The 57281-nt window shown below is 61.3% G+C and carries 62 protein-coding genes (2 of these 62 cut by a window edge); 46 read left to right on the top strand and 16 right to left on the bottom strand.

Features of this window, described 5'->3' with window-relative positions; translation table 11 throughout:
* From VGG22_05730 to VGG22_05680, 11 genes are all read left to right on the top strand, one after another.
* Positions 1–225: the end of a hypothetical protein gene (locus VGG22_05730; GenBank protein ID HEY1727848.1), read on the top strand. Its footprint begins 303 nt before the window's first position; only the last 225 of its 528 coding nucleotides appear in the window; the start codon falls outside the window, past its left edge; the stop codon is at positions 223–225.
* Entirely contained in the window at positions 212–1207 is a 996-nt protein-coding gene (locus VGG22_05725; GenBank protein HEY1727847.1) for a phosphotransferase, read from the top strand. Before VGG22_05730 ends, VGG22_05725 begins: the two co-directional genes overlap by 14 nt.
* Positions 1204–2046: a transketolase gene (locus VGG22_05720; protein ID HEY1727846.1), complete on the top strand. Its 843-nt coding sequence runs from the start codon at positions 1204–1206 to the stop codon at positions 2044–2046. The genes VGG22_05725 and VGG22_05720 overlap by 4 nt, the downstream gene beginning before the upstream one ends.
* Positions 2027–2968: a transketolase C-terminal domain-containing protein gene (locus VGG22_05715; protein ID HEY1727845.1), complete on the top strand. Its 942-nt coding sequence runs from the start codon at positions 2027–2029 to the stop codon at positions 2966–2968. Before VGG22_05720 ends, VGG22_05715 begins: the two co-directional genes overlap by 20 nt.
* 5 nt (positions 2969–2973) lie before the next feature.
* Complete coding sequence (locus VGG22_05710; GenBank protein ID HEY1727844.1) at positions 2974–4086, top strand: DegT/DnrJ/EryC1/StrS family aminotransferase; 1113 nt, start codon at positions 2974–2976, stop codon at positions 4084–4086.
* A complete protein-coding gene (locus VGG22_05705) occupies positions 4076–5191 on the top strand; it encodes a DegT/DnrJ/EryC1/StrS family aminotransferase (GenBank protein ID HEY1727843.1) in 1116 nt (371 codons plus the stop codon). The genes VGG22_05710 and VGG22_05705 overlap by 11 nt, the downstream gene beginning before the upstream one ends.
* Positions 5188–5880 carry a class I SAM-dependent methyltransferase gene (locus VGG22_05700; protein HEY1727842.1) on the top strand — a complete coding sequence of 231 codons (693 nt, stop codon included), beginning with the start codon at positions 5188–5190 and terminating at the stop codon, positions 5878–5880. Before VGG22_05705 ends, VGG22_05700 begins: the two co-directional genes overlap by 4 nt.
* A gap of 1 nt (position 5881) precedes the next feature.
* Entirely contained in the window at positions 5882–6421 is a 540-nt protein-coding gene (locus tag VGG22_05695; GenBank protein ID HEY1727841.1) for an NUDIX hydrolase, read from the top strand.
* A gap of 65 nt (positions 6422–6486) precedes the next feature.
* Positions 6487–8028, top strand: coding sequence for a PfkB family carbohydrate kinase (locus VGG22_05690; protein HEY1727840.1), 1542 nt, complete (start codon positions 6487–6489; stop codon positions 8026–8028).
* Positions 8025–8558, top strand: coding sequence for a WbuC family cupin fold metalloprotein (locus tag VGG22_05685; GenBank protein HEY1727839.1), 534 nt, complete (start codon positions 8025–8027; stop codon positions 8556–8558). Before VGG22_05690 ends, VGG22_05685 begins: the two co-directional genes overlap by 4 nt.
* The gene (locus tag VGG22_05680; protein ID HEY1727838.1) at positions 8552–9820 is read left to right on the top strand and encodes a methyltransferase domain-containing protein; all 1269 of its coding nucleotides are present in this window, start codon (positions 8552–8554) and stop codon (positions 9818–9820) included. Before VGG22_05685 ends, VGG22_05680 begins: the two co-directional genes overlap by 7 nt.
* Here VGG22_05680 and VGG22_05675 read toward each other — a convergent pair.
* Genes VGG22_05675 through VGG22_05660 form a run of 4 tightly spaced genes read right to left on the bottom strand, consistent with a single transcriptional unit; the run spans position 9817 to position 13528 of the window.
* A complete protein-coding gene (locus VGG22_05675) occupies positions 9817–10725 on the bottom strand; it encodes a phytanoyl-CoA dioxygenase family protein (GenBank protein ID HEY1727837.1) in 909 nt (302 codons plus the stop codon). The genes VGG22_05680 and VGG22_05675 overlap by 4 nt on opposite strands.
* Positions 10726–10772: 47 nt before the next feature.
* A complete protein-coding gene (locus tag VGG22_05670; protein HEY1727836.1) occupies positions 10773–11447 on the bottom strand; it encodes a TylF/MycF/NovP-related O-methyltransferase in 675 nt (224 codons plus the stop codon).
* Positions 11448–11480: 33 nt separating this feature from the next.
* Positions 11481–12911 (bottom strand): amino acid permease, encoded by a 1431-nt coding sequence (locus VGG22_05665; GenBank protein HEY1727835.1) that lies wholly within the window; start codon positions 12909–12911, stop codon positions 11481–11483.
* Entirely contained in the window at positions 12908–13528 is a 621-nt protein-coding gene (locus VGG22_05660; protein ID HEY1727834.1) for a cob(I)yrinic acid a,c-diamide adenosyltransferase, read from the bottom strand. The genes VGG22_05665 and VGG22_05660 overlap by 4 nt, the downstream gene beginning before the upstream one ends.
* Positions 13529–13680: 152 nt before the next feature.
* Here VGG22_05660 and proS point away from each other — a divergent pair, with 152 nt between their 5' ends.
* Genes proS through VGG22_05640 form a run of 4 tightly spaced genes read left to right on the top strand, consistent with a single transcriptional unit; the run spans position 13681 to position 17964 of the window.
* Positions 13681–15150, top strand: a complete 1470-nt coding sequence (gene proS / locus VGG22_05655; protein HEY1727833.1) for a proline--tRNA ligase — start codon at positions 13681–13683, stop codon at positions 15148–15150.
* 5 nt (positions 15151–15155) lie between these two features.
* Positions 15156–16412 (top strand): pitrilysin family protein, encoded by a 1257-nt coding sequence (locus tag VGG22_05650; GenBank protein HEY1727832.1) that lies wholly within the window; start codon positions 15156–15158, stop codon positions 16410–16412.
* Positions 16413–16418: 6 nt separating this feature from the next.
* The gene (locus tag VGG22_05645; GenBank protein HEY1727831.1) at positions 16419–17294 is read left to right on the top strand and encodes a DUF2837 family protein; all 876 of its coding nucleotides are present in this window, start codon (positions 16419–16421) and stop codon (positions 17292–17294) included.
* A gap of 13 nt (positions 17295–17307) precedes the next feature.
* Positions 17308–17964 (top strand): tetratricopeptide repeat protein, encoded by a 657-nt coding sequence (locus tag VGG22_05640; protein HEY1727830.1) that lies wholly within the window; start codon positions 17308–17310, stop codon positions 17962–17964.
* Here the strand turns inward: VGG22_05640 and VGG22_05635 are convergent.
* From VGG22_05635 to VGG22_05625, 3 genes are read right to left on the bottom strand one after another with little or no spacing between them, the layout of a single operon-like run.
* Positions 17944–19503 carry a glycosyltransferase family 39 protein gene (locus VGG22_05635; GenBank protein HEY1727829.1) on the bottom strand — a complete coding sequence of 520 codons (1560 nt, stop codon included), beginning with the start codon at positions 19501–19503 and terminating at the stop codon, positions 17944–17946. The two genes, VGG22_05640 and VGG22_05635, sit on opposite strands and share 21 nt — an antisense overlap.
* Positions 19479–19925 (bottom strand): GtrA family protein, encoded by a 447-nt coding sequence (locus tag VGG22_05630; GenBank protein HEY1727828.1) that lies wholly within the window; start codon positions 19923–19925, stop codon positions 19479–19481. Before VGG22_05630 ends, VGG22_05635 begins: the two co-directional genes overlap by 25 nt.
* On the bottom strand, positions 19918–21456 hold the full coding sequence (locus VGG22_05625; protein ID HEY1727827.1) for a mannosyltransferase family protein: 1539 nt from the start codon (positions 21454–21456) through the stop codon (positions 19918–19920). Before VGG22_05625 ends, VGG22_05630 begins: the two co-directional genes overlap by 8 nt.
* Positions 21457–21541: 85 nt before the next feature.
* Here VGG22_05625 and glpX point away from each other — a divergent pair, with 85 nt between their 5' ends.
* The 7 genes from glpX to VGG22_05590 are packed head-to-tail and all read left to right on the top strand — an operon-like array spanning position 21542 to position 28627.
* On the top strand, positions 21542–22534 hold the full coding sequence (glpX, locus tag VGG22_05620; GenBank protein ID HEY1727826.1) for a class II fructose-bisphosphatase: 993 nt from the start codon (positions 21542–21544) through the stop codon (positions 22532–22534).
* A gap of 31 nt (positions 22535–22565) precedes the next feature.
* Positions 22566–23999 carry an FAD-dependent oxidoreductase gene (locus VGG22_05615; protein HEY1727825.1) on the top strand — a complete coding sequence of 478 codons (1434 nt, stop codon included), beginning with the start codon at positions 22566–22568 and terminating at the stop codon, positions 23997–23999.
* On the top strand, positions 23996–24889 hold the full coding sequence (locus VGG22_05610) for a nitrilase-related carbon-nitrogen hydrolase (GenBank protein ID HEY1727824.1): 894 nt from the start codon (positions 23996–23998) through the stop codon (positions 24887–24889). Before VGG22_05615 ends, VGG22_05610 begins: the two co-directional genes overlap by 4 nt.
* Positions 24886–25740 carry an NAD+ synthase gene (locus VGG22_05605; GenBank protein HEY1727823.1) on the top strand — a complete coding sequence of 285 codons (855 nt, stop codon included), beginning with the start codon at positions 24886–24888 and terminating at the stop codon, positions 25738–25740. The genes VGG22_05610 and VGG22_05605 overlap by 4 nt, the downstream gene beginning before the upstream one ends.
* A gap of 37 nt (positions 25741–25777) precedes the next feature.
* Positions 25778–26305, top strand: a complete 528-nt coding sequence (locus VGG22_05600) for an NAD(P)-dependent oxidoreductase (GenBank protein HEY1727822.1) — start codon at positions 25778–25780, stop codon at positions 26303–26305.
* Between the two features lie 10 nt (positions 26306–26315).
* Positions 26316–27608, top strand: coding sequence for a competence/damage-inducible protein A (locus VGG22_05595; protein ID HEY1727821.1), 1293 nt, complete (start codon positions 26316–26318; stop codon positions 27606–27608).
* Positions 27539–28627, top strand: coding sequence for an SDR family oxidoreductase (locus VGG22_05590; GenBank protein ID HEY1727820.1), 1089 nt, complete (start codon positions 27539–27541; stop codon positions 28625–28627). Before VGG22_05595 ends, VGG22_05590 begins: the two co-directional genes overlap by 70 nt.
* Here VGG22_05590 and VGG22_05585 read toward each other — a convergent pair.
* The 7 genes from VGG22_05585 to VGG22_05555 form a co-directional block, all read right to left on the bottom strand.
* The gene (locus VGG22_05585) at positions 28617–29645 is read right to left on the bottom strand and encodes a Gfo/Idh/MocA family oxidoreductase (GenBank protein ID HEY1727819.1); all 1029 of its coding nucleotides are present in this window, start codon (positions 29643–29645) and stop codon (positions 28617–28619) included. The two genes, VGG22_05590 and VGG22_05585, sit on opposite strands and share 11 nt — an antisense overlap.
* A gap of 156 nt (positions 29646–29801) precedes the next feature.
* Entirely contained in the window at positions 29802–31049 is a 1248-nt protein-coding gene (locus VGG22_05580) for an aspartate aminotransferase family protein (protein ID HEY1727818.1), read from the bottom strand.
* Complete coding sequence (locus VGG22_05575; protein ID HEY1727817.1) at positions 31046–32257, bottom strand: acyl-CoA reductase; 1212 nt, start codon at positions 32255–32257, stop codon at positions 31046–31048. Before VGG22_05575 ends, VGG22_05580 begins: the two co-directional genes overlap by 4 nt.
* Positions 32226–33272, bottom strand: a complete 1047-nt coding sequence (locus VGG22_05570) for a hypothetical protein (GenBank protein HEY1727816.1) — start codon at positions 33270–33272, stop codon at positions 32226–32228. The genes VGG22_05575 and VGG22_05570 overlap by 32 nt, the downstream gene beginning before the upstream one ends.
* Positions 33273–33319: 47 nt before the next feature.
* Complete coding sequence (locus tag VGG22_05565) at positions 33320–33826, bottom strand: CoA-binding protein (protein HEY1727815.1); 507 nt, start codon at positions 33824–33826, stop codon at positions 33320–33322.
* A complete protein-coding gene (locus tag VGG22_05560; protein HEY1727814.1) occupies positions 33823–35127 on the bottom strand; it encodes an O-acetylhomoserine aminocarboxypropyltransferase/cysteine synthase family protein in 1305 nt (434 codons plus the stop codon). Before VGG22_05560 ends, VGG22_05565 begins: the two co-directional genes overlap by 4 nt.
* Positions 35128–35131: 4 nt before the next feature.
* Entirely contained in the window at positions 35132–35725 is a 594-nt protein-coding gene (locus VGG22_05555) for a hypothetical protein (GenBank protein HEY1727813.1), read from the bottom strand.
* Between the two features lie 63 nt (positions 35726–35788).
* Between VGG22_05555 and rpmE the strand changes: the two genes are divergently transcribed.
* Positions 35789–36058 carry a 50S ribosomal protein L31 gene (gene rpmE / locus VGG22_05550; GenBank protein ID HEY1727812.1) on the top strand — a complete coding sequence of 90 codons (270 nt, stop codon included), beginning with the start codon at positions 35789–35791 and terminating at the stop codon, positions 36056–36058.
* Between the two features lie 227 nt (positions 36059–36285).
* Complete coding sequence (locus VGG22_05545) at positions 36286–36612, top strand: hypothetical protein (GenBank protein ID HEY1727811.1); 327 nt, start codon at positions 36286–36288, stop codon at positions 36610–36612.
* On the opposite strand, the gene VGG22_05540 is transcribed toward VGG22_05545, so the two are convergent.
* The gene (locus tag VGG22_05540; GenBank protein ID HEY1727810.1) at positions 36579–37223 is read right to left on the bottom strand and encodes a class I SAM-dependent methyltransferase; all 645 of its coding nucleotides are present in this window, start codon (positions 37221–37223) and stop codon (positions 36579–36581) included. The genes VGG22_05545 and VGG22_05540 overlap by 34 nt on opposite strands.
* A gap of 44 nt (positions 37224–37267) precedes the next feature.
* On the opposite strand from VGG22_05540, the gene VGG22_05535 reads away from it, so the two are divergent.
* The 3 genes from VGG22_05535 to prmC are packed head-to-tail and all read left to right on the top strand — an operon-like array spanning position 37268 to position 40514.
* A complete protein-coding gene (locus tag VGG22_05535; GenBank protein ID HEY1727809.1) occupies positions 37268–38578 on the top strand; it encodes a hypothetical protein in 1311 nt (436 codons plus the stop codon).
* Positions 38575–39657 (top strand): peptide chain release factor 1, encoded by a 1083-nt coding sequence (gene prfA / locus VGG22_05530; protein HEY1727808.1) that lies wholly within the window; start codon positions 38575–38577, stop codon positions 39655–39657. Before VGG22_05535 ends, prfA begins: the two co-directional genes overlap by 4 nt.
* Positions 39654–40514, top strand: a complete 861-nt coding sequence (gene prmC / locus VGG22_05525; GenBank protein HEY1727807.1) for a peptide chain release factor N(5)-glutamine methyltransferase — start codon at positions 39654–39656, stop codon at positions 40512–40514. The genes prfA and prmC overlap by 4 nt, the downstream gene beginning before the upstream one ends.
* Here prmC and VGG22_05520 read toward each other — a convergent pair.
* Positions 40472–41527, bottom strand: coding sequence for a methionine synthase (locus tag VGG22_05520; protein ID HEY1727806.1), 1056 nt, complete (start codon positions 41525–41527; stop codon positions 40472–40474). The genes prmC and VGG22_05520 overlap by 43 nt on opposite strands.
* A 62-nt stretch (positions 41528–41589) precedes the next feature.
* Between VGG22_05520 and VGG22_05515 the strand changes: the two genes are divergently transcribed.
* The 19 genes from VGG22_05515 to ruvX form a co-directional block, all read left to right on the top strand.
* Positions 41590–43248 (top strand): CTP synthase, encoded by a 1659-nt coding sequence (locus VGG22_05515; GenBank protein HEY1727805.1) that lies wholly within the window; start codon positions 41590–41592, stop codon positions 43246–43248.
* A gap of 50 nt (positions 43249–43298) precedes the next feature.
* Positions 43299–44009, top strand: coding sequence for a glycosyltransferase (locus tag VGG22_05510; GenBank protein HEY1727804.1), 711 nt, complete (start codon positions 43299–43301; stop codon positions 44007–44009).
* Entirely contained in the window at positions 44006–44989 is a 984-nt protein-coding gene (locus VGG22_05505) for a glycosyltransferase (protein HEY1727803.1), read from the top strand. Before VGG22_05510 ends, VGG22_05505 begins: the two co-directional genes overlap by 4 nt.
* Positions 44986–45984, top strand: coding sequence for a glycosyltransferase family 1 protein (locus VGG22_05500; GenBank protein ID HEY1727802.1), 999 nt, complete (start codon positions 44986–44988; stop codon positions 45982–45984). Before VGG22_05505 ends, VGG22_05500 begins: the two co-directional genes overlap by 4 nt.
* Positions 45981–47534 carry a stalk domain-containing protein gene (locus VGG22_05495; GenBank protein HEY1727801.1) on the top strand — a complete coding sequence of 518 codons (1554 nt, stop codon included), beginning with the start codon at positions 45981–45983 and terminating at the stop codon, positions 47532–47534. Before VGG22_05500 ends, VGG22_05495 begins: the two co-directional genes overlap by 4 nt.
* An 86-nt stretch (positions 47535–47620) precedes the next feature.
* Entirely contained in the window at positions 47621–49105 is a 1485-nt protein-coding gene (locus VGG22_05490) for an ABC transporter substrate-binding protein (protein HEY1727800.1), read from the top strand.
* Positions 49102–49458, top strand: coding sequence for an HIT domain-containing protein (locus VGG22_05485; protein ID HEY1727799.1), 357 nt, complete (start codon positions 49102–49104; stop codon positions 49456–49458). The genes VGG22_05490 and VGG22_05485 overlap by 4 nt, the downstream gene beginning before the upstream one ends.
* Positions 49459–49540: 82 nt before the next feature.
* The gene (gene rpsU / locus VGG22_05480) at positions 49541–49711 is read left to right on the top strand and encodes a 30S ribosomal protein S21 (GenBank protein ID HEY1727798.1); all 171 of its coding nucleotides are present in this window, start codon (positions 49541–49543) and stop codon (positions 49709–49711) included.
* Positions 49708–50148, top strand: coding sequence for a GatB/YqeY domain-containing protein (locus tag VGG22_05475; GenBank protein ID HEY1727797.1), 441 nt, complete (start codon positions 49708–49710; stop codon positions 50146–50148). The genes rpsU and VGG22_05475 overlap by 4 nt, the downstream gene beginning before the upstream one ends.
* 148 nt (positions 50149–50296) lie before the next feature.
* The gene (locus tag VGG22_05470) at positions 50297–51610 is read left to right on the top strand and encodes an NfeD family protein (GenBank protein ID HEY1727796.1); all 1314 of its coding nucleotides are present in this window, start codon (positions 50297–50299) and stop codon (positions 51608–51610) included.
* Between the two features lies 1 nt (position 51611).
* Positions 51612–52616, top strand: a complete 1005-nt coding sequence (gene floA, locus VGG22_05465; protein ID HEY1727795.1) for a flotillin-like protein FloA — start codon at positions 51612–51614, stop codon at positions 52614–52616.
* Positions 52613–52945 carry a hypothetical protein gene (locus VGG22_05460; protein HEY1727794.1) on the top strand — a complete coding sequence of 111 codons (333 nt, stop codon included), beginning with the start codon at positions 52613–52615 and terminating at the stop codon, positions 52943–52945. The genes floA and VGG22_05460 overlap by 4 nt, the downstream gene beginning before the upstream one ends.
* Before the next feature lie 89 nt (positions 52946–53034).
* Positions 53035–53943, top strand: a complete 909-nt coding sequence (locus VGG22_05455; protein ID HEY1727793.1) for a PhoH family protein — start codon at positions 53035–53037, stop codon at positions 53941–53943.
* Positions 53912–54346, top strand: a complete 435-nt coding sequence (gene ybeY, locus VGG22_05450; GenBank protein HEY1727792.1) for an rRNA maturation RNase YbeY — start codon at positions 53912–53914, stop codon at positions 54344–54346. Before VGG22_05455 ends, ybeY begins: the two co-directional genes overlap by 32 nt.
* Positions 54334–54672, top strand: a complete 339-nt coding sequence (locus VGG22_05445) for a diacylglycerol kinase family protein (protein ID HEY1727791.1) — start codon at positions 54334–54336, stop codon at positions 54670–54672. Before ybeY ends, VGG22_05445 begins: the two co-directional genes overlap by 13 nt.
* A gap of 107 nt (positions 54673–54779) precedes the next feature.
* On the top strand, positions 54780–56087 hold the full coding sequence (locus VGG22_05440) for a hemolysin family protein (protein HEY1727790.1): 1308 nt from the start codon (positions 54780–54782) through the stop codon (positions 56085–56087).
* Positions 56071–56463, top strand: coding sequence for a cytidine deaminase (locus tag VGG22_05435; GenBank protein HEY1727789.1), 393 nt, complete (start codon positions 56071–56073; stop codon positions 56461–56463). The genes VGG22_05440 and VGG22_05435 overlap by 17 nt, the downstream gene beginning before the upstream one ends.
* Positions 56423–57190, top strand: a complete 768-nt coding sequence (gene recO / locus VGG22_05430; protein ID HEY1727788.1) for a DNA repair protein RecO — start codon at positions 56423–56425, stop codon at positions 57188–57190. The genes VGG22_05435 and recO overlap by 41 nt, the downstream gene beginning before the upstream one ends.
* Positions 57187–57281: the 5' end (the start) of a Holliday junction resolvase RuvX gene (gene ruvX / locus VGG22_05425; GenBank protein ID HEY1727787.1), read on the top strand. The gene runs 322 nt beyond the window's last position; 95 of the gene's 417 nt are visible here — the first part of the coding sequence; it begins with the start codon at positions 57187–57189; its stop codon lies off the right edge, out of view. Before recO ends, ruvX begins: the two co-directional genes overlap by 4 nt.

The following is a 57281-nucleotide window of genomic DNA, read 5'->3' as shown; positions in this document are numbered from 1 at the left end:
CGCCAGGCCGCGAGCAATTGGCTCGAGGCTGCGGGGATCAAAGTCGACGGTGTTTATTTCGAAGGAACGCGCGCGGAGAAGCTGGCGCGCATCACGGATTTGCGCCTGACGCACTTCATCGACGATCTCGAAGATGTGCTCGCCGACGCGGCCTTTCCAAAGGAAACGCGCGCAATTCTTTTCGAGGATTCGTGGGACGTGGTGTTGCGTGATGTCTTCGGCTGATCCCGTACTTGTTGCGCTGGCAGAGCGCCTTGCGGGCGCGCGGGTACTCGAGCTTACCCCGTGCACGGGCGGCGGGAACAACCGGGTTTTTCGTCTTGTCACCGATGCGCGCACCTACGCACTCAAAGTATACCGCCGCAGCGAAAACGATCGGCGCGACCGTCTCGGAGTCGAGTTCAGCGGCCTGCGCTACGCCTGGACCGTCGCGCCGGGGCGCGTCCCAGAACCGTTCGCGGCCGATGCCAAAGCTGGGATCGCGCTCTACGAGTTCGTCGTGGGCGACCGGGTCGAGAGACACGCCTCCGCGGAGATCGATCAGGTCCTCGCCTTCCTAGAAGCCCTGCATGGAGGCCGCGCCGCACCCGGGACGCAGATGCTTCCCCCTGCTTCGGAGGCGGGGTTGAATCCGGACGACATTCGGGAACAGATCGAGCGTCGATTGGCGCTGCTCGACACGGTGGACGGAGAACCGGCCCTGCACGCGTTTCTCGCGGAGCGGTTCCGCCCTACCTACGCGCGGTTTTTGCCCGCCTTGGCCGGCGTCGTCCCCGTCCGTCGCGACGACCGGACGCTCTCCCCATCCGACTTCGGCTTCCACAATGCGCTTCGCCGCAACGGCGAGGTGGTGTTCCTGGACTTCGAGTATTTCGGGTGGGACGACCCCGCCAAGCTGGTGTGCGACTTTCTCTGGCACCCGGGGATGCGGCTCTCAGAGAACGAGCGCGGTCAGTTTTTGGCCGGGGCCGCCGATGTTTTTAAGGAGGGCACCCCGCTGCTTTCGCGGCTTCACGCGTTCGAGCCACTCATTGCTCTTCGCTGGGCCACGATCGTCTTGGGCGAGTTTCTCCCGGAAGTTCGGGAGCGCCGGAGGTACGCGGCCGGAGGTGACCTGGAGCGCAACGCTCTGCGAGCCCAGCTCGCCAAAGCGAACGCGATCCTTGACCGCCTGGAGATTCAAACGGCAGACCGTACGGCACCATGACGACAACAACTCATCCAACGATGCACCTCGACGAGCGTTCGCGAGCTCTTCGCGAATCGATTGTCGACGCGCTCATCGGGGGGGGCCGCGGTCACGTTGGCTCAGCGCTTTCTCTAGTTGAGATACTCCGCGTGCTCTACGACGACGTGCTGAACGTTCGTCCGAGCGAGCCGAAGTGGGTCGATCGCGATCGCGCGATCCTCAGTAAAGGACATGGGTGTCTCGCGCTTTATGCGATCCTCGCGGATCGCGGATTCTTTCCGCGCGAGGAATTGCTGCGACAAGCACGCGCCGGCGCAATGCTCGGCGGTCATCCGGAAGTGCACATTCCTGGAGTTGAAGCTTCGACTGGTGCACTCGGACACGGTTTGCCGATCGGTGTCGGCCTCGCGATCGGTGCACGTATGCGCAAGGCGACGCACCGCGTCTTTGTCGTTACCGGCGACGGGGAGTTGGATGAAGGCTCGAACTGGGAGGCCGCACTCGCAGCCAGCAAGCATGGACTAGACAACTTGACCGTCGTGGTCGACTACAACAAATTGCAGTCGTTCGGGCCGGTGGAAGAAGTGTTAGGCCTCGAGCCGCTCGATCGTAAATGGGAAGCATTTGGCTTCGCCGTCCGTCAGTGCGATGGGCACGACATGCGCGCGCTACGTGAAGCGTTGACATCGGTTCCGTTCGAGCGTAGCAAGCCCAGCGTTCTGATCGCGCATACCGTCAAGGGCGCCGGTATCCCCGTGTGCGAGCACGATCCGATCTGGCATCACAAAGCAACCTTTGACGCGGCTGCAGGCGCCGAGCTGCGCGCATCGCTCGCGAGTGCGCAAGCCTATGCGTAAGGCGGCGATGTCGTCGATCTTTCGCATTGCGAAGCGCGATGCGCGCGTTGTTTTCATCGGCTCGGATCTTGGAGCCGGGACGCTCGAAGATATGCGCCGCGAAATGCCGGAGCGCTGGTTCATGGAAGGCGTCAGCGAGCAGAGCATCATCGGAATGGCGGCCGGTCTTGCGATGGAAGGATATCTTCCGTACGTCAACACGATCGCGACGTTCCTGACGCGTCGCTGTTACGAACAGATTGCAATTGACCTGGCTTTGCACAAGCTCCCGGTTCGCTTGATCGCAACCGGCGGCGGCGGCGTCTACGCACCGCTCGGACCGACGCACATGGCCGTCGAGGATCTCGGCATCATGCGTTCGCTGCCGAACATGACGGTCGTCGCGCCCGCTGATGCGCCGGAGATGGAGCGCGTCCTCGATGCATCGCTCGACGTCGCAGGTCCGATGTACATACGCGTCGCCAAAGGCGGCGAGCCGGTCGTGTCGCTCGCAGAAGGCTTTGAAATGGGAAAGTCGGCGATGCTGCGCAAGGGACGCGACGTACTGTTTGCATGCACCGGCGTCATGGCCGCGCATGCATTGCGCGCGGCGGAGATGCTGGCCGGCGATGGTATCGATGCGGGCGTTCTGCATCTGCATACGCTCAAGCCGCTCGATGAAAGCGGCATTATCGCCGCAGCGAGAGGTGCGCGGCTCGTCGTGAGCGTTGAAGAGCACACCATAATCGGTGGACTCGGAAGCGCCGTCGCTGAGGTGCTCGCGGAATCGGACGTTCGTGCACGCTTGGTTCGGATGGGGTTGCCCGACCGGTTCTCGCGCGACTACGGCAATCAAGAGAACGTCCTGCGCGTTGCAGGACTTCTTCCAGACAATCTACGGGATCGCGTGCGCGAGCAGTTGCGTCTCCCGATGGCGGTATAATCACGATGCTCACGCGCGTTCGCTACTCATATCTTGCGCAGCAATTCGATCCGGCTGCCGTCGACGAGATCCTCGAACGCATTCGGCGTGTTGTCGGCGAGGGATCGTTTACGCTAGGTCCTGCGGTGGCGCAATTCGAAGAGGAATTCGCCAAGCTGATCGGCGTTGCGCACGCGGTCGGCGTCGGGTCGGGAACGGATGCCCTTAAGCTCGCACTGCGCGCGGCCGGCGTCGGGCACGGCGACGAAGTTATTACGGCCGCCAATACGTTCGTCGCAACGGTTGGTGCGATCGCCGAATGCGGCGCGGCGCCCGTTTTCGTCGATTGCGACGACAGTTTTTGCATGGACGTCACGCAGGTCGAACGCGCCATCACGCCACGAACGAAAGCGCTTCTGCCCGTTCACTTCACCGGCGAGACGGTCGACATGGCGGCGTTGAGTCAAATCGCCGAGCGTCACCAGCTTCCGATCGTTGAAGACGCCTGCCAGGCGATTCTTGCCGAATCGAATGGGAAGCGCGCCGGAACGTGGGGCGTTGCCGCCGGTTTTTCGTTGCATCCGCTCAAGAACCTCAATGTTTGGGGCGATGCCGGCGTCGTCGTAACCAATGACGACAAGGTCGCAGCACAGCTGCGTCTGTTGCGCAATCATGGTCTGACTAGTCGCGACGACGTTGAAATTCTTGGGTACAACTCACGTCTGGATTCGGTGCAAGCCGTCGTCGGATCGTGGCTCATCGGACAGACGCACGACATCACGGCGCGCCGAATCGACAACGCCGCCTACTACGATCAGGCGTTTTCGAAAATATCCGCGCTCCGCGTCCCGCCACGGCGCGCAAGCTCGCGGCGCGTCTATCACCTTTACATGGTCTTTGCCGAGCGGCGCGACGACTTGTACGCATACGTGCGCGATCACGGCATCTCGACGAAGATCCACTACCCGGTTCCGATCTATCGTCAACCTGCGCTTGCCCATCAGGGACACAAGCTCGGTGACTTTGCTGTCTCGGACCGGCACGCCGGCGAGGTGATCAGCTTTCCTGTCGATCAGCACATCTCACGCGACGAACAGGATTACGTGATCGACGTGGTACGCAACTTCTATGCTGGCTGAAGCCGCACGCAACGTGCGCTTCATCGACTTCCACGCACAGTTCGAGGAAGAGCGCACCGCACTGCTGCCGATGATCGAAGAGATTCTTGCGAGCGGTGAGTTTATTGGCGGAAGTAAGGTCGACGAGTTAGAGTCGGCGCTGGCGCGATATGTGGGCGTTCGCCGGATCGTAACGCTAGCATCCGGGACGGACGCACTACTGCTTGGGTTGCGAGTGCTCGGCATCGGCTCCGGCGACGAAGTCATTACGCCTTCGAACTCGTTTCTTTCATCGACGGCCGCAATCGTGCACATCGGTGCGACGCCGGTGTTCGCCGACGTTCTACGCGATCAAACGTTGGACGTGGACGCAGTTGCGGCTGCTATCACACCGCGCACGCGCGCGATCATGCCCGTGCATCTCACCGGTCGAGTCGCCGACATGCCTCGTTTCGTCGAGCTTGCAGAGCGTCACAACCTCGCAATCATCGAAGACGCCGCCCAAGCTTTCGGTTCGAAGCACTCCGAGCGCTACGCCGGAACCTTCGGCGCGATCGGTTGCTTCTCGACGCATCCGCTGAAGAACCTCAATGCTGCGGGCGACGGCGGCTTCATCGCAACGAACGACGATGCAATGGCGGACCGCCTTGTGCGGCTTCGTAATAACGGCCTGAGTGATCGGGATACGGCGCTCGAGTTCGGCTTCGTGTCACGTCTCGACAATTTGCAGGCCGGAATTCTGCTCCATCGCCTTTCGCGAGTCGACGGCGTGATTGGCCGGCGCCGCGCAAATGCTGCGCTCTACGATCGTTTGCTCGAACCAAGCGCCGTGTTCGTTCCGCCGACGCCGGCCGAGCAGTTTCACAGTTACCATCTGTACGTCGTGCAAGCCGAACGCCGCGAGGAGCTGCGCGAGCACCTCGCGCAACGCGGTATCTCGACGAAAGTGCACTATCCGATTCCGATCCATATGCAGCCGGCCGCGGCGCATCTTGGCTACGGGCGCGGCTCGTTGCCGGAGACCGAGCGGCAGGCCGAGCGGATTCTCTCGATTCCGATCAATCAATTTCTTTCGCCTGACGACGTTACGTACGTGGCGGAAGCGGTTAACGAGTTTTACCGGTGAACGGCTCGCCGACGCTGAAGCCCGGCAAGCGAATCGATCTCGTGCAATCGCTGCACGCGTCGACGAAACGCGATTATGTCGCCCGCGTCGTCGAACACGACAAAGCTTCTTGCGCCGAAGTCGCATCGCAATTCGGATACGACTACTGGGACGGCGATCGTAAATACGGATACGGCGGTTATAAATACGATGGCCGCTGGCGGCCGCTGGCCGAACGCTTTGCCGAGATCTACGGATTGCGCAGCGGCGATCGCGTCCTGGATGTCGGATGCGGAAAGGGCTACCTGCTCCACGAGCTGAGAGAATCGGTTCCGGGCCTCCAGATAGCCGGCGTCGACATCTCCGCTTACGCGATCGAAAATGCAAAGGAAGAGGTTCGTCCCGACCTTGCCGTCGCGGACGCTGCCGAGCTTCCGTTTGAAGACGGTGCATTCGATCTGGTGGTCTCGCTGGGCGTGTTGCACAATCTTCCGATCGCGCCCTTATGGTCGTCGCTCTCCGAAATTATGCGCGTGTCGCGCGACGGACGAGCTTACGTCATGGTCGAGTCCTATCGGGACGAGCGCGAGAAGGCCAACTTACTCTATTGGCAACTGACCTGCCGCAGTTTCTACTCGACCGAGGATTGGGAGTGGATCTATGCCCGGTCGGGATATCGCGGCGACTACGGATTTATCTTTTTTGCCTGAGGTGCAGTCGGCGTTCGGGCGTCGCGGCGTACGCGTCCTTCACGAGAACAAATGGAGTCGCCTCGAGTTATGGGACATCGTCCATCCAAACGGGACGCCCGGCGAACACGCGCTGATTCGCGTTCGACAGCCGAGCGGCGTCGTGGCGATCGACGGCGACGACCTGGTTTTGACCTCACAGCATCGCTTTGCCATCGACGAGCACGTTCTCGAGATCATCAAGGGCGGAGCCGAGGATGGAGAAGATGCGCTAGCCTGCGCGCGGCGTGAAGCCCGCGAGGAAGCAGGCCTCGTCGGCGGCCGGTGGATCTCGCTCGGCGTCGTCCACGAGATCCCGTCGACCGTCGCCAGCCCGATTGAGGTGTTCTTGGCGCAAGGCTGCGCGTTCGAGCACCCCTCCCCCGAGCAGGTTGAGTCGATCTCGCTCGTTCGGATCCCATTCGCCGAGGCCGTCCGCAGGGCCGTGACCGGAGGGATCGACGACGCGGTGACCGTTGCCGCCCTCTGCCGCGCGGCCTTTGCCCTAGGGCGGCTGCCATAGGATATCCCAGACTGAGGTGCGCCCGGGCTTCGGCCGATAACCAGGTCAGGTAGGGTAAGTAGTTGATGCATCTCATCGATCGAGCAGAAGGCGCGAAAAAAATCCTCGAGCTGTACGAGCTCGGGCGCATTCTCGAGGGTTATCACGGCTCGGGGAAGCGGATCGTACACGCGCACGGCGTCTTCGATCTGCTCCACGTTGGCCACATTCGCCACCTCCGCGATGCAAAGCGCATGGGGGACGTCCTGGTCGTAACGATCACAGAGGATATCCACGTCAACAAGGGCCCAAACCGGCCGGCGTTTGCGGAGACTTTACGTGCCGAAGCGCTGGCTGCGCTCGCCGACGTCGATTACGTTGCCATCAACCGCGCACCGACTGCGATCGAAGCAATCCGTATCCTGCGTCCTGACGTTTACGTGAAGGGTCCCGACTATCGCCGCCCGGAGCAAGACATCACGGGGATGATCGACATCGAGGAGGCCGCAGTACGCGAGGTCGGCGGCCGAATCGAAATCACCGACGACATTACGTTCAGCTCCTCGAACCTGATCAACACGTTCATGCCCGCGTATGGTGAGGAGGTCGAATCCTACCTCAACCAGCTCCGTTCTCGCTGGTCGACGAAAGAGTTGCTGGACTACGTCGCGCGTCTATCAAGCCTCAACGTGATGGTCGTCGGCGAGGCGATTTTGGACGAGTACGTCTACGTCGATCAAGTTGGTAAATCGGCGAAAGATCCTGTGCTAGCCGTGCGTCACGAACGCGCGGAGACATATGCCGGCGGCTCGCTGGCAGTCGCGAACCACCTCGCTTCCTTCTGCAAATCGGTGGAGCTGGTCACGTATCTCGGCGCAAACGAAGCGAACGAGCGCTTCATTCGAAGCAATCTCGCCGCGGGCGTCCGGGCGAACTTCATCTACAAGAGCGACTCACCGACGATCGTCAAGCGTCGCTATGTTGTTTCCGAGCCCCACACGAAGCTCTTCGAAGTCTATCACATGAACGACGCGCCTCTAACCGATGCAGAGGAGTCAGAACTCTGTTCGCTGCTGGAAGCGAGGCTGGGCAACGCCGATTTGGTCGTCGTGGCCGACTTTGGACATGGCTTGATGGGCTCCCGTGCCAAGAAGCTTCTGATCGATAGCGAACGTTTTCTCGCCGTCAACACGCAGATTAATGCAGCTAACATCCGGTTTCATGCCATCTCCCGCTACTCCAGCGCGGACTATGTCTGCATCAATGAAGGCGAGCTGCGCCTCGACGCACGCGACCGCTCGACGCCGCTCGAGACGCTCGTGGCCGACCTGGGCAGCAAACTGCGTTGCGACCGCTTTCTCGTTACGCGCGGACGCTCGGGCGTCGAGTATTATTCGCCTCAGGGCCGTTTCGTGGCGCCCGCGCTTGCGACGAACGTTGTCGATCGAATCGGCGCAGGAGATGCGGTTCTTGCGATCTCGTCGGCGTGCGTTGCTGCGGAGGTGCCTCCGGAGATCGTTGCATTCATTGCGAACGTCATCGGAGCGCAGAAGGTCAAGACGATGGGGAATAGCAACGCTGTGCAGCGAATTCCGACTCTCAAATTTATCGAGACGCTTCTGAAGTGACCGCAAGCCTCGTCTATCGAGAGGAAAACCCTGAGGTCTACTACTCGAATCAGTCGCTGGTCGTCGTCGACGACAGCACGATTGCGTTCCTGAAATCCCGGGCCGCTTCGAGTCCGCGCAAGCAAAGCCGCCTGTGCATGCACGCGAATCCGAGTGATGCGCTCCATCAGATGCTAATCATCCACCATCGCGACGTGTACGTTCGCCCTCACCGCCACCTAGCAAAAGCCGAATCCCTCCAAATCCTCGAAGGCGCGGCGACCGTCGCTCTCCTGGACGAGCACGGTGGTGTGAACGGCGCGATCCGGTTAGCGGATCCCGCAAGCGGGAAGCCCTTTTTTTACCGCATTCCGGCGAACGTCGTGCATACGCTGCGGATCGAATCCGAATGGCTCGTATTCATGGAGGTGACGTCCGGACCGTTCGTTCGCAGCCAGACGGAGTACATGGCGTTTTCGCCTGACGGAAGCGACGTTGCTGAGGTGGATCGGTATCTGAAGCGAATCGCGAAGGAAGGTCCAGCTTGCTGAGCCCGTCGTTCTGGATATCGCGTCCGATCCTTGAATGCTTGATGTGCGAATCCCACGAGCTCGTGCTGCGCGTGCCTCTCATGCCCATGCCCATATCGACGCCGAACTTCAACTTGAGTGCGGCCCAGCACGAAGAAGCGACGCGGGGTGTGCCGCTCGATCTTTGGCAGTGCACGAATTGCGGCCACGTCCAGGTCGGTGCAATCGGAAATCCGGATCTTCAGTATCGCGATTACGTGTATACGACCTCGCTCTCGCCCGGGCTTCCAGAGCATTTTCGCCGCTATGCGGCGCAGATTGTCGAGCGTTACGCGCTCGGCGCGGGCTCGCTCGTCGTCGAAATCGGCAGCAATGACGGTACGCTTCTTTCCTTTTTCAAAGAGGAGGGCATGCGCGTCCTCGGCGTTGACCCCGCGCGGAAGATCGCGGATGAAGCCACCGCTCGGGGAATTCCGACGCTTGCAGATTTCTTCTCGGCGGAGCTCGCGTCGTCGATTGCCGGTAACTATGGTCGAGCCGATCTCATTGTTGCGAATAACGTCATCGCCAACGTGCCGAGTCTCAACGACTTTGGGAGCGGAATCGCGAAACTACTTGCGCCGGGCGGCGTATTCGTGTTTGAAACCCAATACGGCCCGGACGTCATCGAGAAAACGCTTCTCGACACGGTGTATCACGAGCATATCTCCTACTTCTTTGCGGCTTCGACGTGTAGTTGGCTGAGGCAGCACGGCTTGGAAGCAATAGAAGTCGAGCACGTGGCCACCAAAGGCGGATCCATGCGAATGGCGGCGCAGCCGCGCGGCAGCAATCGCCCCATAACCGCCGCGGTCGACGCGTGGGTGGCCGCCGAGAGCGCCAAAGGCGCGTTTGGACAGGCGTACTTCGCGCAGCTTGGAATTCGACTGGGCGAAATCCGCAGCCGGCTCGGCGAGGTCGTTGCAGCAGCGCGCGCGAGGAGCCGGGAAGTTGCGGGTTTCGGTGTGTCGGTCGGAACGACGGCACTTTTGCCGCAATTCGGATTGAGCTCAGAGCTTGCGTTCCTATGCGACGACGACCCCAACAAGGCCGCGGTGCTCCGCGGGCCTGACTACACGATCCCGGTCGTTCTTCCGGATGTTCTCTTGCAGCGGCTACCGTTTGCCGTCGTCATCTTCGCTTGGCGTTACGCTGACGCCATCGTGAAGAAGCACGCAGCCTACCTTGGACGCGGGGGCACGTTCGTCGTGCCGTTACCGGAGGTCCGCGTAATTCAGAGCTAAGGGTTTGGAGGCTCGCGCTTGCTGACCCAATCCTCGACGGGCGTCACGAAGGCCGGGTCGGCACTGTTGACGATGAAGCCGTATTTGCGTCCATGTGCGGTCCGGGTTGCGGTGGCTTCATAGCGAAGGTCGATCGACCACCGAAGCCGATCGACGGTCATAGGAGCACAGGCGGCATGCGGGGTTCGCTGCGTGATGATCAGAACATCGCCACGTTCCATCGGCGCAGGGATCGGCGTGTAGCGGGCTGAGTCCTCGGGCGAGAGGCCGACCGTTCCGGTGCGCTTGTAATCGTGGTCGTACACCGGGAAGAATTGATTTCCGGTCTCTTCGGTCGAGAACACCTGCAGTGCGCCGCTATTCACATCGACGCGTTGCAGCGGGATCCACATGGTCATCACGTGGGTTTTGGCTTCCTGATCGGGCTCCGGAGCACCATAGTCCTGGAACCAAAACTGTCCATCCTGATGCCACTTTGTCGTCAAAAGGCCGTCTTCGGGATTGTCCGGGACTTGCGGGCGCGCATTGAAGATGCCATGGATGCAGAGTTCCGGCGTTTCGAAGACGCGGGACGCGATTTCGATGAACGCAGGCAAGCGCATCAGATCGTACATCGTCTCGTTGATGAGATGATGGTTGGGATTACGGCGATGATGCGGGCGGCCGGCAGCGCGCCACGCGCGCAGGTAACGATGCCAGCGGTCCTCCTCCGAAAAATCCGCCTCGATTAGCCCCTGCCCCACCCAGAGCCGGACGTTGAAATCGGCCCAATCGTCGACGAGGCGTCCCGCCAGCTCGAAGAAACGCTCGGGCGCGGCGCCTCGGATAATAGCAAAGCCGTGGCGCCGGTAGTGGGCCAACGTTTCTTCGTCGACGAGGGGTCGTTCGTAATCGAAAGCGCGCACGCGAGGAGACTCCCTCCTGAAAATATCGTCCGGAAGCCTAGGGCGCCTTAGGAATCTTTCTCGTGGCAGATATATGCGCGGCAGAAGCCGTTGTAGTTGGCGTAAAACGTCGTGCCGACGCGCTTGGTCGTCGCCATCCATTCGTCGAACGCGCGCCGCTGGCCATGATACGGGCTTCCGCGATAATGCCAGTAGTCGTCGAGCAGCAGCCACGTCCCCGTCGTCACGATGTCGTCCAGGAACGCGAACGCGTCCTGCGAGGACGAATACAAGTCGCAGTCGACGTTGACGAGCAGACACGGGCCCTTGTCAGCCAATTGCTTCTTATCGAACTTGGGAAGCGTTTCCGAAAAAACGCCCTCGACGAGCGTCACTCGATCGCGCGTCAGTCCGGAAGTGCCACGGATGATGAAGTCCGATACGGCGTCGCGCTGCATCGACTGAAAGTTTCCGGTACGGAATTGCGGCATGAGCTTCAGTGCGTCGCTGTCGTCCGCAGAAAGCTCCGGCAAACCAGCGAACGAATCGAAGCCATAAAGATTGGTCAAAAGCCCCCGAAGCTGCGAATAGACCTGCACCATGCCGAGGCCATTGAGCACGCCGAGTTCCATAAAGTAGCCGTGCGGCATCTCATGTGCCATGTGAAAGGCACGAATGAAGCGCAAAAGATTGACCTTCGATAAGATATTGCCGTCGACGCTCGGATGGTATGCGGGTTCCATGACTTATGGTATCGGACGGGCGCCGTAACTCCCTTAAGCCCCGCGGGCAGCCGTGGTTCGACGATACCCGTAGGCGAAATAGATCGCTAACCCGACCACCAGCCAAACCACGAAACGCAGCCAGGTGAACTGGCTAAGGCCCTGCGTCGAGAGAAACAACGAAAGTGCGATGCCGAAAATTGGAAACCACGGCACGAATGGTGACCGGAACGGCCGGCGCAGCTCGGGGCGATATTTGCGTAACCAAATGACGCCGGCACAGACGATGATGAACGCGCTGAACGTTCCGATGTTGACGAGCTCGAGGAGAGCGTCAAGCGGAACCACGAGCGTGAGAATCGCGACCACGGTGCCCGTCAGCATTGTCATCCCGGCCGGTGTCCCGAAGCGTGGACTGACTTTTGCGACGAAAGGCGGGAGCAGCCCGTCGCGCGCCATCGCGTAGAAAATTCGTGTTTGCCCGAGGAGCGACGTCAGCGCGACGCTCGTGGTGCCGGCAAACGCGCCGAGCACCATGAGGGCTTCGAGAAAGTTGTTGTGCAGCGGCCGCAGCGCCGCGGCAAGCGCCGCATTCTGGTCGACATGATTCCACGGCACGGCTCCGACGAGCACGAACGCGACGCAGCAATAGACAACGGTGCCGATTGCTAGTGACCCGATCACGCCGATCGGGACGTCGCGTTGCGGATTGCGCGTTTCCTCAGCGGTCGTCGTGGCCGTGTCGAATCCGATATACGAGAAGAAAACGAGCGCGGCTGCCGGGATGATCCCCATGCCGTTCCCGCCGACAAGTCCGCCCGCGCCCCAACCGTGCGGCGCGAACGGGTGAAAGTAGGCGGCGTGAAACAGGGTCGCACCGACGATGACGAACACGATGAGCGCGCCGAGCTTTATGACGACGAACGCGTTGTTCGACGAGGCCGTCTCACGAATTCCGAGGGCCAACAGTCCCGAGAGAATCATGACGAACACGGCGCCGATGATGTCGAGATGGAGCTGTCCGAGGTTCATCGAGAAGTGCGCGTTCTGCGCCCACGCCGGGAGCGTGACGCCGATCAGAGCCAGCGCGCTTTGCGCGTATGACGAAAACTGCTGCGCGACCGGTGCCGCGCTGATGCCGTACTCGAGGATCAGGTCCCAGCCGATGATCCAGGCGACGATCTCGCCGAGCGTTGCATAGGCGTACGTGTACGCGCTGCCTGCGATCGGAACCATTGCACCGAGCTCGGCATAGGCGAGCGCCGCAAAGAACGAAGCAAGTCCCGCAAGCAAGAATGCGATGACGATCGCGGGGCCTGCCATCGATATGCCGGGGCCGATCGTCGTAAAGATTCCGCCGCCGATCATCGTACCGATGCCAACCGCGATGAGATCGACGCCCCCAAGCTTTCGGCGTAGCCCTGAACTTTCGGCGCTTGGTGTTAGGCGATCGAGCGGCGCGCGCGCAAAGAGGTTCCGACTCATGCCGGAGGCCGTGCCTGGGCAACCCACAGCGGCTCGGCGACGCCCAGCGCGTGGTTGATCCAGCGCGCCCACACGAAGAGCGCGTCCGAAAGACGATTGACGTAACGGCGAACGTCGGCGCCGACCTCTTCCTTTTCCGCAAGCGTGATAAGCGCGCGCTCGAGACGGCGTGCGATCGTGCGCGCCAGGTGCAGATGCGCGGCTGCGAGCGATCCTCCCGGATGAATGAAGTTCGGGAGCGGTTCGAGATCTTTTTGGGCGTGATCGATGGCGCGTTCGAGCGCAGTCGCTTCGCTCTCGCGCACGGTAGGCATGCCGTCGCGCCCCTTTCCGGGCGGCGTCGCGAGCTCGCTGCCGAGATTGAAGAGCACGTCCTGCGTCCATGCGAGCCACGCGTCGAGCTGCGCGGCGACGTCGATGGCCTTTGATTCATCGAGTGCCCGCGAGCGGCGAATCTCGGCGAGCTCCGCGCGTGCGATGCCGATCGCGCTGGAAAGTTCGTCGGCTGTTCCGTACGTCTCGATGCGCAACGCATTCTTCTTGACGCGTGTGCCGCCGACGAGTGCCGTCGTTCCCTCGTCGCCGGTTCGTGTGTAGATTTTCGTCAGTCTCGGCATGCAGTGAGTCTTCGTTTGAAAGGCGCTTCGCTCCCAGCTCCGCGCCCCTCATGCATCGCATGGGGCCCCCAAACCATCGGGCCCGTCAACACTTTAGAAAATTCTCGATTCCCCGAGGGGGCCCGTAACAAGCTGCGAACCTGGCTCGGGTTATGCAAACGCGTCCCGATGAGCTCGAGTCAGAACCGCTCGTCAAGGAGATACCTCCAAAAGGCGTTGACCTGCCGGAATGGTATCAGGCGGTCTGCTATAAGGCTGAACTCGTCTCACTCGCTCCGGTTCGCGGATGCGTGGTGCTGCGTCCATACGGCTACGGCATTTGGGAGCGATTGGTGGCGGAATTGGACGTGCGCTTCAAAGCGACAGGCCACGAGAACGCGTACTTCCCCCTGCTGATTCCCGAGTCGCTGCTGGCTCGCGAACAAGAACACGTCGAAGGGTTCGTGCCGGAAGTCGCGTGGGTGACGCAGGGCGGCGGTGAAACGTTGACCGAGCGGCTCGCGATTCGCCCCACGTCGGAAGTCACGATCATGACGATGTTCGCGAAGTGGGTGCAATCGTATCGCGACCTGCCGCTCTTGATCAATCAGTGGTGCAACGTGTTGCGTTGGGAAAAGCGCACGCGGCCGTTCTTGCGCACGCTCGAGTTTCTCTGGCAAGAAGGTCACACGGCACACGCAACTCAAGTCGAGGCGGCCGAGGAAGTACAGCGCATGCTCGGCGTCTACAAAGACGTTGCGGAGAACATAGCGGCGATTCCGGTCTATGCCGGCGAGAAGAGCGAGAGCGAACGCTTTCCGGGAGCGCTTCACACCTATTCGATCGAGGGGCTGATGCCCGACGGCCGGGCGCTGCAGGCCGGAACCTCGCACGAGTTCGGTCAGAAATTTGCGCACGCATACAACATTGAGTTCACAGCCGACGATCAGTCACTGCAGCATGCGTGGACGACGTCGTGGGGAATGTCGTGGCGCATGATCGGGGCAACGATCATGGTGCATGGGGACGATCGCGGCTTGCGAATTCCACCCAAACTTGCGCCCTATCAAGTCGTTATCGTTCCGATCGTCCGCGGTGAGAGTACCGCGGTCATGGAAGCGGCGCGGCATCTCTACGCGCGTCTGCTGGACGACGGATACCGGGTGCGGCTGGACGTGCGCGATCAGTCGCCGGGCTGGAAGTTCAACGAGTGGGAGATGCGCGGCGTTCCAGTGCGCATCGAGCTGGGAGCCCGCGACCTCGAAGGCGGCGTCGCAACGCTTGTTCGGCGAGACCGCGCCTTTAAGGAAGAAGGACAGAAGATTGCAGTCCCGCTCGCGGAGGTCTCCACGCACTTGGCAACGCTCCTCGATAGCATTCAAACCTCGCTGTTCGATCAAGCCAAGAAATATCTCGAGTCGCATACGCTGCGCGCGAAGGACCAGGCGGAGTTGTTTTCGCTTCTGCGCGAACGTGCCGGGATGATCGAGATCCCGTGGTGCGGCCGGCCCGAGTGCGAAGAGCACGTCAAAGCCGAGACGAGCGCTACGACCCGCAACATACGGCCGCCGGCGCAAGGTCCAACCTGCGTTGCGTGCGGCGAACCCGCGAAGGTACAAGCGTACTTCGCGCAGGCGTACTGACCGGCGTGTACGGGAAGACCGTTCTACCGAATGGCTTACGCATCGTCACGGAACAGATTCCGGCGGTGCGCTCGGCGGCGATCGGTATCTGGGCCGACGTCGGCTCGGCCTGCGAACGGACGCCGCAGCGCGGCATCTCGCATCTTGTCGAACACATGCTCTTCAAAGGAACGCAGCGGCGTAGTGCGCGCGAGATCGCCGAAGCGATGGATCGCGTCGGCGGCAATTTGAATGCGTTCACCGACAAAGAGTCAACCTGCTACTACGCGCGCGTGGTCGACAAGCACATTCCGCTTGCGACGGACGTCCTATGCGACATGTTCCTGCACTCGCGCTTCGATCCGGGCGATCTTTCGCGCGAGCAAAATGTGGTGCTCGAAGAGATCAAGATGTACGACGACGCGCCCGACGAGGTCATCAACGACGCGTTCGTCCGTCTGATGTGGTCGGGCTCGGATCTCGGCGACCCGGTGATCGGATTTCCGCATACGATCACGGCCCTGCGCGCTGACGATTTGCGCGCGCACATGCGCGAGCGCTACACGCCCAAAACCGTCGTCGTAACCGTCGCAGGAAACGTCGAGCACGAGCGAGTCGCCGAATCGTTTACAAAAGCTCTCGAATCGCTAAGCGGTGACGGCGGCGTCCCTCCGGATCAGCGCGTTCGCCTTTCACCAGGGCGCTTGGTGATCACTCGGGATGTCGAACAGGTCTATCTCATCGTTGGTACGCGCGGTTTGCCGGCCGGCGACGACGATCGCTACACGCTTTCGGTAATCGACACGGCGCTCGGAGGCGGCATGTCAAGCCGGCTCTTTCAAGATATTCGTGAAGAGCGCGGTCTGGCGTACAGCGTCAGCTCTTTTCAGATCGCGTACCGGCCGGCGGGGCTGTTTGCCGTTTCGGCCGGCACGTCCGTCGAGCACGCGCAAGAGGTCATCGACCTTATCCGGGAATCGTTTGCACAAGCGCACGAGAAGGGCTTGCGCGAAAGCGAGGTCGAGCTTGCGAAAGAGCATCTCAAAGGCAGTCTAACGCTTGCACTTGAGAGTATCTCAGGACGCATGATGCGCCTCGGGCGCAACGAGCTCACCTTCGGGCGTCAAATCTCGGAGGAAGAGCTCGATCGGAAGATCGACGCGGTTACGATCGCGGACGTGCAGCGACTCTCTCGCGCGCTCTTTGCCCCGGAGCAATGGGGTTTATGCGTTCTCGGTCCGATCGGCGAGGACGACATCGACTGGACGGCCGCCGTCGCTTAGGCAACGTTGACGACCGCGACCGCATCCCTATGGGCCACACAGCTGATCGTTGCGATGGCGCTCAATGGGGTCACGCAGGCAATTCAAATCGGCGCATACGCAGCGCGCTACGCCGGCGTGCAGACGCAGCGGATTGCAGTGTCGATCTCGCTCTTCAATTTATTCGTCACCGCAAGCCGTTTGGCCGCGCTGTTCTTGACGCCGTCGCTCGGCGCGCTCGCCGACAACGCTACGCGTCCCAGCGTCGCTGCGAAGCTGAGTCAGGTTCCACCCGACGTGATCGCGACCTTCGATCTGCAGATGCGTTTGATCGTCGCTGCGGGGACGATTGGGACATGCGCGGGCGCATTCTTGCTCCCGATGTTCATCTATCTTTTTTCGCGCGGCATTCGCTCGTTCGAGCGGCGGAACTCGGTTCTGCAGGCGCTCGTGCGGATCGGCGACCCACGCGTAATGATGGACGTGCTATCGAGTATCCGGCTCCCCGAGATTCGAACGGTTCTGGCATACACTCGCGAGGCGATTCCCCCCAAACTGCTGATCGGCAACCTTGTCGTGATGGCAATCTATGCAATCGGCGTACCGTCCGCATACTACGCGAGCGTCCTGAATTTGGATGCACGCACGACGGCGGCCGGACTTTCCGGCATCGTCAACGGCATCGGAACCTTGGCATTCACGTTCTTCGTTGATCCGACGTCCGCACTCATGGTCGATCAAGCGGTTAAAGGCGAGCGTTCGCTGAACTCGATTCGGGCAATGGTCATCGGCCTGACGGTCACGGCTATCTGCGGGACGATCCTTTCACAGCTGTTGCTATGGCCGGGCGCGTGGGCGATCTCTCATGTCGCATCGCTCTTCGTGCACGGATTTAGAAGGTAGATAAAGTCGAAGGATGCTCAAGAAACTGACGCTCATGCTCCTCCCTGCACTCGCGACTCTGATGCTGTCGGGATGTGCTGGTTCGGTGGAGTCGTGGATCGTTCGGACGCGCGATCACCAAGGCGATCGCGCACTTGAAGCGCGCAATCTCAAGGACGCAGCGCTCGCCTATCGTTTGGCGCTCGACATCAATCCGCAGGACGCGCATGCCCGCACAGGCGCGATTTCGGTGCAGCTGACTTTGGCTGAAAATGCATACCGCCTCGGGAAACTCGAGGATGCGGTAAACTATCTCTCCGTCGCCGAGAAAATCTCACCGACGAATCCGGCCGTCGTCGACCTGCGCCAGCAGCTCTCGCAAGCGCGCCTCAAACGCGACATCGTCATCTCCAACTATCCCGCGTATAAGGCTGCGGGTCAGGATCTGATCCGCTCGTTCACCGGCCTCAAGACGCTCGATGGCTCGATCGTCGCCAGCCTCAAGCGCTTTCAGTACAGTTACGACACGATCGACATCACGCGTGCAATCGAGAACTCATCGGAACTCGCGAGCGAGGTCACACGCAATACTGCGCGGCTGACGCGCTTTAGGCAGACGGTCGAAACCGGAACCGGCGAAAGCGAGACGGAGCATCTCGGCGCGCCAACATCATTGCTGCCGTTGCCCTGATCTCTTGCTCTCTTTTTCGCGCTTGCGAAACTCGCGCCAGCGCTCCTCGGCGCCCGGCAGAGTCTTAGCGTCGTCGGTTTCGTAAACCGGCCACGCGCCGCTACCGGCGAGTAGCGGAAAGCGTTGCATCCAGGCGTAGAGCTCGGTGTTTTTTGCAAAACGGTTCTGCTCGACGGCGATAAAATAGCGCGCACCTTTGCGAATTGCGCTCTGTTCGTCGAACGGTGTCCAGAGCAGCGGATCCTCTTCCCAGCCCTTGTGCTGCATGTAGTAGAGAATCGAGGGGTCGTAGTGCGCCATAACGACCAGCGCGTCCGGAGCGAGAAGCGCGTGCAGGCGGCGCGCTTCGGAATAAACGTTGCGCTTGTAATAATAGTACGGCTGGATCTGTGCGGCGTTGTCGCCGATTACGAGGATTAGGGCGATCACGCTACCGGCGAGCGCAAGTTTCTGCAAGCGTAGCGATGCCGGCGACCAGAGTTCGGCGAAGCGCCGCACGAATGACGCGCCGACGAGCGCTGCGAGCGGGAGTACGGGGTAGAGGTAATAGTCGACACGCTCGACGGTAACGACTACGAACGCGTAGAGCGCCGCAGCCAATAGCCACGAGTACAAGAAGAGATTCGAGCGCGAGCGCAGCGGCATCAAGAAGCCGAGCAGCATCAGCGCGAATCCAACCGGTCCGAGCATCGTCGTGCTGAGCATCGACGGAATCGTCATGAGCGTAACCAGAAGCTTCGCAGCCAGCGCGTGCGGCGAGACGGCCGCTTGCATGAGTGAGGGCAGCACGTGCTGGCGTGTGATGCCGCTGGCCCAATGCCACTCCGCGTGCGCGTCGACCGCGTGGAGATAGAGAAACAGCGAGGTTATTCCCGGAATGATCACGATCAGGCTTCGCACGCGCCCTATACACGCCAGCGGTAGGACGGCAATGAGCGATACCGGCTTTGCGAGGAACGCGAGCGCCAGAAGCACGGCGCAACCGATGTCTTTCCACGGTATAGGTTTGGCGAGGGGTGCCAGTAACGTTCGCGCGGCGGCGTACATTGCGAGGGTAAAGAAAAACGTCATGGCCGTATCGGGCATGAACGTCCGGCCGTAATAGATGCTGCCCGGGAAGATCGCAAATAGCAAGGCGGCAATGAGCCCAACGAGTGCCGATTCGAATAACCACAAGCCAAAATAGGCGATCACGCCAACCGTTCCAAGCGAAAAAACGATTGAGAGCAAGCGCCCAAAAACTTCGTGGACGCCAAAGACCTTGTAGCCGATAGCTGCGAGGTATGGGACGATCTGCAATTCGAGCTCGACATAGTTGGGCGGCGGCCCGTCGTAGTCGGTCTGCGGATAGAAAATGTTGAAGTTGAGCTGCGCGAAGTTACGCGCGATCGCGGCCGTGTCGCCCTGCCGCCACTGTGGATGATCCATAATCGGATCGTGCAAGCCGACGAGCCGAAGTCCAAGGCCGAGCACGAGAATTGCTCCGAGTGCCCACCACCAATACTTCTGTAGGTCTACAGGACGGACCGGAACGTCCAATACTTGTTCACGAAAAAGTTGACGATGATACCCGCGCAGGTCGAGACGAACCACAGTTTGTGGCCTTTGCCGAGCATCGGCGAGGCAGCGAGCGAGACGATCAAGCTGACGCACAGCGCGATTGCGGAAACCGTCAAAAATTTCGCGCCTTCGCCCAGTGCGTGCCCCGTCGAACGGAACGTCCAAACGCGATTGAGGAAATAATTCGAAACGCCGCCGGCCATGAACGCAATCGAAAAGATGGCGTAATACCACATCTGACGCTGGTCGATCGAGAGCGGCAGCTGCAAGATCGTGAAGACGCCGCCGTTGACCGCGAAGCCCGAGGTTCCGACGATCGCAAATTTTATGAACTGCCGGATGCCGCGCCTTTGTGTGATACGCCCGATCAGCGACGCCGCGGTCGTCGCGCTCTCAGGCAACCCAATACCAGTCGGCGAACAGAACCGTAAAGAGTCCCAGCAACGGAAGTGAAAACGCCACGATCGCATTGTTGACGGAGGGACGTGAGCCCCACAAACCCATCAGCACGAACATCGGAAACAAAACCAGCGCGAAGCGCGGCATGCTCATCAGGCTCGACGTCGACATCGGAACCAGAATCGAGAGCGCCATATAGCTCCAGTAGGTCGCCGAAAGGCGGCGGAATGCGGCGACCAAGAGCACGATCATCATTAGGGTGAAGAATAGCTCGAGGAATTGATTTGCAATCATGTTGCCGTTGTGCGCGTGCGTCAGCAACGAGAAGCTGTTTCGCAAACTTACCCACGGCGGCGCCAAATGACGATGCCAATTGATCTGCACGTGCGAGAAGTAGAGCGGGTCGCCGGTGAGGATCCATAGATAGCCCATGTACGACAACAAGCCGAGGGGGATCAGGGCCATCCCGGCAAGCGGCCGCATCAATTGTTCTAGCGGATATTGGAAGGCTTGACGTGCGCCCGGCGAGCGCAGCCACTCGATCAGCATCGGAACGACGAGCAGCACCCCCTCGACGCGCGTCAACGCTGCGAAGAAGCCGATCATCCCGGCCATGAGCCACTTGTGCTCTCGGATGTAGTAGAATGACGCGACCGTCAATGCCAGGAACAACGATTCGGTATAGACGGCCGAGAAGAAGATCGCAGTCGGGAAAATGGAGATGTAGAAGACCGCGCGGTGCGCGACGTGCCGGTTGTACTGATGCTCGACGAGCTTGTAGAAGAAGATCAGCCCGACGAAAAGCGCCGCGTTTGAGATCACGAGACCCGCGACGAGATGGCTGCCGGTCAGCTTCCCAAGCAACGAGATGAGCATCGGATAGAGCGGAAAGAACGCCATGTCGGTGCCGTAGTAGCCGGAGGACGAAATGTCGATGTAATGCACGGCGTCCCAGCGTCCCCATACCGCTAAGATCGGGATCGAAGAAACGGCGACATGCGTCCCGGGGCGTTGCGCGACGACCATCGCGGCTAGCTCAGCGATGACGATGACGGCGGCGCGGCTGACGACGAACGTGACCGCGACGTCCCGAACCGCGCTGTTGAATCGCGCGGCGGCGAAGAGCTTGACGAATGCAAACGTCACGAGCGCAACCGCGATGCCGCGTCCGGTAGCGCTTGCTCCGAATGGGCGTAGGAAACCAACCCACATGATCAGGAGCGCAAGCCACGAGAACGCGTCGGCAGTTAGTGCGGTCTCGAGCGGGACGGCGCAGTGCCGTGCAAAGAAGCGCGCATACGCATTCCAGGCGATCAGCGCCGCAATGACCCCGACCGGGATAGCGATCAAGAATACAATCTCGTCGACGGCCAGCGACGCGCGCACGCGCAAGACGAAGCCGTAAAAGCCAAAGAAACCGAGCGTAGCGCCCGCTGCGCCGACGATGAGTAGCGGGGCGATCCCAGCGCCATAGAGATAGGGCGTTAGGGCAGTAGTTCGGCTGGCCACGACGCGATGCGGTTCGGGTTGCACGCGTCGCCTTCCCTTGGGACATTTGGCAGGTTAGGGGTCCCGTGCAAGCATAGGGAAGCGCACGGGTGAGCGAAGGGAGCGAGTAATGGCGACCACGATGATTCCGCGCTTTGTCAGCGAGTATCCGACGGATTCGCTCGACTTCGTGCGCGTTACGGAAGAAGCGGCGCTCAACGCCTCGCGCTGGATGGGTCGCGGTGAACGCAATATCGCCGACGGCGCCGCCGTCGAAAAAATGCGCGACGCGCTCAACGACATGCAGATTTCGGGCCGCATCGTCATCGGTGAAGGCGAACGCGACGAAGCGCCGATGCTCTTCATCGGCGAAGAGCTCGGACGCGGCGGCATGGAGGTCGACATTGCGGTCGACCCGGTCGAAGGTACGAATCTGGTCGCGAACGGCCTTCCCAATTCGATTGCCGTCATGGCGATTTCAGAACGCGGCGGATTGCTACATGCGCCCGACTCGTACATGCAAAAACTTGCGGTCGGCCCGCGCGCCGCACCTTACGTTCACATCGACGCGAAAGTTTCGGACAATTTGAACGCGGTCGCCAACGCTCTCGAACGTCCGATCAATGATATCACGGTCATCATTTTGGATCGTCCGCGTCACAAGGATTTGATTACAGCCGTTCGCGACGCGGGCGCGCGCATCAAACTCATTTCGGACGGTGACGTCGATGCGGCGATTGCAACTGCGATCGAAGGCACGGGCGTACACGCGTGCATGGGAACCGGAGGAGCTCCGGAGGGCGTCTTGGCCGCAGCTGCGCTCAAGTGTCTGGGTGGTGGCTTCATGGGTCGCCTCAAACCGCGTAACGACGAAGAGGGCCAGCGCGCGAAAGCCATGGGTTTCGGCGACCTCGATCGCGTTCTCACCATGGACGATCTCGCCCCCGGCAAGCATCTGATGTTTGTCGCAACCGGGATCACGGACGGCGATTTGGTCCGTGGGGTCCGCTTCTTTGGGAACGCCGCGCGGACACATTCCATTCTGATGCACGCGCAAAGCGGAACCGTGCGGCACATTGAGAGTGTCCACAGGCTGGGGGCCAAACCGTACCGCGCGAAATAGACGCTCGCGGGCTGCCGGCCCCGAGAAGATCATGACCGAACACAATTACGACCTCGTCGTCATCGGAGGCGGCTCCGGCGGGTACGCCGCGGCCCGCACTGCGCGTGACCTCGGCGCGCGTGTGGCGATCGCGGACGTTGGTCCGCTCGGTGGCCTGTGCATCCTGAGCGGATGTATGCCGAGCAAGACCTTGATTGCCAGCGGCGATTTGATGCACGACATCCGTGAATCCGATGTGCTCGGGATCCGCTCCGCCGAGCCGCGCGTCGACTATCGCGCCATGATCGAGCGCAAGCGTGAGGTCATCCGGGGCTTTGCCGACTATCGCATCGAGGGACTCGAAACGTTCGATCTCTACGACGGTCCAGCGTCGTTCGTCGACGAAGGCGCGCTCAAAGTGGGCAATGACACGCTTTTGCGCGCTCCGAACTTCATCGTCGCAACCGGAAGCGTTGTCGCACCGCCGATCTTCCCGGGTCTCGAAGAGACGGGTTACATCGACAGCGACGCGGCGCTCGATTTAAACGGACCACCGGGCTCGCTGATCGTTCTGGGCGGCGGATACGTTGCCGTCGAGCTAGGACAGTTCTTTTCACGAATCGGCGTCGCAACGACGATCGTGATCCGAAAACCGCGACTGCTCACCGACGTTGATGACGACGTCGCGACGGCGCTGACCGGATATCTCCGTGATGAGGGGATCCGCATCGTCGCCCAAGCGACGGTTGCCCGCGTCGAACGGAACGGCAACCTCAAGCGCGTCGTGTATCGCAAGGGCGGCGAAGAACACGCGATTGAGGCCGAAGAGATTTTCTATGCGCTCGGCCGTGTACCGAACACCGCGGGGCTTGCGCTCGAGCGAGCCGGCATAAAGGCGCATCCGATCTCAGGAATAGAAGTCGATGCGACTCTGCGCACGTCGAACCCGCACGTCTTTGCGGTCGGCGACGTCACGGGGCTTTTCCCGCTCGTACACGTTGCGATTCAGCAAGGTGAGATCGCGGCGCGTAATGCGCTGCGTGGAACCCGTGAAGCGATCGACTATTCACTTTCGAAAGCACACACGATCTTCAGCGATCCGCAGATTGCGGTTGCGGGTGAAACCGAACAGCGGCTTACCGCGGCGAATCGAAAATACTTGAAAGCAACCTATCCGTTCAGCGATCATGGTAAGGCGATCTCGATCGGTAAAACCAAAGGATTCGTGAAGATGCTGGCCGACCCCGAAGACGGCTACATCCTGGGCGTGCAGATTCTCGGACCCGAAGCGTCCGACTTGATTCACGAAGCGATAGCTGCGATGCACTTCCATGCAACGGTCTTCGATTTCGTACGTATCCCGCATCTGCACCCGACGCTTGCCGAGATTCTCACTTATCCGGCGGAAGAGCTCGTCGTTCGTATCGAAGGCACGCGCATGGCGGCGCAGCGTGGTGACCTTCCCTTGGCAGCGGCCGTGCCTTGAAAATCGCAATCATTCAAACAAAGCCGCGCAAAGGCGATCGCGACGCAAACGTTCGGGATTTGATCGACGCGTTCAAACAGCTGCACGAAGATCCGCCGGATCTCGTCGCCCTCCCGGAAGCTGCATTGACCGGGTATTTCCTCGAAGGCGGCGTTTACGAACTCGCCGAGACCGCGGCGGCGTTTGCACGCAGGCTGGGTGCCGCATGGCGGGCTTCGGGTGCGCGCAAGCCGGTCGAGATCGTCAGCGGTTTCTTCGAAAACGACGAAGGCACGTATTACAACAGCGCCGTCTATGCGAAGCTTGATCCGTCCGGGGCGGCGCAGATCGTTCACGTTCATCGTAAGCTCTTTTTGCCGACCTATGGGGTCTTCGACGAAGAGCGTTTTCATTCAAGAGGAAGACGCCTCGAGACGTTTGGGACGGCATTCGGCCGCGCCGCGATCATGATTTGCGAGGACGCTTGGCACGGCATCGTCCCGACGATTGCGGCGGTCAAGGGCGCGCGGGTTTTTCTGATTCCGAGCGCATCGCCCGGGCGCGGCATCGGGACGCCGGGGGAACTGGAGAGCATCGGACGTTGGCGTTCGCTCTTGCAAAATTATGCGAGCGAACACGGTGTCTTCATCATCTACGCGGGATTGGCCGGCTTCGAGGGCGGCAAGGGAATGACCGGAAGCTCGCAGATTATCGGTCCTCGCGGTGAGGTGATCGTCTCGGCGGGCGCGCTCGAAGCGTGCATCGTTCGCGCCCGGATCGATCTCGCGGAGATCGACGTGGCGCGTGCCGGCCTGCCTTTGCTCGGCGATTTGCATGCGGTGCTCCCGGATCTGCTTGCGGAGCTCGAGAACCCGAGCGCGGGAGAGATCCCAAGCGAGATGCGCCGATGATCCTACCCGTCATTGCGGCTCCCGCGATCGATCCATATGCCGCAGTCAAGAGCGATCCGGAAGTGACCGCGCGTTGGCTCGAAGCATTTTTATCCGACGAGCTCGTTCGCCGGCGCGGCATTCACAAAGCCGTCTTAGGTCTGTCGGGCGGCGTCGACTCCGCTTGCGTTGCGTATCTCTGCGCGCGCGCGCTCGGACCGGAAAACGTCTACGCGATCCGCATGCCGTACAAGAAGTCTAGTCCGTCCTCTCTAGCGGACGCGAAGCTCGTCGTCGATGCGCTCGGGATCAACGAGCGCACGATCGAGATCACGGCAGCCGTCGACGGCTACCTGCAGTTCGAACCCGGCGTCGACGCGCGCCGGGCCGGCAACGTGATGGCGCGCGTTCGCATGGTCGTGTTGTTCGATCAATCCGCGAAACTCGGCGCGCTGCCGATCGGAACCGGCAACAAAACCGAACGCATGATGGGCTATTTCACGTGGCACGCTGACGATACGCCGCCGGTCAACCCGATCGGTGACTTGTTCAAGACCCAAGTCTGGGATCTGGCGCGCTACCTCGGCGTTCCGCTGCCGATCGTCGACAAGGCGCCAAGCGCCGATCTCGAGGCCGATCAAACGGACGAAGGCGATCTGGGGATCACGTATCGCAAAGCGGATGCGATCCTGGCTGCGATGCTTCAAGGTTTCGACGACGAACAGATCGTGCGCATGGGACTTGCGCCCGAAGAAGTCCGTATCGTGCGCAAGCGCGTTGACTCGACGCATTGGAAACGGCACTTACCGACGACCGCGATGCTCAGCAGCACTGCGATCAACGAGTTTTATCTGCGGCCGGTCGACTATTAATCGCGATCCGCTACCGCCCGCGTTTTTTCCGGTCGGGTTGAACCTCGAGGGACGCGAGTGCGTCGTCATCGGTGCGGCTGACGATCGCGAAGCAATCGAGAAGACGCGTGCGCTCGAGGAGACCGGCGCGAAGGTGCGCTGGATTCGCGAGGCCGCCGGATTGCGCGATGAAGATGTCGCCGGCGCATTCTTCGTGATCTCGACGCCGCTGGACGGGAAGCTCTCGGCGCGATTACGTGCGCTCGCCGATCGTCACCATTTTCTGTTGTGTTGTATCGATCAGCCCGCGTACGGCTTCGTCGCAATGCAGGCAGTTGCGAAAGCCGGCCCGGCGCGCATCACCGTTTCGACCGGCGGTGTCTCACCGGCCGTGAGCAAACGCTGGAGAATAGCGATTCAGCGCGTACTCGACGCGAAGTTTGCACGCTTTCTTGATACTCTCCGTGCAAAACGCAATACGAATCGAACGCTCGCTGATCCCGAGGCGCGAAAGGCGGCGGGCCGCGAAGCCGCCGAGGGATTCGACGTGCAGATCAGCGTACGCTATCCCGACTGGTTTAAGTGAGGGGCGCTGCTTGGCATCGGTAGAGATCGTAACCATCGGGACGGAGCTGCTGCTCGGCCATTTGATCGATACGAACTCCGCGTTCGTGGCAAGCGCCCTGGCTGATATCGGCGTCGACGTGTATGCGAAGCACTCCGTCGGCGACAACCCCGAGCGTTTGGCGGCAATGTTGCGCGGAGCGCTCGATCGCGCCGATGGGGTCATTACGACCGGCGGACTCGGCCCAACCGTCGACGATTTGACGAAGGAAGCCGTCGCGACCGCAACCGGAACGCATCTTGAGCTGCATGAGGAATCGCTGCGCGCAATCGAGGAGCGCTTTGCGATGATGCGGCGCACGATGAGCGATAACAATCGGCGTCAGGCGATGCTACCGACGCCCGGGGTCGTGCTCGACAACCCGCATGGTACTGCGCCGGGGTTCATTGCATTGCGTGAGGATGGTAAGTTCGTCGCAGGCATGCCGGGAGTACCGCGTGAGATGCGCGCGATGATGATGGACAAGCTTGTCCCGTGGTTGCTCGAACGCTTCGCGTTGCGCCAAACGATTACAACGCGGACGATTCACACGATCGGGATCCCGGAGTCAGAGCTCGACCGTCGCATCGAAGATCTGTTTCGTTCGTCGGAAAATCCCAAAATCGCGGTGCTCGCACACGGCGGACGCTGCGACGTGAAGATCATGGCCAAAGCCGAAACCGCCGAAGCCGCGAAAGCGATGATCGCGCCGATCGAACGCGAGATCCGTGAACGAATCGGCTACGGTATCTACGGCGTCGACGCCCAGACGGTCGAAAGTCAGATCATTGACGCGTTGCGCCGGCGGCGCCAGACGATCGCGACCGCGGAGTCGTGCACCGGCGGCGCAATCTCGGACGCGCTCGTCCGCGTCCCCGGCGCATCCGATGTGTTCCGCGGCGGCGTGGTCGCGTACAACAACGACGTCAAGCGGTCGATGCTCGACGTCCCTGCCGATATTTTGCGTGAACACGGAGCCGTAAGCGTCGAGACGGCGATCGCGATGGCTCGCGGTGCGCGCCGCCGTTTGGGGGCTGACGTCGCGATTGCGACGACGGGTGTCGCAGGGCCCGGCGGCGGGACCGAAGATAAGCCGGTTGGTCTCGTGTGGTTTGCACTGATTGCCGATGGCGAGCCGCGCACGTATCGAGCCACGTTCCCCGGCGACCGCGGCGACATTCGAACGCGTGCGACGATGGCCGGTCTCTCCGCGATCTGGCGTTATCTCGAACGCGCCGACGCGAGCGTGCCGATTACGCCGTTCATGTCCGAGGCTCGCCGCTGAGAGTACTCGTCACCGGAGGCGCCGGCTATATCGGTCTCGAGCTTTGCCGTCAGCTTGTTGCGCGCGGCGACGACGTCCGCGTCGTCGATCGGTTTTTCTTCGGCAGCAAGATGCCGGCCGGACTCGAGAAGGTCGAGTTCGTTCCAGGCGATATTCGCCGCTTTGATCCCGGCTGGCTCGAGGGGGTGGACGTCGTCAGCCACCTCGCTGGTCTCTCGAACGATCCGACCGCGGAGTACAACACGGAAGCCAATTGGCAGATGAACGCGGTCGCTACCGAAGAGCTTGCGCGGGCCTGTAAGCGTGCCGGTGTCGGGCGGTTGATTTTCGGTTCGAGCGCGTCGATCTACGATGGAATCGGGGCCGGCACGTATGACGAGACCGCCGACGTCAAACCGCGCGGTGCATATTCGCTTTCGAAGAAATACGCTGAAGAGAAGCTGCTCGAGACGGCGGATGCGAGCTTCACGCCCGTGATCTTGCGGCAAGGCACCGTTTACGGCTTCAGCCCGCGCATGCGCTTCGATCTCGTCGTCAACACGTTCGTCAAAGACGCGGCGGTGTTTGGAAAACTGTTCTTACACGGGGGCGGTTGGCAGTGGCGTCCGCTGGTCGATGTCACCGACGTCGCGCGTGCGCACATCGCTTGCTCTCTCGCGAAGCGTGACGACGTCCACGCCGAAATATTCAACGTCATGCAAGAGAATTATCAGATCCGGGAGCTTGCGATGCTCGTCAAAGGCTCGCTGGAAATGAAGCTTGCGAGCCATCGCGTCGAGCTGCAAGAGACGGGGCTTCCGAAGATCGTTCGCGACTACCGCATGACGAACACCAAGATGACCTCGCGGCTCGGGTTCACGCCCTCAGTGACGGTGCTCGAATCGATCGACGACATGCTGCAGAAGATTCCGCTCGGCGATCCGACGCGGCTGCTGCATCCACGCAGCTACAATATCGCCTGGATGACGATCCTCGAAGAGTCGCACGCTTCGCAAAGCGGCTTCGACTCTATTTACTAGCCTCGTACCCTACTGCGGCCATAACGCGCTGCACGAGCAAGCCGTCTTCGAATGTCGGCAAGGTGTTTGGCTTGCCTTCGATCTTTGCGGCGAATTGGTCAAGCATCCGGAGGACGAGCGGCACGTTCGGCTGGGCGGTTTTGAGCTGGTCGTACGGCGATGAAGCTAGCTCGTATTCCGACGTCTCTTTTGCGTCGACCGTAAAGAGCTTCGACCATGCCAAGGAGTCGCCGCTGGCTGCGGCCGTACGATCTTCACCGTAAACTGCGAGTGTCGAGCTATTGACGACGTTGGTGGCGTCGAGCGCGATCCGGCCGACGAGGCCGTCGCCGTACTCGAGTAGCACGAACATGCCGTCCGCGACGTTGCTCGTGAACGCACCTTGATTGTCCTTGCGCGTGACGTTGGCTGTGCGAGAGAAGCCGGTATAAGAACGCGGCGGACGTCCGGCGAGCCACGTGACGCTGTCGATCATGTGCGAGCCGACAGCCTGAATGATCCCGCCGCCACGGGAGTACTCGAACCACCAGCCGCGTTTCTTGTCGGCATCCCGGCGCAGCATCGTGGTGAGATGCGTGAACTCGATCTCGCGCAGCGGCCCCAGATGATTGTTGGCGATGAGCTCTTTAAGTGCCTGACGTGACGGATCGAACCGAAACTCGAATCCGATTCCGGTGGCCTTTTCGGACTTGTTTGCAGCTGCAACCATCTCTTCGGCTTCGGCGACCGTTCGCGCCAGCGGCTTTTCGCAGAGTACGTGCTTGCCGCGGGAGAGCGCGAGTAAGACCGCCTCGCGGTGCGCAAAAGGCGGCGTGGAGATCGAAACTGCGTCGAGTTCTACGCCGTCGAGCATCGCCTCGAGCGAGCCGAAGGCGCTGCGAATCTTGCGCTCCTTGGCAACCGCTTCGGCGTTGTTCGGCGACGCAATCGCGACCAGCTCGAAAGCATCGTGTGCGTGAAAGGCCGGTGCGTGAACGACTCCCCCGAAACCTGATCCTACGATACCAACGCGAATCATGTTTTAAAGGCGCTCCGCCCCAGGCTCCGCGCCCCCGCGCGCTGCGCGCGCGGGGCCCCCATTGGCCCTCGGCCCATGTCCATTTCGAAAGCGTAGTAATGGGCGCGCCGGCCTAGGAACAACATGTGAGGGTCTTTCCTGATGGTTGATTTCACGTTACGTGCTCTTCAAGATTGCCTGTTCGAGAAGATCGACCGCGTGCATCAGCTGTCCTTCATCGATTGTCACCGGTGGCGCAAGCGTGATGACGTCGCCGCGTACGCCCGACGGAAGCACGATCGTCCCAAGCCGGAGTGCGGCCTTCGTGATTGCAAACGTGAGCTCGGGACTCGGAAGCGCAAGTCCCCACAGCATCCCACGCCCGCGTACGGCCGAGACGAGCGGCGTACGCCCCGACAGCTCGCGTAATCGCGTCCCGAGTTTTGCACCGAGCGTTGCGGCGCGTTCGACGAGTCCTTCCTGTTCGATGTCTGTGATGTTCGCAAGCGCGGCGGCGCAGGCGAGGGGATTACCGAGATATGTCGAGGTGTGAAGCGCTTCGCCACGCGAGGCTTCCCACGCGTCCATCGCTTTGCGCGTTCCGATCACCGCCGCCAGCGGTACGCCGTTGGCGATTGCTTTGCCGACGCACAACAGATCGGGGACGACGTCCTCGTACTCGCAGGCAAACATTTTCCCGGTCCGGCCGAAACCTGTGTAGATTTCGTCGAAGATCAGCGTGGCGCCGTAGAGATCGCACATGGCGCGTACGCCTGCAAGCCAGCCGCGAGGCGGCACGATGACGCCGGCGCGTCCTTGGATCGGCTCGACGATAACCGTACCGATCTTGTAGGCGCGAAACTCCATCTCCATCGTGTGCAGCGGCGTCGGGAACGGCCCAAAGCGAACGTCGCCGCGAATGAAAGGCGCAAAGGGTTCGCGGAATCGCTCGATTCCCGTAACGGCGAGGGCACTCGACGTCAGCCCGTGGTAGGCGCCCGTGAACGCGAGAATGCCGGGCCGCTTGTTGCGCAGATAAGCGGTCTTGAGCGCAAAGTCGATCGCTTCCGAGCCGCTGCTGCACAGGTAGCTGACGGAAAGCTCACCGGGCGCGAGCGTAGCCAGTTTCTCGAGCAGCTCGACGCGCATGCGATTGGGATGCACGTCGCCGAGACCGTGGACGAGCTTTTCGGATTGCGCCACGATCGCTTCATGGACGCGTCGATTCGTGTGTCCCGCGGTTGCGACGCCGAAGGCGGAAGTCAGGTCGATGAATTGATTGCCGTCCACGTCGGTGACGAGCGCGCCGTCTGCGGATTCCCAAAAAATCGGGAAATCATCGGCGAGAAACGTAACTCCTCGTGATTCGTGCGCACGCAGCCGCTCCGCAAGCTCACGCGAGCGCGGGCCCGGAATATCGTTCACGCGACATCCACCCATCGGATGAAATCGCCGATACGCGCTCGGCCTCCGTGGTGCAGTTCCGGTCCCGGCGATTGCATCTCACCAAGACGCGCGATGCGTGCGGCACCGAGCCGTGCTCCGAGGTCCGCGAGCGTCTCGCTCGGCGCGGCGAGCGCAAACGCTTCCAGCGGCAATCCGTGGCTGCGCACGTACTCTTCGCATTCATCAGGCCCGTCGATCGAGTAGAGCGGAAGGATGCGAGGCAGAAGCGGCGGCGGCTCGTGATGCGGCGGATCTAAGACTAGCGTCGTATCCGCGGACGGGGTACGCAGCACGCTGCCGCGCCCGAGCGCCTGGCGAAAACTCGCGCCGGTGCAGTACGTCACGACCCGCGGATCGAGCTTCCGGGCCGGAAATTCAACGGATGCGACCGCCGCCGCGTCAATCAGCATCTGGGCGAATGCATGCGGCATAATCGCGGCATCACGCTCCACGAAAAGCACGTGCAGCGACATGCAGCCTTCGCCGTCGTACAGGATGAGATCGCGAGCCGCACCTTGGGCGGCTGCGCGCGCGAGCGTCTCGTTCGCCAGCGCCTCACGGCTTACGTAGCCGATGCTGGCGCGGTGGCCATAGCCGACGAATCGCGCGCCCGGACGCAATGCACGCCGGATCTCCGCCAGCGATTCATCGCGCCCGAATGCGACCACGGTGTCGGCGACGCGCAGCTCGCGATCTTCGAGAGGATCGCCGCCTTTCCAGGCTCGCGCGGTGGCGCGCTTTGCGAGCTCCGGATGCTCTTGCGCGAGCGTTTGGAAGAACGCATCGATCAGGGCGTCCTCGCGGTCTTTCACAAGCACCGTGCACTTCGCACAAAGCCCAAAGATCGCTGGAACGATCGCGACGCCGATCGTCGTTTCGCTCGAGATGATGACGGCGTTGCCGATGGGATACGCCCGCGACTGAATGCCGTCACGTTCGACGAACCGGTCGAGTGCAGCCACCGAACCGAGCTCCTGTGCAATGGCGCGTTCGAGCGCCGGTGCTCTCAGCGGCCCGAAGAGGCGATCGAGCGCGTAGTCGACGACTGGGATCGTGTAGCCGGTGCGCTTGGCGATCGATTCGGTCGCTCGGACGCGCGGCGGAAAATCAGCATCGCTCCAGCGCTGCGCTGCATCCGCGGCGGCGCCGATGATGCTAGCCGCGTCGAGCGAGTAGGTCTTCGACATCTAACGAACAACCGCGCATATGCGCTTCCGGATCGCGACCGAGTAAGACAAACGCGCCCTCACCGATGCGCAACGCGAGGTCTTCGGTTTGAATCGCGACGGCCGATCCGCGATTGGCGAGATCGACATGGCGTAACACTCCGATCTCGCCGTCGGCGACCGGACTCCCGTTCGCATCGACGATTGACGGGCGCAGCCACTGCGGTCCGATCTTGACACGTTCGCCTTGGCTGCGCGACCACGGTGCGTCGTAGTACTGGCTCGTCAGCTCGGTCATCCCGTATTCGGCGACGATGCGTTCCGACGCGATTCCGAAGCAGCGTGCGAGTTGCGCATAGAGGTCGACGCGTTCCAGGGAGCGCGTTCGTCCCTTGAACCCGCCGGTTTCCATGATGCGCGAACCCGTGCGCGTCGGAAGTATCTTTCCGTCGAGACCCTCGAGCAGCGCGGCAAATGCGAAAGCCGTTCCCGCGATGCAGACGGCGACGTGATCTTCGAACGCTTGCCCGAGTGCGGCGACGAAGGAAGCCACGTCTAAATCTCCGCCGCTCGCGTCGACGAACGTTCCGCCCTTGGCGTCGCCGCGTTGTTCTGCGACGTGCCGCATCATATATCCGAGCGAAGACGTCTTGCGATCCGGAACCAGCAGCAGGTAGCGTAAGGGCGTGTCACGCTCGCGATCGAGCATGAAGTGATCGAATCCGGCAAGTAGCGACGCATCGTAGAGCGCGAGTGAGCTTTCCTCGAAATGGTGACGGCCGGTCTCGACCGCCGTCGTGCCGCTCGTTTCGAAAACGATCCGCGACTCCGCGACGTCGAATGTTGCGAGGGTCGCGTCTTTGAACGCTGTAGTCGGCACGGCCGGAATCTGGTGCCATTCGAGCGGCAGATGTTGCCCGTCGAATCCGAGGCTGTTGGCGAACGCCGCGTAGGGTGCATTGTAGCGAAGCTGGTGCGCGAAGACGTCGCGCGCGAGATGGTTGAACTCGTGCTCGGTCAGCGCAATTTCGCTCATCGCGTGGCGGATGCGAGCATCGAGCTCAGCCGCTTCGCGGGGTTGGCTCAGCGCAATCCTCCGCCCGGCGATGAGGTGACCTGCCGCCGTCGCGAGGTGATCAAGTGCGTGTTCAAGCCGCCGATGGCCAGGCCGCCGTCGAATCGTGCCGACTCGACCTTGATGCAGCGATCGACGACGACGTCGAGACCCGCCTCATCGGCGCGTTTGATCGAATCTTCGTTGATCACGCCGTACTGAAACCAGATTGCCCGTGCGCCTATTGCAATGGCTTCCTCGACGATCGGCATCAATTGATCCGGCCTGCGAAAGACGTCGACGATGTCAGGTACACCGCGCTCGGCCGCGTACGCAGTGAGCGAAGGGTAGGACTTCACGCCGTCGATGGCATCAGTCGTTGGATTGATCGGCGCGACGTCGTACCGTCCCCGCGTCCGTAAGTAGGAAAAAACGAAATAGCTCGGCCGCGTCGCGTTCGGCGAGGCACCGATCATCGCAACGCTGGTCGAACGGTCCAAGAGCGCGCGCCGCTGCGCAATCGTCGTCAGAATCATTTGACCGCTGCCGTTCCGGCGCTACGCGCTGCGCGCAACCCGTTTTCGATATCCCAAATGAGATCCTCGAGATCTTCGAGACCGACGGAAAGCCGGATCATCTCGGGAGTAACGCCGGACGCAAGCAGCTCTTTGTCGGTCAGCTGCTGATGCGTCGTCGTCGCCGGATGGATCACGAGGCTCTTCGCGTCGCCGACATTAGCCAGATGGCTCCAAAGCTCGAGCGCTTCGATGAACGCGCGGCCGGCTTCGCGTTCGCCGCGCAGCCCGAACGTGAAGATCGAACCGGCGCCCTGCGGGAGATATTTGCGAACACGGTCGGCTTGGGAATCATCGATGCCCGCGTACGATACCCACGCGACTTCGTCGCGGCCTTTGAGCCACTTCGCGAGCGCGAGAGCGTTCGCGCAGTGACCTTGCATGCGAAACGCAAGCGTCTCGAGGCCTTGCACCATCAGCCACGCATTCATCGGCGACATTGCGGCGCCCACGTCACGGAGCACTTCGGCGCGCAGGCGCATCAGAAACGCGTATTCGCCAAAGGTCTCGGCGAAATTCATGTCGTGATAACCGGGACTTGGCTCCGAAAGAAGCGGATGACGTCCGGCGGCCCAATTGAATTTTCCGCTCTCGACGATGATGCCGCCAAGCGCCGTACCGTGTCCGCCAATGAATTTCGTTGCGGAATGGATGACGATGTCTGCGCCCCACTCCATCGGACGGCAGAGATACGGAGACGCAAACGTGTTGTCGACCACGAGCGGAACGCCGTGCTCGTGCGCGACGCTCGAAAGCGTGGCGAGATCCGCGATGTTGCCGGCCGGATTGCCGATCGTCTCCGTGAACAGCAGGCGCGTATTCGGGCGAATCGCGGCTGCAAGCGGTCCCGGCTCCCCACCGGGAACGAGCGTCGCCTCGATGCCCATTCGCTTAAGGGTTACCGTGAATTGAGTGACTGTGCCGCCATAGAGATTCGCGGAAGCCACGATGTGATCGCCGGCTTGTGCGAGCGCCAGTACGGTGCATAGTTGTGCCGAGAGGCCACTCGCGGTCGCAACCGCGCCGAGACCCCCCTCGAGGCTCGCCATGCGCTCTTCGAATGCGGCAACCGTCGGATTGCCGATGCGCGAGTAAATATTGCCGTACGTACGCAGCGCAAACAGCTCGGCTGCGTGCTCGGTCGAATCGAAGACGAAGCTCGTGCTCATATACAGAGGAAGAGCGCGAGCGCCGGTTGCCGGATCGGGTGGTGTTCCGGCGTGCAGTGCGCGTGTTCGAAAGCCGAAGTTGTGGTCTTGCATCGTCCTAGAGACCGGGCGTGATGTTGTTGAAGAACTTCTCTTTCTTGCGATGTTGCGCCGTGAACGGCAAGTCGTTCTTCCCGTCGCTCACCATTCCGACGATGTCGCTGTAGTTTTCGACGTAGCCGGTGAACGTGTACTGGCTCGCCTTGAACGACGCCGTAAATTTGAAGAGGCGCCCATCGAATGTCCCGGTGAGCGGCAGCTTTTTGTCCGGGTTGCCCCCCTGATCCCAAATTCCCGAGACATCCGCACCTTGCGAACCGCTTTGGCGGAGCGTGAGGTGCGAGTAGTAGGTCGACGCGCGGGTCTGCAGCTCGATTTCCCAGGTCCCATCGAGGCTGGTGAACTGAGGTGGCGCCGGCGTTTCAGACGGCGATGCCGCGGGCGATGGTGACGGACGCGGCGTTGCTCTGGCGCGCCGTCCACGAGGCGCGGGACTAACGGTCGGATTGATCGAGGGCGCCTCGGTCGGGGTCTCGATGGCGGGCGCGGGAGTAGGCGGAACGCTCTGCTGCTGTTGCTGCGCGCCTGCGTCGGCGAGCGAGAGAAGCGAGATCAGAAGAACGCCGGCAAGAGCGAGCAGGGGGAGTTTCATGACCCGCTACTGTTTAACGGCGCGGCGGCCGAGCCTTGCCACGGGTGCTAGAATGTTGGGGCTGTGAAAGAGAAGATTCATCCAAAATGGCACCCCGCGGCCAAAGTCGTTTGCAACTGCGGGAGTACCTTTACGACCGGTTCGACGCTCCCGGAGATTCACGTTGAGATCTGCGCGGCGTGTCACCCGTTCTTTACCGGAACGCAAAAGTTGGTAGACACGGCCGGCCGCGTCGACAAGTACAACCAACGCCTGGCCGCCGCCGGCAAGAAGAAGGAAGAAGCGGCTGCGCGCGTCCGCGCACGCGAGGCCGCAAAAACAGCCGACATATAGTCACCCGCGAACTGCGCTGGGCGGTACTGCAGAGCTTTCCGGCCGCGATCCCACTCGCGATCGTCGCACCTCGGGCCTCCGGGTTAGGCGAGCTTGCTTCACAGCGCGCCGATCCGGCGACCCGGCTTCTCGAAGTAACTGAGTCGACTGACCTCGACGGGGTCGGCCTCGCGGGCATCGATAACGTCATTCTCGAGGGTCTCGATGAGGTCGCGGATCCGGTCGCATTGCTGCGCGCAGTTACGCGAAGTGTTCCGGGTGCGCGCCTCTTCGCGCTGGTTGCGAACTCGGCGCATTTCGGCGCGCTTGCCGCACTCTATCGCGGAACGTCTCTGGCAAAGGCGCATCCGCTCGTTGAAGTAGAGCTCGAACCGTTGCTCCGCGACGGCGGTTGGCAGCCCTTGGAGATCCGGCGAATTTACGACGAGGGGATCGGCCAAGGACCGCTGCCGGTGCGCGTCAGCGTTCCTCCATTAACGTTTACCGTTGACGACGGTGAGATGCTGGCCCGCGGTCGCGTTCAGGCCTTCGTTGCGATTGCGGATCCGCTTTGAGGACGGCAGATCATCAGCAAGTCGAGCGTTTGTGGGGCGTCGCTGACGTTCGGTCCGACAATCTCGGAAAATGCGCGCTGAACTTCGGCGCGATCGAAATCGTGCATCGCGAGAATTCCACCTGGACGCAGCGACGGAAGCCACAGTCGCAGATCCTTGAGAACGCCCTCGTACTGATGGTCGCCGTCGATGAACAGCATGTCGCATGCGATCCCGCCGGTCTCAGCGCGGATGTTTTCCGATGTGCCGCGATGCGGCACGATGTAGTCGGTGAACGGCGCCGTGTTCGCGCAAAACTCGGCCCAGGTATCGTACATGCCCTCGGCGCCCATCGCTTCGTTCATCCACGTATCGACCGCGTGCACGGTTCCGCTCCCCTGCACTGCGGCGGCGGCGAGAAACGTCGTGCTCGCGCCAAGATAGCTGCCGATTTCGACAACGACGAAGCCTTCGGGAAGTCCGAGCGCCGTCTGCGTGAGCATCAGACGTTCTCGCACTGTCATGTGCGTCGGCACGCCGAAAATATGCTGTGCGTAGGGAGTCATCCACGACGGCAATCCCATTTCGACCACCGTTGCAACTCGCACGCTCATCTTGACGAAATCGGACATTCTCCTTTGATCATCGGCTTCGGCCGAGGCGGCTCTTAGGGCCAGTGATTTTCGACTGTTTTACGTTCTCCGAAGAGCTTGATCTACTCGAGATTCGGCTGCGCTTGCTCGAGAATGTCGTCGATTGGTTTGTGCTGTGCGAAGCACCCTTTACGTTTCGGGGTGATCCGAAGCGACTCGCGTTCGCTGAGTCCGGCGAACGCTTCGCGGAATGGCGCTCAAAGATCGTCCACCTGGTCTATCCGGGGCCGCCCTCTGCAGATCCGTGGCAGAACGAATGGGGGCAACGTGATTATCTTGCTTCCGGCTTCGCTCAGCGTGCAAGCAGCGATGACTTGGTGCTGCTGAGCGATTGCGACGAAGTTCCCGATCCGCGAAACGTGACGGTGCGGCCGCGTGAGCGATTTCTGCTCGGTCATCGCCAGCGCCGCTCGCACGGTTACATCAACCGCGTTGCAGTCGAACCGTGGGTTGGGACACGCGCCCTTCTCATGGGTTCCTTAGCGCGATATGGTAGTTTGAGCCAGGTGCGCAAGCGGCCCGAAAGCGAGCTCGAGTTCGTCGACGGAGGGTGGCATTTTAGTTCGTTCGGCGGCGCTGATGTTATGCGCGCGAAGATGCGGTCCTACGCGCACAGCGAGTACGACATACCGTATCTCACTGATGCGAAGCGCCTCGAGATTTGCCACGCGAGCGAACATCAAGGCGTTTGGGTGCCTTTGGATGAGTCATATCCACCGATCTTCCAAGAACCAGAATGGTCGGCGTACGTTTGGCGCGGCGCTGCGATTACGAACGGAAGTCTCGCCGATGCGCTCGAGCACGCGCACGGGTGTTTCGCATACGTTCCTGACGGTGCGAGCGCAGTTTCGGTGGTGGCAAACGAAAATCTAGGCGTGTGGGAAGAAGCGGGTCGCGAGCGATTCGCCGACCGTTTTGCGGGTGTATTTGAGGACAGCGATCGTATCCCGGCGCTTGAAGATGGCGCATGGATCGTCACCGATGCGCTCGACGATCGCGTCTTGTCGCGTGCCTGCGGAATCATAGCATACGGTAACAACGCGCGGTCGTTTCGGTCGTTCGAGTCCGCCCTCGCCGGGCAAGCGTTTCCGAATGGTCCCGCGGTTGGCGCGCGCGAGTTTCGGGCGCGTTTGGAGGGCAGCGGTCGAGCTCCGGATCGCGTCGACCGGATATTGCGAGGCGGCGTCTTCGCGCAGATGGAGAAGATTCCAGAGGTTCTTTACGAGGTGGTCCTCGGAACCGTTTTACGTATCGATGTGATTACACGTGACGAGCTGGCCGATTTCCTCGCCAACGCTCTGATCCTGCGGTGGCAACCGCAACCTAACGCATGAGCTCTATCTACGACCGTCTCGAACAGATGTCCAAACGCTTCGATGAGATCGAGGCGGCGCTGGCAGATACCAGCCGCCCGTTCGATCAGGAGCGCTATATGACGTTGGCGCGCGAGCGTGCGAAGCTCGTCGAGCCCGTCGAAACGTATCGCTCCTACACGCGTCTCCTCGCCGACGTCGCGGCCAACGATGCGCTACTTGCCGATCGGAGCGATCCGGAGATGCACGCGCTGGCCGAAGAAGAAGCGCAAGTACTGCGCGAGCGGCGCAAAGAGCTCGAGGAACGTCTGCAAGAGATGCTCATCCCGACCGATCCGAACGACGACAAAGACGTCTTCATCGAGATTCGAGCCGGAGCAGGCGGCGACGAAGCCGGCATTTTCGCTGCGGATTTGCTGCGGATGTATTTGCGCTACGCCGAAGATCACGGCATGCGTGCCGAGATTGTCTCGGCGAGTGAGAACGAAGCCGGTGGTTACAAGGAAGTCGTCGTTTCGGTCAAAGGCGGCGAGCCATATCGTTATTTGAAATATGAAAGCGGTGTGCATCGCGTGCAACGCGTCCCCGTGACGGAGGCGCAAGGTCGCGTTCACACCAGCACCGCGACGGTCGCCGTCCTGCCGGAAGTCGAAGAAGTCGAGGTCGAGATCCGCCCGAGCGACCTGCAGATCGATACGTTCAAGGCGAGCGGCGCCGGCGGACAGCACGTCAACAAGACCGAGTCTGCCATACGGATTACGCACGTCCCGACCGGAACGATCGTCGCGTGCAGCGAGGAGCGCTCGCAGCTGCAAAACAAGGATCGCGCCATGCAGATGCTGCGCGCGGTTTTGTACGACCGAAAGCAGCGTGAAGCCCAAGATGCGGTCGGCAATCTGCGGCGTTCGCAAGTCGGTACCGGCGATCGCAGCGAGAAGATTCGAACCTACAACTTCCCGCAAGATCGCATCACCGATCATCGCATCAACCAGAATTTCGGGAACATCCGCGGAATTCTCGACGGCGACATGGACCGTCTCGTCGGCGAACTGCAAAAGGACGAAAAAGCGAGGCTCTTGGCGGGCTCCGCGGTCGCGTGACCGTTGCCTCGGCCTTAGCCGTCGGCATCATGCGGTTGCGTTCAGGACAAGCGGCAGAGGGAGTTCGCGAATCCGCCCGCCCCGACGCGCAAGCGCTGCTCGGGCAGATTCTCGGCGTCGATCACGCCTGGATGCTCGCACACGGCGACGAGGAACTCACACGGGAGCATCTCGACGCTTTCGGTCTGCTCCTCGACGAGCGGATGCGGGGCGTTCCGATACCGTATCTTACGCACCTCTGCGGATTTTACGGACGCGAATTCTATGTCGACGAGCGCGTGCTCGTCCCGCGTCCCGAGACCGAACACGCGGCTAGCGCGGCGATCGACGCACTACGCGCGAACAAGGGAACGCGCGCGCTCGACGTGGGTACCGGCAGCGGCGTGCTCGCCATTACGCTCGCACTCGAGGTGACGGGATTGCACGTGACGGCAACCGATATCAGCCGCGACGCGCTTGACGTTGCGGCCCGAAACGCACGCGCGCTACAAGTGACGGAACTCGTCGATTTCGTTCAATGTGACGTCTTTAAAGGAACGCCGGCGCAGCGCTTTGACTGCATCGTCGCAAATTTGCCCTACGTTCCAACCGCCGACGTACCGCTGCCGCCGGATCCGGTCGCGTACGAGCCACCGGTCGCTGTAGACGGCGGACCGGACGGGCTGGACGTCTACCGGCGCTTGACCTCGCACTTGAGCGAGCTCCTCGCTCCCGGCGGAAGCGTGGTGCTCGAAGCCGCGCCGGCCACGATCTATCTTCTTGCTGGGCTCGTCAAAGGGTCACTGCACGATGTGCGGATCGAGGTCGGAACCGATTACGCCGGACTGGAACGTTTCATCGTAGCAAGCATCGCGTGATCTCGCGCCAACTCGGCGCCGGTGCCGAGGGCTTGCAGTTTCGCGTATGCAATGTCGCGGCGCATCGGTGCCATCCCGCAGTTGGTCGAACACCAGATGCGTTCCATGGGCAGATATTTTTCCGCGAGGCGAATCGTGGCGAGCACATCTTGCGCGGTTTCAACGCGATCGCTCGCGACGTCGATGACGCCGATCGCGGCATCCTTGTTTCGTAAGAGCGAGAGGACTTCGGGTGGAACGCGTGAGCCGGCGAGCTCGATACTGACCTGATCGACGCAGCTTTGCGAGAGGAAGGGGAAGAGCTGCGCGTACTGATCCCACTCGGTGCCGAGCGATTTTTTCCAATTGTTGTTGGCTTCGATGCCATAACCGTAACAAATATGAACGGCTTTGATCACGCTCAAGCCGCCGAATGCGGCCTCGAGCGCGGCGATGCCCCAGTCCTCGACTTCCTCGAAATAAACGTTGAAGGCGGGCTCATCGAGCTGAACTGCGTCGACGCCGGCCGCGATCAGCTCTTCGGCTTCTTGGCGGATGACCTTCGCGAACGCGAGCGCCGCTGTCTTTCGATCCGCATAGTGCGCGTCGTAGAGCGTATCGACGATCGTCATTGGGCCGGGAATCGTAATTTTCACACTTTGGCCGAGCGATTTTGCAAAACGCACGTCGTCGACGAAAATCGGGACGCGGCGGCTCACCGGGCCGGTGATGCTCGGGCATTCGGCTTCGTACCGGTCGGCGCGAATGCCGCGCTTCACTTTCTTCGTGAAATCAACGCCCGCGACGCCCGCAAGAAAGCCATGCACGAAATGCTGACGCGATTGCTCGCCATCCGTGACGAGATCGATTCCCGCACGGGCTTGCTCGAAAATCGCGATACGCGTGGCGTCGCGGATCGCCGGCTCCAGCTCGTCACCCTCGAGGCGCCAAGCCGGCCAAAGCCGTTCGGTTTCGGCGAGCCAGGACGGCTTGGGGAGGCTACCGGCAATCGTGGTCGGATACGGTCGTCGCATGCGGCGATGCTTCTGCAACGAAAGGCGCGAGGCCGCTTCCCCGCGAACATTAGCAACCCGTAATGGCGAAATACATCTTCTTTACCGGCGGCGTTGTAAGTTCGCTCGGAAAGGGGATAACGGCAGCTTCACTCGGGCGCCTACTCGTGGCGCGCGGACTGACCGTCTCGATCCAGAAGCTGGATCCATACATCAACGTCGACGCGGGTACGATGAATCCGTACCAGCACGGCGAGGTTTTCGTTACGGAAGACGGCGCCGAGACGGATCTCGATCTCGGACACTACGAACGCTTCATCGACGAGAATCTGACGCGCCGTAACAATGTGACGACGGGCCAGATCTACGCGTCGGTTATCGAGAAGGAACGGCGCGGCGACTATTTGGGTGCGACGGTTCAGGTCGTACCGCACATTACGAATGAGATCAAAGCGACAATCACGCGCGTCGCCGAGATGCAAGTCGCCGACGTCTACATCATCGAGGTCGGCGGGACGGTCGGCGACATCGAATCCCTGCCGTTTCTCGAAGCGATCCGTCAAATTCGTCACGACGTCGGCGACGAGAACGTTATGTACGTCCATCTCACGCTGGTCCCGCACCTGGGTGCGGCCGACGAGCTCAAAACTAAGCCGACACAGCACTCCGTGCGCGAGCTTCGCGGCATCGGCATCTCGCCCGACGCGATCGTGGTCCGGACCGGCTCAAACCGGCGCATCACCGAAGACTTGAAAGAGAAGATCGCGCTGTTCTGCGGCGTTCCCGCGCATGCCGTCGTAGGCAATGCCGATGCCTCGAGCATCTATAAGGTGCCGCTCAACCTCGAAGCCCAGGGCCTCGCCGAAGCCGTGATTCAAAAGCTTGCGCTTCGCGTGCAGCATCCCGCGCGGCTCGAGGAATGGGCGGCGATGGTCGAGCGCATCGATCGGCCGGCACACCGCCTGCGGATTGCACTCGTCGGTAAGTACGTCGAGCTCAAAGACGCCTACATCTCAATCAATGAGGCGCTGTACCACGCCGGCATCTATCACGATGCATCGATCGAGATCGTGCGCGTGGATTCCGAGACGATCGAAGAGCAGGGCGTGGGCGTGCTCGATGGAGCCGAAGGCATTTTGGTCGCTCCCGGCTTCGGAGCTCGAGGCGTCAAAGGAAAGTTGCGCGCAATCCAACACGCACGCGAAAGCAAGGTGCCGTTCCTGGGCATCTGCTACGGAATGCAGTTGGCGTGTGTCGAGTTCGCGCGTAACGTCTGCGGTCTCGAAGATGCGATGACGACCGAAGTCGATGAGGCGACGACCAACAACGTCATCGACTTCTTGCCCGAACAGCGCAATCTGGATTTCAAGGGCGGGACGATGCGCCTCGGCGCGTACGACTGCATCTTGGAGGCTGGTTCGCTGGCGGCGCGCGCGTATGGTTCGCTTGAGATCAGCGAGCGTCATCGCCACCGCTACGAGTTCAACAATAAATACAAAGCGATTTTCGAAGAACATCGCATGATCTTTTCGGGACATCATGTTTTGGGCCGCACGACGCTGGTCGAAGTCATCGAGCTGCCGCAAAGCATTCATCCGTGGTTTGTAGGAACGCAGGCACATCCGGAGTTCAAGTCACGCCCGACGCGTCCGTCGCCGCTGTATCGTGATTTCGTCGGTGCGGCCCTGGCAAGCAGTCGCGAGCAGGCAGCGACACCCAGCGCACAACTGACCCGCTCCTGAACCTCGGTCGGATCACGTTCGTCATCCTTACGCTCGATGCGAGCGAATCGTTGCCCGACGCCCTGGCATCACTGCCTCCGGGTGCGAATGTCCTCGTGCTCGATGCCTGTTCGAGCGACGACACCGTCGCGGTTGCACGGCGCGCCGGTGCGACCGTACTCGAACGGCAATGGACGAACTTCGTCGATGCACGCACGTTCGCAGTCGATAACGTACGCTCGCCTTGGACGTTCATGCTCGATGCCGACGAACAGCTCGACGACAAGCTGCGCGAGGCGCTTTTCAACATTGAACCCGAAGCCGCGGAGATCGAGGGATATCGCGTGCGGCGCGCGACGCGTTTTTGCGGCGAGATCGTGCATGCCTTCGGGTGGGACAACGAGATGATCTTACGGATGTTCCGAACCGATCGCGGCGTCGTCGCGGCGCATCCCGTCGCAGGCGGCAGCGCCGCGCTGCACGAGCGCTGGAGCGTTCCGGGGAACGTCGCCGATCTCGACGGCGCGCTCTTTCACAACTCGTATCCCGAGGAAAGCACCTACGCGCAGAAATACGAGCGCTACACGTCGATCGAAGCCGCGGGCACTGCTCCGAGCATCGCCCGTCTCGTCGTCAGCGCACTCGTCGCACCCGCGCGCTTCGTCTGGTTGCTTGGACCGCGCGGTGGCCTCCGCCTCGGCCGGCGCGGCCTGTATATCGCGTTCTGGTCGGCGTCGTATCAGACCATCGTTCGATGGAAGGCGCTACGTCGCAAGGAATGATCGACGTTGCTTTCGATCGGCGCGAAACCTCGCACATGTCGATCGGCATGCGACAGTACGTCGCAGAGCTCGCCGCGCGTCTGCCGCGAGTCGCTCCGGAGCTACAGTTTGCGACCTTCGGAAGCGGGGACAACTTTGATTGGGGCGAGCAAGCGGCAATGCCGCTACAGATCGCGCGGATGCATCCGCATCTCGTCCATATTCCCACGCCGTTCACGCCACTCGTCATACCTGCGCCGTACGTCATGACGATCCACGACTTGATCGATCTCAATTTCCCCCAATGGACGAAACCGAAAGCACGCTGGTACTTCGGTGTTGCGGTACGCCGTGCCGCGCGAGGTGCGCGCTGCGTTATCACCGACGATCGCGCTACGGCGGACGACCTCGTCCGGTTTTACGAATTGGATCCCGCTCGCATCGCCGTTGTGCCACTTGGCGTCGATGTTCCGGATGTCGATCCGATCCGCCGCACGGTACCGTTTGTGATTTACGCGGGCAACCGGCGGCCTCACAAAGACCTGAAAACGATCGTTGCCGCTTGGCATGCGGTCGATCCGCAGATGGAGCTCGATCTGGTTCTGACGGGACCCCAGCTCGCCGACCTTCATATCCCGCGCCGCGAGCGCGGCAGCGTCGTTTTCGCGGGTGAGCTGGCGCACGCGGATGTCCTGCGCTGGATGAAAGGAGCGCGGGCGCTCGTGCACGCGGCGCTGCGGGAAGGATTCGGCTTGCCGCTCTTGGAGGCGGTACGCGTGGGAACGCCCGTGATCTGCGCACAGACTTCCGTCCCCGACGTGTTGCGGAAGCACGTGCGGAGTTTCGTGCCCGGCGACGTTCGAGCGCTCACGGGCGCGATCGAAAGCGCGCTGCGCGGCGAGCTGAGCGAGCAAACACAGCGTGCGCAACGCGAGACGGCAAATTTGACCTGGGATCACTGCGCAAGTCTGACCGCAAACGTTTACAGGCGTTTCCTATGAACGTCTTACTCGACGCGCGCGAGACGCGGCGCATGTCGGCCGGGATGGTTGCGTACGTGCGCGAACTAGCAAACCGCTTGCCGAACGTCGCGCCCGACATCACGGTGCGCACGGTCGGGCGCGGCGAGAATTTTTCCTTTACCGAGCAAGTCGAGATTCCGTTTGCATCGAGATATTCCGATCTCGTGCATTTTCCGACAATTTTCGCTCCGGTCGTTCTACCGAAGAAGTACGTCGTTACGATTCACGACCTGATTCATTTGCGCTACCCGCATTTGTTCTCACTGACGACGGGCGCATACTATTCGATTTTTGTGCGGCGGCTCATCAACGGTGCAGCGCGGCTGCTCGTCGGCGATTGGCGAACGCGCGACGATCTCGAGCGGTTCTTCAACGTTGGCCGCGAGCGCATACGCGTGATCGCGCTTGGCTACGATCCGGCGTTGGTCGATGTCCCGCCGCGAGTCGGTCAGCGCTACCTGCTCTACGTGGGGAACCATCGTGCGCATAAGAATCTCGCAACGATGGTCGCGGCTTGGGACGCGCTCCCGCCGGACGTCGACATCGATCTTGCGTTGACCGGGGTTGCGGACGTAGAGCTGCCGCCACGTCACGGCGGACGCAAACTGGTTTACCTCGGTGATTTGTCCGCGGAAGAAACCGCAGCCGCGATTCGCGGTGCAACGGCGCTCATTCAGCCCTCACTTGCCGAAGGTTTCGGTTTACCCGTACTCGAGGCAATCGTCCGGCGCGTCCCGGTCATCGCTGCGGAGGATGCGTATCCGGGCTTTCTCAAAGCGTTCGTCGGACGCTTCGAGGCACTGAGTGTCCCGGCGTTGCGTTCTCTTTTAGAAGAAGTCGTGCGTTCACCGCAGCGGCTTCGAGGGCTTGCGATCGAAGGTGAAGAGATCGCGCGAGACTATACATGGGACCGCTTCGCAACCAAAGTGGCCGCCGTCTATCGCGAAACCCTGGAGGACGACCTGGACACGTGATACAGCGCAAGAGTATTGCTCTTGCAAGCGCCGCCATCGTGATGGCTTTGAGCATCGGCGCCGCGTTCGGTGCTACGGCACATAAGCACGCGCGTTTTCCCGAGCGCAACATCGCAATCGTCGTCAATGGTCAGCAGCTTGCGCCGCATCCGGGCCCGCGTATCGTGGCGGGGCGTATCATGGTTCCGATCGTGCGCATTTTCAGCGCGCTTGCTATTCCCGTTTCCCGCCACGGCAAGGTGCTCGTCGCCGAAGCACCCGCCCAGACGATCCGCCTTACGGAGGGCAGCCGGCGTGCATACGTCGGACGCCTTCAGATCTTTCTCGACGTCGCGCCCATGGAGATCGATGCGACTACGTACGTCCCACTCGATCTCCTCGTCGACGTGCTTGGGGCGAATGCGTCGTACGATTCGCACGCACGGCAAGTCGTCATCGCATCGACGCTGATTCGTCGTCTGACGCCTTCACAGAACGTCGGCGACGGCAAGGTGAGGATTACCGGCAATCTAACAGCGATCGATTCGGTTTCGGAACCGCCGTCGCTGACGGTAACATATCGCGACTCGGTGAGGACTATCGCGATCAACTCCGGCGCGCGGATCGTCCTCAGCGACGTCGTCGCGCGCACCGAACAACATGCCGAGCTCAGCGATCTCCACGTCGGCGACGCCGTTTCGGTAACGGTGAACTCTGACGGGACAGTCGCGCTCGTCGAGGACCTCTACGGTTCGCGCGTCGGAACGATCGCAGCCGTTTCCGGGACGTCGATCGTTCTGGATTCCGGTCGCGTGGCCACGCCGGATCATACGACGACGATCATCCTCGACGATAAACCGGCCGCGCTTTCGGATTTGCACGTCGGCGACATCGTGACACAGAGGATGAATCCGCAAACCGGCGAGACGCGCGAGCTCATCGCAGTAAGCCCGGCGACGCCTGCGCCTGCAGCTTCCGCGCAAACCGCAACGACCGTCAACATCGTAAGCTTCACGGCAGAACCGCTTCGACCGTTGCGCCTCGGAGAGAAGTTCACGTTCGCGCTGCGCGGGACGCCCGGCGGGCGTGCGACCTTCGATCTCGGCTCCTTTATCACGGGACTCGCAATGCGGGAAGAGTCGCCGGGCGTTTATGCCGGAAGTCTCACGGTCCCGGCCGGCATGAATTTCGCGCAGATGCCGGTTTACGGACACCTGGCAGTCGGAGGCATCGCGGCGACGCAAGAGGCCGTGAACAAGATCTCGGCGGCAACAATCGCGCCACAGATTACCGATATTGCACCTTCAAGCGGGCAGGTCGTGAACAACAACAAGCCCAGCATCTACGCGACGTTTGCGGCACCCACCGACCTCGGCATCGATCCGAACTCAGTCATGCTCAGGGTCAACGGCAAGGATGTGACCAGTTCGGTAACGAGAACCTCATCGTTCGTTACGTACACATCCGGCGCTCCGCTTCCCGACGGTCAAGTGAACGTCTCGGTTGCGGTCGCCGACTTCGCAGGAAATGAAGTGTCCAGATCCTGGACATTCACAATTCAAACACGATGAAACGATTGCTTTGCGCGCTTGGCGCCGTTCTGATCTTGACTTCGGTTACGCTGACTCGTCCGGTGAGAGCGGCAGGGCCCCCGGCAATGATCTTTGCCCGGGTAAAGGATGCGGTCGATCTCGATCCGGCCGTTGCGACCGATGGGCTCTCTCTCAACGTGACGAACCTCATCTTGGAGGGTCTCGTCGCTTTTCGTCCCGGCTCGTTCGACGTCGTTCCGGATATCGCGGAAAAGTGGACGACCAGCAAAGACGGCAAGACGTGGACGTTCTTGTTGCGACCGAACCTGAAGTTCACGGACGGCACGCCGCTCGACGCCGAGGCAGTCAAGTTCAATTTCGACCGCTGGCGACTGACGACGAATCAGTATCGCGGCAACTATCAGTTTTCGTACTACGTCGCGGAGTTCGGCGGATTTCCGGGCCTAATATCCGACGTGCAGGTGGACGGCGCGCAAAAGGTCACGTTCAAGTTGACGCGTCCGTACGGTCCCTTCTTGCGGAATCTTGCGATGCCGTCGTTCGCAATCGGTTCGCCGACCGCGATTAAGGCGGACATCGTCGCGTTCGATCATCATCCCGTCGGGAGCGGACCCTACGAGCTCGGCGAGTGGGTAAAAGACGACCACATTACGCTGCGCGCGAATCCGGGCTACCGTCCGGCGCCGGCATATACGACCGTCGTGATTCGCGACATTCCGGATCAGGCAACGAGCGTGCTCGAACTGCAGAAGGGTGACATCGACGGCCTTTCGGATCTGCGGCCCGACGACGCGACGAATCTTGCCAAGTTCAAGAACATCACCATCTATCGCCAGCCCTCGAACAACGTTTCGTATCTGGCGATGAACATGGACAAGAAACCATTTGCCGATCGGCGCATTCGTCAAGCGATTGCATATGCGATCGACATCCCCGCGATCGTGCACGCATTCTATCCGGTCGGCGGCGTGGTCGCGAACGAATGGAATCCTCCGGGGATGCTCGGAGGGAATCCCGCCGTTAAAGCCTATCCGCACGACATCGCTAAGGCGAAAGCACTGATGGCTGCTGCCGGAATGAGCAAGGGCTTTAGCACGGAGCTCTATTACGGAACTGCGCCACGTCCGTACATGCCCGAGCCGCAACGCGTGGCCGAGGCGATTCAAGCCGACTTACGGCAGATCGGCGTCAACGTGACGCTCGAGCCGTTCGAGTGGGCAGTGTATCTCAGCAAGATCAAAAACGGCGAGCATCCGATGTGCTTGATCGGGTGGACCGGCGACAATGGCGATCCGGACAATTTCCTCTATCCGCTGCTCGATAAGGATTCAGCCGTGAAGGGCGGCCAGAATTACTCGTTCTGGCGCGACGAAAACTTCCATAAGCTGATGCTCGAGGGGCAAACGACGATCGTCGACAGCGAACGCGCCAAGATCTACGCGCAGGCTTTGCAGCTCGTGCATGATGAGGCGCCGGCGATTCCCCTCGTCCACACGACCGTGCCGTTCGCGATGAAATCGAACATCACGGGCGTCGTTCCGAATCCGAACAACGTCATCTGGTATCAGCTGATGAAACCGAAGACGTGAGCGACCCCGAGGATTGCATTTTTTGTAAAATCATCCGCCGGGACATACCCGCGCGGGAAGTGCTGCGCGACGCGGACGTCGTCGCATTTCACGATTTAAATCCGCAAGCCCCGACGCACATCTTGGTGGTCCCAACACTGCACGCCGATCACCTCTCGGAGTTCAACGCCAAAGCCTTGCCCGATCTCAAGGCCAAGCTCTTGGCGGCTGCAGCCGAGGTTGGCGGACGCTTTCAGCGCGATGGACAGGGCTATCGCGTCGTCATCAACGAGGGACCCGACGGCGGTCAAACCGTGAGCCACCTGCATCTGCACGTCCTGGCGGGACGGCATTTGACCTGGCCCCCGGGATAACGTATAGTCTGGGCTTGGGTTCATTCGAACCGAAAATTTTGTGCGACGGCTTAGCCGCGCCGATTGGAAGGGAGGGTTGTTCATGGAAGTTCGCGTTGCGCCGGGAGAGACGATCGAAAGCGCGTTGCGGCGTTTCAAGAAAGCCACCCAGAAGGCCGGCGTTCTGGCTGAAGCGCGCAAGCACGAGCATTACGAAAAGCCGAGCGTTCGCCGTAAGAAGAAATCTGCGGCGGCTCGTAAGCGTCGCGCTTGAGCCTAAAAGATCGGATTAGCGCCGATCTAAAAGTTGCGATGAAAGCCGGAGATGCGTTGCGCCGCGATACGTTGCGGTCCGCGCTCTCCGGCTTTTCGTATCGGCGCGTCGAAGCCGGACATGACTTGACGGAGAGCGAGGAGCTTGACGTTGTCGCGAAGGCGGTCAAACAGCGGGGCGACTCGATCGAGGAGTTCACCAAGGCCGGCCGTACCGAGCTTGCGGACAAAGAGGCGCGGGAGCGCGAGATCTTGCTCGCTTACCTCCCAAAGCAGAAGACGGCGGACGAGATAAGGGCCTCCGTTCGCGACGTGTTGGGAGCGGGGACGGCGCGCAACCAAGGAGCCGTCATGAAAGCGGTCATGCCCGCGATGAAGGGTGTCGCCGACGGTAAGCTCGTCGCCCAGATCGTCACCGAGGAATTGAAGCAAGGGTAGTTACGCGACCCCTCGGGGAATGTTGCCTCTTCGTAGTAGGGAGGGAGCGATGGTGTGGGGGGGCCATGCGAAGCATGGAGGGCGCGGAGCCTGGTCCGGAGCGCCTTTTAACAGGAAACTAACGCCTTCAGGGCCGGTACAACCTAGCGTGCGACGTTTCTCGCTTGTCTTGGTCACGCTCGGATCGCTGTTATCGTTCGTCCCGGTCTTAGGGCTCGGGAACACGAGCGCGAGCGTCGTCGTGATTCCGATCCACGGCACGATCGATACCGGAATGGAACACCTGGTTGAGCGCGCGGTCAGCGAAGCGCGCGACGATCATGCAAAGGCAATCGTTCTCGACGTGAACACCTTCGGCGGTTTGGTCGATGCCGCGACGAATATTCGCGATGCTTTGTACTCGGCCGGCATTCCGGTCGACGCCTACGTTTCGGAACGCGCGTGGTCAGCCGGCGCTCTTATCACGCTCGCCGCAGGTAAGATCGTGATGGCGCCGGGCTCGAGTATCGGAGCGGCCGAGCCGATTCCGAAGACGCCTAAAACGGTTTCGGCACTGCGCGCCGAGTTCGAATCGACCGCGCAGCGCGCGCATCGCGATCCGAACATCGCCGGCGGAATGGTCGACGCCAATCTCTCCGTACCTCCGTATAAGAAGCCCGGCGCGATACTCAGCCTGACGGCAGACGACGCGGTGCGAGCGCACTTCAGCGACGGAATCGCGATGACGCAAGAAGATGCGCTCAAAGAATTCGGTTTGGCCGGCGCAACGATTGTGACGCCAGCGTACACGTTCGGCGAGCGGCTCGCCCGCTTCGCCACAAATCCGGAGGTGAGTGGAATGCTCTTGTCGCTCGGATTTCTCGGGTTTCTGATCGAGCTGCAAACGTTGCACGGCATCGCCGGCGCGGTCGGTGCAGCTGCGCTTGCGCTGTTCTTCGGCTCGCACGTTTACGCCGGGTTCAGCAATACGCTCGTTATTTTGCTCGGCATTGCCGGCATCGTGCTCATCATGCTCGAGTTGCACGTCTTCCCGGGGCACGGCATTTCAGGGATTGCAGGTGCAGTCGCGCTGATTGCGGCCGTCTTCCTGGCGTTCGGCGGTTTGCCGTTCGTGTTCGTCACCACACAAGCGCTTGCAATTGCGATCGTCTTGTCCGCGCTCGTGTTTTGGGGAACGTCGCGCGTTTTCCCCGAAAATGCATGGATGCGCCGGATCGTTTTTGCTGCCGAACAAGGTTCGGATTATGTCGCATCGGCCGACTACCATACGCTTGTCGGGAAGACGGGACTAGCGACTTCGTATCTGCGTCCGGCCGGCGTTGTTACGATCGATGGTAAGCGAATCCCGGTATTAACCGAGGGCGATTTTGTCGGAGCGGGAACGGCCGTCACCGTGACGCGTGTCGAAGGCGCGCGCATTTTCGTACGGCCGGCGGTCGAAGTCAATACGGAGAAAGCATGATATGACCTTGGATTTTGGCATCGGCCTGATCGCGCTTGCGGCCATTGTCGGTTTGATGATCTTCCTGTACTACTTTCCGCTCGGGATGTGGATCAGGACGATCGCGGCGGGCGTCCCGCTTTCGATTCTCTCCCTGATCCGGATGCGGCTCATCGGGATCCCTCCAGGGACGATCGTGACCAACTTGGTTCGCGCACGCAAAGCCGGATTGCCGTTGACGATCGACCAGCTCCAATCACATCTGCTGGCAGGCGGCAACATCGATAACGTCACGCTCGCAATGATCGCGGCACAGCGCGCCCAAATTCCGCTCGAATGGCAGCGCGCCGCGGCGATCGATCTCGCCGGGCGCAACGTCTTGGAAGCGCTGCAAACGTCGGTAGTTCCGAAAGTGATCGAGACGCCGACATTCCAAGGCGTCGCGCAAAACGGCATTCAGCTCAACGTCAAGGCACGTATTACGGTGCGAAGCAATCTGGATCGGTACGTCGGCGGCGCCGGCGAGCCGACGATCGTCGCACGCGTCGGCGAAGGCGTCGTTTCCGCGGTCGGAGCGGCCATCGATCATAAGGAAGTTCTCGAATATCCGGATCGCATCTCGAAAGCGGTTCTCTCGAAGGGTCTCGATGCGGGCACGGCATTCGAGATCGTTTCGATCGATATTGCGGATGTCGACGTCGGAAAGAACATCGGCGCGGAGCTGCAGATCTCTCAAGCTGAAGCCGACCGGCGGATCGCACAAGCGAAAGCGGCGGAGCGTCAATACGCTGCCCAGGCCGGCGAACAGGAGCAAAAGGCCGAGACACAGCGCATGCGTGCGCGCGTTGTCGAAGCCGAAGCCGCGGTGCCGCTCGCGGTCGCCGAGGCGTTTCGTTCCGGGAATCTCGGCATCATGGACTACTACAGGATGAACAACATCAAGGCTGATACCGAGATGCGCTCCGCAATCTCCGGCGGCGTCACACCCGAGCCGCCGCCGCCGTCGATGGCACCCCCCACCTCGTGAGCGACATCCTCGTCTCGATCATCGAGAGCATTGCGGACGCTGCCGCGGCGGCGCGCGCGCGCCGTGGGGAAGAGGCCGCCGTACTCCCAAGCGCCCTTCCCTCGCGTCAGGCTCCGCCAGCCGCGCAGGCCGCGCCCGTCATCCCGGTGATCCACCGGGCGAAACCTCGTGTGGAACCGCCACCCGTCCAACCTGCTGAACGGCGGATCGAACCCAGGCGGCTGTTCGCCGACCCGCAGAGTTTGATCCGCACCGTCGTCGCGACGGAGATCCTCGGGCCGCCGCTGGCGCTGCGCCGGCAGAACCTCTGGGACCCGCCCGGCGTTTAGGAGTTTGTGACCGTTACAGGCGACGAGGCTTAGCCGTCAAGCAAATCAGCAGCGAAGAAATTTTTGAGCTCGGACGAGCCGTCGATCCATTGCGCGTTTTCGGTCAATTCGATCAGAATCTGACGGCGCTTGAAGCGCTCGTCCCGGTCGTCGTGCGCCTGGACGGGAATCGCGTTTTCGTGAGCGGCGAGCAACCCGCGGTGGCGCGCGCGATGCACGTGCTCGAGCAAATGAACGTCGCCGCGCGCGGCGGTAGCACGCTAACACCCGACGACGTCGCGCTCGCGGTGCGTGAAATCGACAACGCTGCGGCGCAAAATATTCCGACAACCTTATACACGACCCATCGCGGACGTGAGATTCGGCCCAAGAGTCCCGGGCAAGCGCGCTTGGTGCGCGCTATCGAACGCTCGCCGCTTACGTTCGGAATCGGCCCGGCCGGTTCGGGGAAGACGTTCTTGGCGGTCACCATGGCCGTGCGAGCGTTGCGCGCACGCGAAGTCTCGCGGCTAATTCTTTCGCGTCCCGCAGTCGAAGCCGGCGAGAAGCTCGGTTTTCTTCCGGGCGATCTACGCGAGAAAGTCGATCCGTATCTGCGCCCGCTTTACGATGCGCTCGGCGAGCTTCTGGACGATAGCGTCGTCGTGAAAAATCTCGAACGCGGAACGATCGAGGTCGCGCCGCTCGCGTACATGCGGGGACGAACGCTGTCGGATGCGTTCATCATTCTGGACGAGGCGCAGAACGCAACGCACGAACAGCTAAAAATGTTCTTGACGCGTCTGGGCAATGGCTCCAAGATGGTCGTCAACGGGGACGTCACCCAAATCGACTTGCCGGGCGGCGTGCGCAGTGGTTTGCTCGAGGCGCCTACGCTCTTCGAAGGCATCGAGGGCATCGACATCGTCGAGCTCGACGACACCGACATCGTTCGGCATCCGCTCGTGTCGGAAATCGTCCGCGCCTATGCCCGTCGCGCTCGTAAGCCGCGTTCGTAGCCGCGACCTCAAGTTGACGTCGTTGCGGCGTACCGCTCAGCGGTTGCTCGACGCCATCGGCTATCCGGACGCGCAGCTTTCGATCACGCTGGTCGGGGATGCCGCGATTCGCAAACTCAATCGCGAGTACCGTCACAAGGATCGGCCGACTGACGTTCTGAGCTTTCCGCTGGGCGACGGCGCCGGGCAACCGCTATTAGGCGACGTCGTAATAAGCGTTGCGACCGCAAAACGTCAAGCTGCCGAATACGACGCCACGCTGCAGCGTGAGCTCGAGCGTCTGCTGATTCACGGTATTTTGCATCTCTTAGGTCACGATCATCACAGGCGCAACGAGCGTCTCCAGATGGAACGCGAGGAAAAGCGCTTGGCGCGCGCGATCGGTATGCCGTGGCCGTACTGAAGCACGCGTCCGACGGCATCGTGCATGCGTGGCGGACGCAGAGAAACTTTCGCATTCAGGTCGTGCTCGCCGTTGTCGCGATGGTGGCATTCGCTGCCCTGCACGCACCCGTGCTTGCTTTCGCAATCCTCGCCCTCACGATCGCCTTCGTGCTCGCTTTCGAAGCCATGAACACGGCCCTGGAGGCGCTGGTCGACCTGGTTTCGCCCGAGCGGCACGCGCTCGCGAAGGCAGCGAAGGATGCGGCAGCCGGCTCGGTCCTGATAGCCGCGCTCGGTGCTCTTGCCGTCGGTATCCTCCTAGCGCTTGCCTTCTTGGCACATTAAGGGACACAGCCCGAAGGCGTGGTATAGTACCTCTGCTTGAGTACGGACCCACTACCGGGTAGTCCCGAGCCGGCGCCCACACCGTAAGGCACGGTTACGGAAGCAACATGCCGGCCAACTTAGCCTGGGAGATCATGGCGCTCGTTCTTCTCATCGGAGGAGCGGCATTTTTTGCCGCGTCCGAGGCTGCGCTGATCTCGGTCTCGCGTTTGCGCATGCGCCAAATGGTCGAGCAGAAAGTCCGCGGGAGCCGCTCCGCACTGCGTCTCCTCGACGAGCGTAGCCGGTTGCTCGCGACCGTCTTGATCGGCAATACCGTCGTGCTGCTTGCGGCCGACTCGCTTGCGACCTGGATTTTCATTCGCGAAGGCATCCCTCACGCCGCGATTTGGTCGACGCTCCTGATGACGGTCTTGATCTTGCTGTTCGGCGAAATAATTCCGAAGACGGTTGCGGTCGCGAATTCGGAGCGGTGGGCAATAAGGCTCGCCCCGGCGCTGGAGCGCGGCGCGTGGTTGCTCAATCCGATCAATCGCGTCTTCGTCGGCATCACCTACATATTCGTCCGGCCATTCGGCATTCGACCGAGCATGCAAGGCCCGTTCATCACGGAAGAGGATATTCGCACGATCGTCAACGTCGGTGCGGAGCAAAAAGTGCTCGAAGAAGAAGAGCGGGAGATGATTCATTCGGTCATCCAATTCGGGGACACGATTGTTCGCGAGGTCATGCAGCCGCGTCCGACGATGGTGTGCATCGCCGTCAACGAGACGCCGCGTAAGGCACTCGAGCTCGTCATCTCCGAGGGTTATTCGAAACTGCCCGTCTACGAGGAGACGATCGACAACATCATCGGTGCCGTTTACGAGCGCGAGTTGTTGATCGCGCTCGCCAACGGGAGCATCGCATCGGCGTCGATCCGCTCCATCATGCGTAAGGTCGCCGTCGTTCCCGAAAACAAAAAGGTCGCCGATCTGCTCAGAGATATGAAGCGCGATCAGTTTTCGCTGGCGATCGTGCTCGACGAGTACGGCGGAACGGCTGGTCTCGTCACGGATGAAGACATTCTCGAAGAGATCGTCGGCGAGATTCGGGACGAGCACGATCAAGGCGAAGAAGAGCCGATTCACGTGCTCGATCCGACCGAAGCGATCGTCGATGCGCGCGTCAACATCGAAGACGTCAACGCGGAGCTCGGAACGCATCTCGCGCATGAAGAGTTCGAGACGATCGGTGGGTATCTCGTTGGAAGCCTCGGTCATTTCCCACACGAGGGAGAGGAGATGACTACCGTTGACGGCGTGAAACTACGCGTCGAGCGCATGCGGAACCGGCGCATCCTCTCAATTCGCATCAAGCTCAACGGTCACGCCCATACGGAAGAATCGCTCGAGGCCGATGCCCGCAGCATCTGAGCTGCTCGCAGCGGCCCGCAAGGCACGCGAGCACGCCTACGCACCGTATTCGAATTTTGCGGTCGGGGCTGCGCTCGCAACGAAAGCCGGCGACGTCGTCACCGGCGCAAACGTCGAGAACGCGTCGTATCCGGTCGGAATGTGTGCGGAGCGAACGGCACTCTTTTCGGCGGTGGCACGTGGACACCGTGACTTTGACGCGATTGCAATCGTCGGGCCCGAAGGCGTCGCTCTGACGCCGTGCGGCGCTTGCCGCCAGGCACTCTCCGAGTTCGGCGACATGCGCGTCGTTCGCGAAGGATGCGACGACGTGGCCCTGCGCGATCTCCTACCGGATGCGTTCGGTCCGCGGCACCTTGCACGAACGGGCATATAAGACCGACGCGTTCGTCCTGCGTGGACGTAATCTCGGCGAAGCAGACAAGATTTTCACGCTGTTCACGCGCGCGCGCGGAAAGATCGACGCGGTCGCGAAGGGCGTGCGCCGTATTAAGAGTCAAAATGCCGGCAGGCTCGAGTTTTTGACGGAAGCCTCGTTGACGATGCACGCCGGAAGGTCGCTCGATGTCATCACGGGTGCGTCGATCCTGCATTCCGAGTGGGAAGGAATCGTTGAACCCAGCACCTTTGCAACTGCCAACGTCGTCGCCGAGCTGATCGATGCGTTTTGCGAACCGGATCTGGCGCAGACGGAGATATACGACCTTCTGCGCGGTGTCGTGCACGCGCTCGTCTCTGTGCAACGGCCGCCTGAGCTCTTGCCGCGCTTCGAGCTGCGGCTGCTCGACGTGCTCGGCATCCTGCCGAGCATGGACGTATGCGTGCGGTGCGGCGAGTCGCTCGAAGGGGCTCGCGAAGCGTGGCTCGATCCATCGGCAGGCGGCCTGGTATGCGGTGCTTGTCACTCCGGCGGCGATGCCGGAAAGCTCGAAGGGAACGAGATCGAGAACATTCACGCGCTCGCGATACCGCCTGCGCAGCGCGGTGCGACGACATTCGCGTTGCCGTCGGTGGCGCGTGCGGTCGATGCGCTGCTCGTCTATCATCTCGGGAAACGCGCGAAGGCTTCAGCCTTTCTCGAAGAGATGGCGCACGGCCGATGAGCATTCTAGCGCTCGATATCGGTGAGAAGCGGATCGGCGTAGCGGTCTCGGACCCAAGCGATTCATTTTCCCTGCCGCTCGAGGTCATCGA

Source organism: Candidatus Baltobacteraceae bacterium, from assembly GCA_036489885.1.
Classification (GTDB): Bacteria; Vulcanimicrobiota; Vulcanimicrobiia; order Vulcanimicrobiales; family Vulcanimicrobiaceae; genus JAFAMS01.
The sequence above is the reverse complement of the archived record's forward strand: the minus strand, read 5'-3'. Positions and strand labels throughout refer to the sequence as shown.

Bases quoted from the DNA above. Each gene is read 5' to 3' on its own strand.
- VGG22_05690 (HEY1727840.1), top strand. From the start codon at position 6,487: ATGCATCTCATCGATCGAGCAGAAGGCGCGAAAAAAATCCTCGAGCTG.
- VGG22_05505 (HEY1727803.1), top strand. From the start codon at position 44,006: ATGATCGACGTTGCTTTCGATCGGCGCGAAACCTCGCACATGTCGATC.
- VGG22_05520 (HEY1727806.1), bottom strand. From the start codon at position 41,527: ATGCGACGACCGTATCCGACCACGATTGCCGGTAGCCTCCCCAAGCCG.
- VGG22_05435 (HEY1727789.1), top strand. From the start codon at position 56,071: ATGCCCGCAGCATCTGAGCTGCTCGCAGCGGCCCGCAAGGCACGCGAG.
- VGG22_05570 (HEY1727816.1), bottom strand. From the start codon at position 33,272: ATGAGCGAAATTGCGCTGACCGAGCACGAGTTCAACCATCTCGCGCGC.
- VGG22_05720 (HEY1727846.1), top strand. From the start codon at position 1,204: ATGACGACAACAACTCATCCAACGATGCACCTCGACGAGCGTTCGCGA.
- VGG22_05665 (HEY1727835.1), bottom strand. From the start codon at position 12,911: ATGAGTCGGAACCTCTTTGCGCGCGCGCCGCTCGATCGCCTAACACCA.
- VGG22_05705 (HEY1727843.1), top strand. From the start codon at position 4,076: ATGCTGGCTGAAGCCGCACGCAACGTGCGCTTCATCGACTTCCACGCA.
- VGG22_05575 (HEY1727817.1), bottom strand. From the start codon at position 32,257: ATGTCGAAGACCTACTCGCTCGACGCGGCTAGCATCATCGGCGCCGCC.
- VGG22_05585 (HEY1727819.1), bottom strand. From the start codon at position 29,645: ATGATTCGCGTTGGTATCGTAGGATCAGGTTTCGGGGGAGTCGTTCAC.
- VGG22_05515 (HEY1727805.1), top strand. From the start codon at position 41,590: ATGGCGAAATACATCTTCTTTACCGGCGGCGTTGTAAGTTCGCTCGGA.
- VGG22_05710 (HEY1727844.1), top strand. From the start codon at position 2,974: ATGCTCACGCGCGTTCGCTACTCATATCTTGCGCAGCAATTCGATCCG.
- glpX (HEY1727826.1), top strand. From the start codon at position 21,542: ATGGCGACCACGATGATTCCGCGCTTTGTCAGCGAGTATCCGACGGAT.
- VGG22_05615 (HEY1727825.1), top strand. From the start codon at position 22,566: ATGACCGAACACAATTACGACCTCGTCGTCATCGGAGGCGGCTCCGGC.
- VGG22_05555 (HEY1727813.1), bottom strand. From the start codon at position 35,725: ATGAAACTCCCCCTGCTCGCTCTTGCCGGCGTTCTTCTGATCTCGCTT.
- VGG22_05725 (HEY1727847.1), top strand. From the start codon at position 212: ATGTCTTCGGCTGATCCCGTACTTGTTGCGCTGGCAGAGCGCCTTGCG.
- proS (HEY1727833.1), top strand. From the start codon at position 13,681: ATGCAAACGCGTCCCGATGAGCTCGAGTCAGAACCGCTCGTCAAGGAG.
- rpsU (HEY1727798.1), top strand. From the start codon at position 49,541: ATGGAAGTTCGCGTTGCGCCGGGAGAGACGATCGAAAGCGCGTTGCGG.
- prfA (HEY1727808.1), top strand. From the start codon at position 38,575: ATGAGCTCTATCTACGACCGTCTCGAACAGATGTCCAAACGCTTCGAT.
- VGG22_05640 (HEY1727830.1), top strand. From the start codon at position 17,308: ATGCTCAAGAAACTGACGCTCATGCTCCTCCCTGCACTCGCGACTCTG.
- VGG22_05500 (HEY1727802.1), top strand. From the start codon at position 44,986: ATGAACGTCTTACTCGACGCGCGCGAGACGCGGCGCATGTCGGCCGGG.
- VGG22_05440 (HEY1727790.1), top strand. From the start codon at position 54,780: ATGCCGGCCAACTTAGCCTGGGAGATCATGGCGCTCGTTCTTCTCATC.
- recO (HEY1727788.1), top strand. From the start codon at position 56,423: ATGCGTTCGGTCCGCGGCACCTTGCACGAACGGGCATATAAGACCGAC.
- VGG22_05660 (HEY1727834.1), bottom strand. From the start codon at position 13,528: ATGCCGAGACTGACGAAAATCTACACACGAACCGGCGACGAGGGAACG.
- floA (HEY1727795.1), top strand. From the start codon at position 51,612: ATGACCTTGGATTTTGGCATCGGCCTGATCGCGCTTGCGGCCATTGTC.
- VGG22_05490 (HEY1727800.1), top strand. From the start codon at position 47,621: ATGATCTTTGCCCGGGTAAAGGATGCGGTCGATCTCGATCCGGCCGTT.
- VGG22_05560 (HEY1727814.1), bottom strand. From the start codon at position 35,127: ATGCAAGACCACAACTTCGGCTTTCGAACACGCGCACTGCACGCCGGA.
- VGG22_05565 (HEY1727815.1), bottom strand. From the start codon at position 33,826: ATGATTCTGACGACGATTGCGCAGCGGCGCGCGCTCTTGGACCGTTCG.
- VGG22_05670 (HEY1727836.1), bottom strand. From the start codon at position 11,447: ATGGAACCCGCATACCATCCGAGCGTCGACGGCAATATCTTATCGAAG.
- VGG22_05540 (HEY1727810.1), bottom strand. From the start codon at position 37,223: ATGTCCGATTTCGTCAAGATGAGCGTGCGAGTTGCAACGGTGGTCGAA.
- VGG22_05605 (HEY1727823.1), top strand. From the start codon at position 24,886: ATGATCCTACCCGTCATTGCGGCTCCCGCGATCGATCCATATGCCGCA.
- ybeY (HEY1727792.1), top strand. From the start codon at position 53,912: ATGCCCGTCGCGCTCGTAAGCCGCGTTCGTAGCCGCGACCTCAAGTTG.